Origin of the sequence: Paraburkholderia sp. BR10937, assembly GCF_040965695.1 — a bacterium.
Classification (GTDB): domain Bacteria; phylum Pseudomonadota; class Gammaproteobacteria; order Burkholderiales; family Burkholderiaceae; genus Paraburkholderia.
Genome location: NZ_JBFRCL010000050.1, coordinates 1 through 57671 on the forward strand (window position 1 = coordinate 1; position 57671 = coordinate 57671).

Consider the following 57671-nt stretch of genomic DNA (forward strand, 5'->3'; position numbering starts at 1 on the left):
TTCAGGTTGTAACGCCCGTCAGATAAGGCTCTGCGGCTCTTTTTGCCATCCTGAGCGTTTTGCGGAAGTCATTTTTACCGCTATTTTTCGAGGCTGTTTGACAGCCTTGACGGCACCTTGTGCGCGAGGATTCGAATTGCATGAAGAAAGGCCCACGGCATGGGCCTTTTACGCGCGAGGCGCGCGGTACAGAATTACCGGCTGCGCACATGCGCAATGCGTCGGCATTGCGCATGTGCGCGAAATGCAAACTTTGCGCGCCCCGCGTGACCCCATCTTCTGCAACTCATCGTAGCAATTCGAAGGGCCATAACAATGCGGTGCGATTCAACACCTCACTTGAGCCACTTGTCGGAGATTGCCTGATATTCGCCGCTCGCGCGCGCAAGGTGCAGCCACTGATCGACATACTGCTGGAACACCACGTCGCCGCGCGGCACCATCCACGCTTTCTCGCCGTATTGAAACGGCTTGTCGGGATGCACCGAGCACAGTCCCGGGTTGAGCTTCTGCTGCAGCATGGTCTCGGAGGCGTCGGTCACCATCACGTCGGCCTTGCCCGCGAGAATCTGTTTGAAGATCGTCACGTTGTCCGGATACATGATGAGATTCGCATTCGGCAGGAACTGCTTCGCGAAGCGCTCATTGGTGCCACCCGGATTCACGATCACGCGCACCGAAGGCTGGTTGATCTGCGCAACGGTCTGGTACTTCTTGACGTCTTCACAGCGCACGATCGGCGTCTTGCCGTCGACCTGATAGGCCTCGGTAAAGAACGCGCGCTTCTGGCGCTCGAGCGTCGTGGAGACGCCGCCCACCGCAATGTCGCACTTCGCGAGGAAGTCGTTCATGAGGTTCGACCATGACGTCTTCACGAACTCGGCCTTCACGCCGAGCGATTTCGCAAGCGACTGGGTCATGTCGATGTCGATGCCTTCGAACGTGCCGTCCTGTCGGTAGAACGAGTAGGGCTTGTAGTCGCCGGTCGTGCATGCGCGCAGCGTGCCGCGCGCGATGATTTCGTCGAGGCGCGAAGGGGCGGTGGCGGTCTGCGCACCGTTGGCGGGGGTACCGGCGGACTGGTTCGTGGCGCACGCGCTCAGCAAAGCGGCGCTAACGATCGTCAGGCCGAGGGCGGCTTTTTTCATCGTGTCTCCAGATCTGGTTTTGATTGATGTAATGTTTTGGAAAGCCGTCTGATGATAGTCCTCGCGTACGCGGCCGTTAAGCGCGGACTTACCTGGGTAGGCAGGCCTATACTTCAGTGGCATTGCGCTTTCTGATCCCGCCCATCAGCGGCATGACGCGGCGGCCGCTCCGGTAAAATGGCCGCTTGCTTCCGAACCTTGGCGCGACTTCGCGCATTCAGCACGTGGCCCACACTCTCCTGAACGACACCTTCCTGCGCGCCCTGCTGCGCCAGCCGACCGAGTACACGCCGATCTGGCTGATGCGCCAGGCAGGCCGCTATCTGCCGGAGTACAACGCCACGCGCGGCCGCGCGGGCAGCTTCCTCGGCCTCGCGAAGAATCCCGATTACGCGACCGAGGTCACGCTGCAACCGCTCGAGCGCTATCCGCTTGACGCCGCGATCCTGTTCTCCGACATCCTCACGATTCCGGACGCGATGGGCCTCGGCCTTTCGTTCCAGGCGGGTGAAGGGCCGAAGTTCGCGCATCCCGTGCGCACCGAAGAAGACGTGGCGCGACTCGCCGTGCCCGATATCGGCGCGACGCTCGGCTACGTGACCGACGCCGTGCGCGAAATTCGCCGCGCGCTCACCAATGCAGAGGGGCGCCAGCGCGTGCCGCTGATCGGCTTCTCGGGCAGCCCATGGACGCTCGCCTGCTACATGGTCGAGGGCGGCGGCTCGGACGATTTCCGCACGGTGAAGTCGATGCTGTACGCCCGCCCGGACCTCATGCAGCGCATTCTCGAAGTCAACGCGCAGGCGGTGGCGGCTTACCTGAACGCGCAGATCGAAGCCGGCGCGCAGGCCGTGATGATCTTCGACACCTGGGGCGGCGCACTCGCGGATGGCGCGTATCAGCGCTTCTCGCTCGCGTACATCGCGCAGGTCGTGGCGCAGCTCAAGCGCGAGCACGATGGCGAGCGCGTGCCAGTGATCACGTTCACGAAGGGCGGCGGCCTCTGGCTCGACGAAATCGCCAATACGGGCGTGGACGCCGTTGGCCTCGACTGGACCGTCAACCTCGGCCGCGCGCGCGAGCGCGTGGGTGACCGGGTGGCGCTGCAGGGCAACCTCGATCCCACGGTGCTGTTCGCAACGCCTGCCGCGATTCGCGAGCAGGCGCGCGCGGTACTGGACAGCTTTGGCGCGCACCCGGGCCACGTGTTCAACCTCGGCCATGGCATTTCGCAGTTCACGCCGCCCGAAAGCGTGGCTGAACTCGTGGACGAAGTGCATCGTCACAGCCGCGCGATTCGCGCGAACGGTGCGTGACGTTTTTGGTGCGTTGCAGCAAGCTGGGCTCCGGGCGTCAGGGTATGACCGGGCCCAAGAGGCCATCCAGACGCCATCGCGGTCCTGTCAAGACTTGACTTATACACACTTGGCTCGTTGCGGCGCGCAAGAGGGAAAGGTTGTCGCAGGCGCCCGTTCAGGTCTGGGGAGAATCAATCAGACCCTTGACAGACAAGGCTTTCGGCGCTCCACGGCGCTGTGTGCGGTATCCCACATAACGACGACACGCGGGAGCGCCGCGGCGGCGCCCGGCAAGTTCTCAACAAAGTTATCCACAGGCGCAGATTCGGGGGCGCGATTGTTCTGCGGAATCCAAAACTTAGCGCGAAATCTCAAGTATTACTTTAGGTTTGTGTGTCTGTGCGCTGGCGTACGGAACTTCCCTGGGAGCGAGGTATGACAGGGCAGTACGTGCGCGTGGCGCTGGACCATCCACTGGATGCGCTCTACGACTATCGCTATGGTCTCGACAGCGCCCCCGCGCCCGGCATGCTCGTGCGCGTGCCGTTCGGGCGTCGCGACGTGGTCGGCCTGATCTGCGAAGTGAACGCTCACAGCGACGTGCCCGCGAACAAGCTCCGTGACGTCAGCGCGGTATGCGCCGCCTGTCCACCGCTTTCGGCGCAATGGCTCGCGCTGGCCGGCTTTGCCGCCGACTACTACCAGCGGGGCTTGGGCGAAGTCGCCTTGCCGGCGCTGCCGCAGGCGTTGCGCGATCCGTCGCGCTGGACGCGCCTGCTCGCCCCCGAGGAGCGCTACCGTCTGTCGCCGCAAGGGCGCGCCGCGCTGCCCGACGCCTTGCCGGCGCGCGCCCAGGCGCTGCGCCGTCTCGCGCAGGCGCTGGCCGACGCCGGCGAACTCGACGCCGCCGCGGCCCGCGCGCTGCATCCCAAGGCGATTGCGACGCTCGAGGCCTGGTGCGAAGCCGGCTGGGTCGAGCATGAATCCATCGAATTCGGCGCGGCCGCAAGCGTGGCCCACAGCGCAGCGGCGACGGCCGCCGTGGCGGAAGTCCCGCGCCTGAGCGACGAGCAGGCCGACGCCGTGGAAGCCATCGGCGCGGCGAGCGGCTTCGCGCCCTTCCTGTTGCACGGCGTGACGGGCAGCGGCAAGACCGAGGTCTATCTGCGTGCGCTCGCGGCGCTGCTCGAGCGCGACCCGGGCGCCCAGGCGCTCGTGCTGGTTCCTGAAATCAATCTCACGCCGCAGTTCGAGGCGGCCTTTCGGACGCGCTTCGCGGCCACGCTCGCCGACGAGGCCATCGTCACGCTTCACAGCGGCCTCGCGGAAGGCGAACGCGCCCGCAACTGGCTCGCGGCGCACACGGGCCGCGCGCGCATCGTGCTCGGCACACGGCTCGCGGTGCTGGCCTCGCTGCCGCGCCTCGCGATGCTCGTGGTCGACGAGGAGCACGACCCCGCCTACAAGCAGCAGGAAGGGCTGCGCTACTCGGCGCGCGACCTCGCGGTATGGCGCGCGAAGCAGCTGGGCGTGCCGGTCGTGCTGGGCTCGGCCACGCCGTCGCTCGAAAGCTGGTGGCAGGCCGAGCAGGGCCGCTACACGCGCCTCACGCTCGCGCGCCGCGCGATTGCCGACGCGGTGCTGCCCACGGTCAAGCTGATCGATCTCGAAGAGGAGCGGCGGCGGGGCCGCGCGTCGTTCGAAGGGCTCTCCGGGCCTTTGGTCGCGGCGATGAAGGCGCGCCTCGAGCGCGGCGAGCAGAGCCTCGTCTTTCTCAACCGTCGCGGTTACGCGCCCACGCTCGCGTGCGACGCCTGCGGCTGGGTGGCGGGCTGTCCGCGCTGCAGCGCGTACGTCGTGCTGCACAAGCCCGAGCGCGCGCTGCGCTGCCATCACTGCGGCTGGGAATCGCGCATTCCGCACTCGTGCCCCGAGTGCGGCAACGTCGACATCGCGCCGATGGGGCGCGGCACGCAGCGCATCGAGGAGGCGCTCGCGAGCGCGGTGCCGGGCGCGCGGGTGCTGCGCATCGACGCCGACAGCACGCGCCGCAAGGGCAGCGCGCAGGCGCTCTTCTCCGACGTGCACGCGGGCGAAGTCGACATCCTGGTCGGCACGCAGATGATCGCGAAGGGGCATGACTTCCAGCGCGTGTCGCTCGTTGGCGTGCTGAACGCCGACAATGCGCTCTTTTCGCACGATTTCCGGGCGAGCGAGCGCCTGTTCGCGCAGCTGATGCAGGTGAGCGGGCGGGCCGGGCGCGCCGGCCTCGCCGGCGAGGTGCTCGTGCAGACACGCTATCCGCGCCATGCGCTCTATCACGCGCTGGCGCGCCAGGACTATGTGGGGTTTGCGAATACGCAGGTCGCGGAGCGGCGCGACGCGCACCTGCCGCCGTTCGTCTATCAGGCGTTGTTGCGCGCCGAGGGGCGCACGCTCGAGGCGGCGCTGGCGTTTCTCGCCCAGGCCGCAGAGGCGCTCACGGCGATTCCGGGCGCCGAGCGTGTCATGGCCTACGACGCGGTGCCGCTCACCATCGTGAAGGTGATGAACGTGCATCGCGCGCAACTGCTCGTGGAAAGCCAGTCGCGTGCCGCGCTGCAGGCCACGCTGCGCGCATGGCAACCCGCGCTGCGCGCCTTGCGCGGCGTGCTGCGCTGGAACCTCGAAGTCGATCCGCTCGATATCTAGCCGCGGACAGCAGCCGGCATGGCCCCGTTGCCGCAACAGCGGGGCCACCGGCATCAACTTCCCGTATCTTCCTTACTGGCCGACGGTATCGGCCACTTCCCTGCGCGCCGCGCGCTTCAAGCTCATACGGCGTTCATCCGGCGCCGTCGCGCCGCGCATGAACAGCACGGCGCACATCGCGCACATCGTCCAGATCCCTGCGATTACCAGCAGCTTTTCCATTTTTCGGTCCCTACGCTCTTTCTTGTGATCAACAACCCCGCTCTGTTTGTATAACGGCACGGCCGCGGAATCGATTAGGGTTGTCCAGCGTGTTGCTGGGCCAGGGAAAATACCGAGCGCAACCCGCGCGGCCCGGTGGACGGCCATCGGCCGCAAACCCAGGCTGCACAAGGCCTCAACCATGGTGCAACCATTTTGAGAGAGTGGTTGCACCTTTTTATTTGTAGGGTTACGATTCGCCAACTTTTTGGTCACCGCCGGTGCGGGTCTGCCGGCATACGAAGGAAACATGGCTAGCACCACACTTGGCGTCAAAGTCGACGATCTCCTCCGCTCCCGTCTCAAGGACGCCGCCACGCGGCTCGAGCGCACGCCGCACTGGCTCATCAAGCAAGCCATCTTTGCCTACCTCGAGAAAATCGAGCACGGCCAACTGCCCCCCGAACTCAACGGTCATGTCGGTGCGACCGATCTCGCGGAAGGTGCTACCGCTGACGACGACGAAGCGGCGTCGCACCCATTCCTCGAGTTCGCGCAAAACGTGCAACCGCAGTCGGTGCTGCGCGCGGCCATCACGGCCGCGTACCGCCGCCCCGAGCCGGAGTGCGTGCCATTCCTGATCGGCGAAGCGCGCCTGCCCGCCAACCTCACGGGCGACGTGACGAAGCTCGCCACGAAGCTCGTCGAAACGCTGCGTGCGAAGGGTACCGGCGGCGGCGTGGAAGGCCTGATCCACGAGTTTTCGCTGTCCAGCCAGGAAGGCGTGGCGCTGATGTGCCTCGCCGAAGCGCTGCTGCGCATTCCCGACCGCGCGACGCGCGACGCGCTCATCCGCGACAAGATCAGCAAGGGCGACTGGAAATCGCACGTCGGCCACGCGCCGTCGCTGTTCGTGAACGCCGCCACCTGGGGCCTCATGATCACCGGCAAGCTCGTCACGACGAACAGCGAAACCGGTCTGTCGTCGGCGCTCACGCGCATGATCGGCAAGGGCGGCGAGCCGCTGATCCGCAAGGGCGTGGACATGGCCATGCGCCTGATGGGCGAGCAGTTCGTCACGGGCGAGAACATCTCCGAGGCGCTGGCCAACAGCCGCAAGTTCGAAGCGCGCGGTTTCCGCTACTCGTACGACATGCTCGGCGAAGCCGCGACGACGGAAGCCGATGCGCAGCGCTACTACGCCTCGTACGAGCAGGCGATCCACGCCATCGGCAAGGCCGCGGGCGGCCGCGGCATCTACGAAGGTCCGGGCATCTCGATCAAGCTCTCCGCGCTGCACCCGCGTTACTCGCGCGCGCAGCAGGAACGCACGATGGGCGAACTGCTGCCGCGCGTGCGCGCCCTTGCCGTGCTCGCCCGCCGCTATGACATCGGCCTCAATATCGACGCCGAAGAAGCCGACCGCCTCGAACTCTCGCTCGATCTGCTCGAAGCGCTGTGCTTCGATCCGGAACTCGCGGGCTGGAACGGCATTGGCTTCGTGGTGCAGGCTTACCAGAAGCGCTGCCCGTTCGTGATCGACTACATCGTCGATCTCGCGCGCCGCAGCCGTCACCGCATCATGGTGCGCCTCGTGAAGGGCGCGTACTGGGATACGGAAATCAAGCGCGCCCAGGTGGACGGCCTCGAAGGCTACCCCGTGTACACGCGCAAGATCTACACGGACGTCTCGTACCTCGCCTGCGCGAAGAAGCTGCTCGGCGCGCCGGATGCCGTGTATCCGCAGTTCGCCACGCACAACGCGTACACGCTCTCGGCGATCTATCACCTCGCGGGCCAGAACTACTATCCCGGCCAGTACGAATTCCAGTGCCTGCACGGCATGGGTGAGCCGCTGTACGAAGAAGTCACGGGCCCGCTCTCGCAGGGCAAGCTCAACCGTCCGTGCCGCGTCTACGCGCCGGTCGGCACGCATGAAACGCTGCTCGCGTATCTCGTGCGCCGTCTGCTCGAAAACGGCGCGAACACCTCGTTCGTGAACCGCATCGCCGATGCCTCCGTGCCGGTCGCCGAGCTGGTCACGAATCCCATCGACGACGCCGCCAAGGTCGTGCCGCTCGGCGCGCCGCACGCGAAGATTCCGCTGCCGCGCGAGCTGTACGGCAGCGAGCGCTTCAACTCTATGGGCCTCGATCTGTCGAACGAGCATCGCCTCGCGTCGCTTTCGTCGGCGCTGCTGGCGAGCGCGCATCATCCGTGGCGCGCCGCGCCGATGCTCGCCGACAGCGATATCGCCGAGGGCGCCGCACGCGACGTGCGCAACCCCGCCGATCATCGCGATCTCGTCGGGACCGTGGTGGAAGCGACGAGCGAGCACGTGAGCGCCGCGCTCTCGCACGCCGTGGCCGCCGCGCCGATCTGGCAGGCCACGCCTGTCGAAGCGCGCGCCGATTGCCTCGCACGCGCCGCCGATCTGCTCGAAGCGCAAATGCATACGCTGATGGGCCTGATCGTGCGCGAAGCGGGCAAGTCGCTGCCGAACGCAGTGGCCGAAATCCGCGAAGCGGTCGACTTCCTGCGCTACTACTCCACGCAGATCCGCGAAGAGTTCTCGAACGACACGCACCGTCCGCTCGGCCCCGTGGCGTGTATCAGCCCGTGGAACTTTCCGCTCGCGATCTTTATGGGCCAGGTGGCCGCCGCGCTCGCAGCCGGCAACACGGTGCTCGCGAAGCCCGCTGAGCAAACGCCGCTGATCGCCGCGCAAGCCGTGCGCATCCTGCGCGAAGCCGGCGTGCCGGCGGGCGCGGTGCAACTGCTGCCGGGCAACGGCGAAACCGTGGGTGCGGCGCTCGTCGCCGATCACCGCACGCGTGCCGTGATGTTCACGGGCTCGACCGAGGTCGCACGCCTCATCAACAAGACGCTGTCCGAGCGCCTCGACTCCGAAGGCCGCCCGATTCCGCTGATCGCCGAAACCGGCGGCCAGAACGCGATGATCGTCGATTCGTCGGCGCTCGCGGAGCAGGTGGTGGCCGACGTGCTGCAAAGCGCGTTCGACTCGGCCGGCCAGCGTTGTTCCGCGCTGCGCGTGCTGTGCCTGCAGGACGACGTGGCGGACCGCACGCTCGAAATGCTCACGGGCGCGATGAAGGAACTCGCGGTGGGCAACCCCGACCGCCTCTCGACCGACGTCGGCCCCGTGATCGACATCGACGCGAAGCGCGGTATCGATACGCACGTCGCCGGCATGCGCGAAAAGGGCCGCAAGGTCCAGCAGATGCCGACGCCCGACACCTGCGCGCAAGGCACCTTCGTGCCGCCTACGCTCATCGAGCTCGACAGCCTCGACGAACTCAAGCGCGAAGTGTTCGGCCCGGTGCTGCACGTGGTGCGCTATCGCCGCAGCCAGCTCGACAAGCTGCTCGAGCAGATCCGCGCCACGGGCTACGGCCTCACGCTCGGCATTCACACGCGTATCGACGAAACGATCGCGCACGTGATCGGCCGCGCGCACGTGGGCAACATCTACGTGAACCGCAACGTGATCGGTGCGGTGGTGGGCGTGCAGCCGTTCGGCGGCGAAGGTCTGTCAGGCACCGGTCCGAAGGCGGGTGGCGCGCTGTATCTCTCGCGTCTGCTCGCGAAGCGTCCGGCCGGTCTGCCGAAGTCGCTCGCCGATGTACTCGTCGTCGATGCGCCGCAAGGTGCCGAGGCCAACAACGGCGCGCCGCAATCGGCACAGGCCGCGCTCACGACGCTGCGCGACTGGCTCATCGCCGAGCGCGAGCCCGCGCTCGCGGCACGCTGCGACGGCTACCTCGAATACGTGCTCGCGGGCGCCACGGCGGTTCTGCCGGGCCCGACGGGCGAGCGCAACACCTACACGCTTTCGGCGCGCGGCACGGTGCTGTGCGTGCCGTCGACGGCCACGGGCGCCCGCGCGCAACTCGCCGTTGCGCTCGCAACGGGCAACCGCGCGCTGTTCCAGGGCGCGGCGGGCGAAGCGCTGGTGAGCGCGTTGCCGGCGGCACTGAAGGCGCACGTAGCGATCAAGAAGACGGCCGACGCCGACTTCGATGCGGTCCTCTTCGAAGGCGACAGCGACGAGCTGCTCGCACTCGTGAAGGAAGTGGCCAAGCGCCCTGGCCCGATCGTCTCGGTGCAGGGCGTGGCAGCACACGCGCTCGCCAACGGCGACGAAGATTACGCGCTCGAACGACTGCTCGCGGAGCGTTCGGTCAGCGTGAATACGGCAGCAGCAGGCGGTAATGCAAATTTGATGACGATCGGTTAAGCACAAGCCATACTGTCGGTCGTCTCAAGACAAGGAAGCGGCAAGGCCCTTTGAATCCGAAGCCGCTCGTTTGATACCTGGTACCAAGGAGAAGCAATGCAACACACGATGAAGCAGCTGGCAGGCGCAACGCTTGTTGCCGCCCTGTCGCTGGCGGGGACTGCGCACGCACAACAAGCCGAAGAGGTGAAGATCGGTTTCGCCGGTCCCATGACGGGCGCGCAGGCGCATTACGGCAAGGACTTCCAGAACGGCATCACGCTCGCAGTCGAAGACATCAACGCGACGAAGCCCGTGATCGGCGGCAAGCCGGTTCACTTCGTGCTCGACGCGGCCGACGATCAGGCCGACCCGCGCACGGGCACGACGGTCGCGCAGAAGCTCGTCGACGACGGCATCAAGGGCATGCTCGGTCACTTCAACTCGGGCACGACGATCCCGGCTTCGCGCATCTACGCGAACGCAGGCATCCCGCAGATCGCCATGGCGACGGCGCCCGAGTACACGCAGCAAGGCTTCAAGACGACGTTCCGCATGATGACCTCGGACACGCAGCAGGGTTCGGTCGCAGGCACGTTCGCAGTGAAGAATCTCGGCATGAAGAAGATCGTCGTGATCGACGACCGCACGGCTTACGGTCAGGGTCTCGCCGACGAGTTCTCGAAGGCTGCGAAGGCTGCGGGCGGCAACATCATCGACCGTGAATACACCAACGACAAGGCCGTCGACTTCAAGTCGGTCCTGACGAAGGCGAAGGCGATGAACCCCGACCTGGTCTATTTCGGCGGCGCGGATTCGCAAGCGGCACCGATGGTCAAGCAGATGAAGTCGCTGGGCATCAAGGCCCCGCTGATGGGCGGCGAAATGGTTCACACGCCGACCTTCCTGCAGATCGCGGGCGACGCGGCGAACGGCACGGTGGCATCGCTCGCCGGCCTGCCGCTCGACCAGATGCCGGGTGGCAAGGACTACGTCACGAAGTACAAGAAGCGCTTCGGCGAAGACGTGCAGACGTACTCGCCGTACGCCTACGACGGCGCCATGGCGATGTTCGACGCGATGAAGAAGGCCAACTCGACGGATCCGGCGAAGTACCTGCCGTTCCTCGCGAAGACCAGCATGCCGGCAGTCACGACGTCGGACCTCGCGTACGACACGCGCGGCGACCTGAAGAACGGCGGCATCACGCTGTACAAGGTCGTCGACGGCAAGTGGACGACGCTGCAAAGCGTGGGCGGCAAGTAAGCGCCTGAGCTTTAGCTGAGGTAAAAAGCCCCGCAGAATCGAAGGATCTGCGGGGCTTTTGTTTGTGCGCTCATCGTTAAAGGTGAGCTTGTTCAGGATTCCTTCTCAGTCATTCTCCGCGCATTTTCCTGCCTGCTTCGCGAATCTGTTCGAGCGTGGCCGCAGGCGTGCTCGCTTCCTTCGTCACGCGGATCTCGATCAGCGCGGGCTTGCCTGCCGTGAGCGCACGCTCCAGCGCGGGGGCGAATTGCGCCGTGGTCGTGACGACTTCGCCGTGCGCGCCGAACGACTGCGCAAAGGCCGCGAAGTCGGGGTTCGTGAGCTGCGTGCCGTGCACGCGGTTCGGATAGTGGCGCTCCTGGTGCATGCGGATCGTGCCGTAGTGCGCGTTGTTCACGACGATGAACACGACATTCAGGCCGTACTGCATCGCCGTGGCGAGTTCCGACGACGCCATCATGAAGCAGCCGTCGCCTGCGAGCGCGACCACGGTGCGCGAGGGGTATTGCGACTTCGCGGCGATCGCGGCGGGCACGCCGTAGCCCATCGCGCCGCTCGTAGGTGCGAGTTGCGAGCGGAAGTGCCGATACGCGAAATGGCGATGCAGCCACGTGGCGTAGTTGCCCGCGCCGTTCGTGACGATCGCGTCGTCGGGCAGGCGCGCGCGCAGTTGCTGCATGACTTCGCCGAGCTGCACGTCGCCGGGCATCGGCAGCGGCTTGCGCCACGCGTGCCATGCCTCGTGCGCCTCGGCGGCGCTGCCGGCCCACGCGGGTTGCGCGGGAGCCGGAAGTTCAGCGAGCAGCGCCGCGATTTCCGCAAGGCCCGAAACGATCGGCAGATCGGCTGCATAGACGCGGCCGAGTTCCTCCGCGCCCTGATGCACGTGAATGAGCGTTTGCTTTGTTTTGGGAATATCGAAGAGTGTGTAGCCGCCCGTCGTCGATTCGCCCAGGCGCGGACCGAGCGCGAGCAGCACGTCGGCTTCGCGGATGCGCTTGGCAAGCGCCGGATTCACGCCGAGGCCCACGTCGCCCGCATAGTTCGGGTGATCGTTGTTGAGCGTGTCCTGAAAGCGGAACGCGAGGCCGACCGGCAGTTGCCAGTTTTCGACGAAGCGCTGGAAGTCCGCACAGGCCTGCGGGTTCCAGCCGTGGCCGCCCGCGATCACGAATGGCTTCTTCGCGCCCGCGAGCAGTGCGCGCACGCGCTCCATCTGCGCGGCGGAAGGCGACGCCTGCACGCGCTGCGCGGGCGGCGCGATGGGCTGCGCCTCGGACGCGGGAATCGCGCCGCTCAGCATGTCTTCGGGCAGCGCGAGCACGACCGGACCCGGCCGTCCCGACATCGCGACATGGAACGCGTGGCTCAGGTATTCGGGCACGCGGCGCGCGTCGTCGATCTGCGCAACCCACTTCGCCATCTGGCCGAACATGCGCCGATAGTCGATTTCCTGGAACGCCTCGCGGTCCATCTGCTCGCGCGCGACCTGGCCGATCAGGAGGATCATCGGCGTGGAGTCCTGGAACGCCGTGTGCACGCCAATCGAGGCGTGCGTAGCGCCCGGCCCACGCGTGACGAGCGCGACGCCCGGCCTGCCCGTGAGCTTGCCGATCGCTTCCGCCATGTTCGCCGCCGCCGCCTCGTGACGGCACACCACGGTTTCGATCTGCGCGGTTTCGTCGGACAACGAATCGAGCACCGCGAGATAGCTCTCGCCCGGTACGCAGAACACGCGCTCGACGCCATTGGCGACGAGGGCATCGACGACGAGGCGAGCCCCGGTCGTGGTGGCTTCGGTGGTGGCGGATGCGTTCGGCTGCTGCATGGCGGTCAAGTCTCCTTCAATCGTTACGTGCTTACGTTCAGATGCTTCAGGCAAGGCGACAGCGCTTCAACGCATCAGCACTCGACGATGTTCACCGCGAGGCCGCCGCGCGAGGTCTCCTTGTACTTCGTCTTCATGTCGGCGCCGGTCTCGCGCATCGTCTTGATCACGGAGTCGAGCGAGACGTAATGCGCGCCGTCGCCGCGCAGCGCCATGCGCGCCGCGTTCACGGCTTTCACCGAGGCCATGGCGTTGCGTTCGATGCAGGGAATCTGCACCATGCCGCCCACCGGGTCGCAGGTGAGGCCGAGGTTGTGCTCCATGCCGATTTCGGCGGCGTTCTCCACCTGCAGTGGCGTGCCGCCCAGCACGGCGGCGAGCGCGCCTGCGGCCATCGAGCAGGCCACGCCCACTTCGCCCTGGCAGCCCACTTCGGCGCCCGAAATCGACGCGTTGAGCTTGTACAGAATGCCGATGGCGGCCGCGGTTAGCAGAAAGTCGATCACGCCCTGTTCGTTCGCCCCCGGCGTGAAGCGCACGTAGTAGTGCAGCACGGCGGGGATGATGCCTGCCGCGCCGTTGGTCGGCGCGGTCACCACGCGCCCGCCCGCGGCGTTTTCCTCGTTCACGGCGATCGCGTACAGGTTGATCCAGTCGATCATCGAGAGCGGGTCTTGCAGCGCGCGCTCGGGGTTGCTGGTCAGCGCGCGATAAAGCTGCGGCGCGCGGCGCTTCACGGCGAAGGGGCCAGGCAGCGTGCCGTCGGCGTCGGGATTGTTGATGCCGCAACCGCGCGACACACACGACTGCATCACGTTCCAGATGTGCAGGAGACCTGAGCGGATCTGCTCGTCGCTATGCCAGACGCGCTCGTTTTCGAGCATCAGCTGCGCGATGCTCTTGCCCGTCGAGGCGCACAGCGCGAGCATCTCCGCGCCCGTGGTGAATGGATTCGGCAACTGCTGGGCGGCGGCGAGCACCTTCGTGTTCGGCGCGCCGGCCGTGACGACGAAGCCGCCGCCCACCGAGAGATAGGTGCTTTCGCGCAGCGTATCGCCGTTCGCGTCGAGCGCGCGCAGCTTCATGCCGTTCGGGTGTTCGGGCAGCGCCTGGCGGTAGAACGCCACGTGCTCTTTCGGAACGAACGCAATGGGATGGCGGCCGAGCAGCGCGAGCTGGCGCGAGGTGCGCACGGCTTCGAGACGCTCGCTGATGGTGTCGGGATCGACGGTGTCGGGCGCGTCGCCCATGAGGCCCAGCATGACGCCGCGGTCGGTGCCGTGGCCCTTGCCGGTGGCGCCGAGCGAGCCGTACAGCTCGACCTTCACGGCGGCGGTGCTCGCAAGCAGACCGTCGCGCTCGAGTCCTTCGGCGAACATCAGCGCCGCGCGCATCGGCCCGACCGTGTGCGAGCTGGAGGGCCCGATGCCGACTTTGAAGAGATCGAAAACGCTCACTGCCATGGGTACTGCTCCTGCTTGTCTGACGTTGGTTTATGGGGATGCGGCACTATCGCGGCATCGTTGGTTCGGTGCCGCCGCCGCAACCCGCGCGCGTTTTATCGCGCCGGCAACGGCAGACAGACGGCGAGCCACGCGGGCGGCGTGGGCGCGAGTTTCAGCGCGACTGGCGCAAAGCGGCCGTCGAGTCGCGCCGCGAGATGAAACAGTTCGGCGGCGTTTTTCGGGTCCCACTGGCCGGTGTAGCCCGGCAGGCCCGCTTCGCGCCGCTTCGCGTCGAACGGTACGTTCGAGTGCACGAATTCCTCGTGCGTTTTCTGACCAAGCGCATACGGCGTGAGCCAGTCGAGCGCGTTGGCGAGCGTGGTGCCGTTGGCCGCGCGCTCGGTCAGCCAGTTGCGGTTGTGGCGGCGCGCGGCGAGCGCGGCGGTCACGAGCGGCTGCAGATCGTAGGTCACGTAGTGCAGTGCGTCGCGCTCGGAAAAGTCGAGTGTCGAGCCGTCGGGCGCGACGTTGTCGCCGAGATGCTCCACGAAGAGCCGCTGCGCCGTCGCGATCATCTTCCGGTTGTCGAGCGTGAACGCGATCATCGCTATCAGTTTGACCCGATGGCTCTGCCAGTTGTTCGCGAAATTTCCCTTGAGCGGGCGCGGCTGCGCGTCGATCTGCGCGATATAGCCAGTCGCGAAGCTGTTCAGGAACTGCATGGTCGCGTTGCGCGTTTTCACGGGCAGCGCGCTCGCGGTCATGTCGTAGGCGAGTATCAGCCCCTCGAAACGCGTTTCGTCGATGGGATTGAAGCTCGGCTTGTACGTGGTGACCCAGGCGAGCAGAAAGCGGTCCACGAGCTTCAGGAAGCGCTCGTCGCTCGTCGCGCGCCACGCGAGCGCGGCGTTGCGCATGAGGTCGAGCTCCTTCGCCGCCTCGACGCTCTGGTCGTAGATGCCCTCGTGCGGCAGCGTGCCCTCGGTGTGCAGGCGCGGCAGCGGACGCGGCGTGTCGTTCACGTGCGTCAGCACCTCGGCCACGAGCGCCTTCACGCCCGGGTCGGAGTTGGTGCGCTCGCTCGATTGCAGCGCGGGGGCCGCGCAGAAGTTCATGGCCGCGTGGGCCGTACCGGCGAAGGTGCCGGTGAAGGTGGCGCAGGCCAACGCCAGCGCGGCGGCAAGGCGCTGCGGGCGGCGTTGCAGCGCACCGCGCCCGTGCCGGGTCTGCCGGACCGAATTCCGCGTTGCGGCATGCGGTAAGTCCCGCACCGAGTCCCGCAATGGAACCATTCGCACCTTCCGCGCCATGCGCGACTCCCTGATTCAAGGCTGACAGGTGTGTGATGTTAGCGGTTTGCGGCGGCAAATGTGAGAGGGATGACCGCCGCCGCGTGAGCCGAAGGTCACGCAGCGGCTTCACAGCGGCTTATTCGCCGGCGGTTTCGTCGGCATGTTCGCCCGCATATTCGCTAAGCGGCACGCACGAGCAGAACAGGTTGCGGTCGCCGTAAGCGTTGTCGGCGCGGCCGACCGGCGGCCAGTACTTGCGCGCGACGAGCGACGCGAGCGGGTAGGCGGCCTGTTCGCGCGAGTAGGCGTGCTGCCAGTCGTCGGCGACCACCACGGCGGCCGTGTGCGGCGCGTGACGCAGCGGGTTGTCCTCCTTGTCCGCGCGGCCATCCTCTACAGCGCGGATTTCCTCACGGATGGCAACCATCGCGTCGATGAAGCGGTCGAGCTCCTCCTTCGACTCCGACTCGGTCGGCTCGACCATCAGCGTGCCCGGCACCGGGAAGCTCATGGTCGGGGCGTGGAAGCCGTAGTCCATCAGGCGCTTGGCGACGTCGTCCACGGTGATGCCGCTTGCATCCTTGATCGGGCGCAGGTCGAGAATGCACTCGTGCGCGACGAGCCCGCCCGGGCCGCTGTAGAGCACCGGGAAGTGCGGCGCGAGCTTGTTCGCCACGTAGTTGGCGTTGAGGATCGCGTTCTCGGTCGCAGCGGTCAGGTTGGCCGCGCCCATCATGGCGATGTACATCCACGAGATCGGCAGGATCGAGGCCGAGCCGTAAGGCGCCGCGCTCACCGCGCCGATGCCGTGATCGTCGCGCTTGTAGCCCGACGAAAGCTGGTTCGGCAGGAACTGCGCGAGGTGCGCGCCCACCGCGACCGGACCGACGCCCGGGCCGCCGCCACCGTGCGGAATGCAGAAGGTCTTGTGCAGGTTCAGGTGCGAGACGTCGCCGCCGAACTGGCCCGGCGCCGCCAGACCCACCATGGCGTTCATGTTCGCGCCGTCCACGTACACCTGGCCGCCCGCTGCATGCACGATCTCGCAGACTTCGCGCACGTTCTCTTCGAACACGCCGTGCGTGGACGGATACGTGATCATGATCGCCGCGAGCTTCGCCGCATGCTGTTCGGCCTTGGCCTTGAGGTCGGCGAGATCGATGTTGCCCTGCGCGTCGCACGCCACGACCACGACCTGCATGCCGGCCATCTGCGCCGATGCGGGGTTCGTGCCGTGCGCCGAAGCGGGAATCAGGCAGACGTTGCGATCGGCTTGGCCGCGCGAGGCGTGGTATGCCTGGATGATGAGCAGACCCGCGTACTCGCCCTGCGAGCCTGCGTTCGGCTGCAGCGAGACGGCGGCGTAGCCCGTTGCGGCCACGAGCATCTGTTCGAGCTGATCGACCATCTCGCGATAGCCCACGGTTTGCTCGGCAGGCGCGAACGGGTGGATGCGGCCGAACTCGGGCCACGTGACCGGCAGCATTTCCGAGGTCGCGTTGAGCTTCATCGTGCACGAGCCGAGCGGGATCATCGAGCGGTCGAGCGCGAGGTCCTTGTCGGAGAGGCTGCGCAGGTAGCGCAGCATTTCCGTTTCCGAATGGTGGCGGTTGAACACCGGATGCGTGAGGTACGCGCTTTCGCGCACCAGCGCGGCCGGGAACGTCAACGCGGCGGCTTGCGTGAGTTCGGCGTCGAGCTTGTCGACCGAAGGCGCTTCGCCGGCGAACGCGGCTTGCGCGAACACGGCGAGCAGGTCGGCCAGATCGGCGCGCGAGGTCGTTTCGTCGACGGACACGCCCACACGCGTCTCGCTCACGTGGCGCAGGTTCATGCCGCGCGCGAGGGCCGCGTCGTGCAGCGCCTGGGTGCGCGGGCCGGCTTCGAACGTGAGCGTGTCGAAGAACGCTTCGTTCACGAGCGTGTAGCCAAGCTGCTTCGCGCCCGCGGCGAGGATCGCGGCGACGCGATTCACGCGCTGCGCAATGCGCTTCAAGCCTTGCGGGCCGTGGTAGACGGCGTACATGCTCGCCATGATCGCGAGCAGCGCCTGCGCCGTGCAGACGTTCGAGGTCGCCTTCTCGCGGCGGATGTGCTGTTCGCGCGTTTGCAGCGCGAGGCGCAGCGCCGGGTTGCCCTGCGCGTCGATGGTCACGCCGACGAGACGGCCCGGCATCTGGCGCTTGAATTCGTCCTTCACCGCGAGGTAGGCGGCGTGCGGGCCGCCGAAGCCCATCGGCACGCCGAAGCGCTGCGAGTTGCCCACGGCCACGTCCGCGCCCCATTCGCCCGGCGGCGTGAGCATGGTCAGCGCGAGCAGGTCGGCGGCGGCGATCACCGCGCCGCCGGCTGCGTGCACGGCTTGTGCGAGCGTGCGGTAGTCGCGCACGTCGCCGTTCACGCCCGGATATTGCAGCAGCACGCCGAAGGCGCCGGCATTGGCCGCTTCAGCGGCCGGGCCGACCTTCACCTCGATGCCGATCGGCTTCGCGCGCGTCTTCACGACTTCGATGGTCTGCGCGAGAACGTCGTCGGCGACGAAGAACACGTTCGACTTCGACTTGCCCACGCGCTGCACGAGCGTCATGGCTTCGGCGGCGGCGGTGGCCTCGTCGAGCAGCGACGCGTTCGAGATCGCGAGGCCGGTCAGGTCGGTGATCATCTGCTGGAAGTTCAGCAGGGCTTCGAGGCGGCCCTGCGAGATTTCCGGCTGGTACGGCGTGTACGCGGTGTACCACGCCGGGTTTTCGAGCACGTTGCGCAGGATGACGGCCGGCGTGTGCGTGTCGTAGTAGCCCTGCCCGATATACGAGCGGAACACCTGGTTCTTGTCCGCGAGCGCGCGCAGGGCGGCGAGCGCCTCGGCTTCCGAGCGCGGCTGCGAGAACGGCCCGAGCGGCAGCGTCTCGTTGCGGCGGATCTTCGCCGGAATCACCGCATCGATCAGCGCGGCGCGCGAGGCGAAGCCGAGCGCGTCGAGCATCGCCTGCTGGTCGGCCGTATCGGGGCCGATATGGCGGGCGGCGAAGGCGTCGTGCGCTTCAAGTGCAGCAAGCGAGAGCGGGGAGTTCATCAGACGATCCGGGTGTTCGAGCTTCATAGGGATTCCTGCGGGCGCGAGCGGCGTTCTGGGCGCGCCGCCGCGCCGTGGCGGTTAAGGCAAGGTTGCGATTTAAGCGCCGATCGCCTTTTCATAGGCGGCGGCGTCGATCAGCGAGTCGAGCTTGGCGTCGGCGGCGGGCTTGATCTTGAAGAGCCACGACTCGTACGGCGCGCCGTTCACCTGGTCGGGCGTGTCGACGAGCGAGGTGTTCGCTTCGATGATTTCGCCGGCGACCGGCGCGTAGATGTCCGAGGCGGCCTTGACCGACTCGATCACGGCGACGGCGTCGCCGGCGGTGACCGCGCGGCCCGCTTCGGGCAGTTCGAGGAAGACGATGTCACCGAGCGCTTCCTGCGCGTGGTCGGTGATGCCGATGGTCAGCGTGCCGTCGGCTTCGGTGCGGATCCACTCGTGCGATTCGGTGTATTTCAGATCGGCCGGGATGCTCATGGTTGCTCCAGTGCGTGGTTCGGTTTTTGTTGCTCGAAAAGGGGAGGGCGTGCGCGCGGGCAGGATCCTCGCGGATCAGGCGGCGAGCACCTTGCCGTTGCGCACGAACGGCAGTTTTACCACGCTTGCGGGAAGGGCTTTGTCACGGATCTGCACCTGCACGACATCGCCCGGCTGCACGCCCTGCGGCACGCGCGCGAAGGCGATGGATTCCTGCATGCTCGGCGAGAACGTGCCGCTCGTGATCTCGCCCTCGCCGTGCGGCGTGAGCACTTTCTGGTGGGCGCGCAGCACGCCGCCGGCCTTGCCGTTTTCCTTCTGCAGGATCAGGCCGACGAAGGCCGAACGCGAACCGTTCGCTTCCAGCGCCGGGCGGCCGACGAAGTCGCGCGGCGCCTTCATGTCGACGGTCCAGGCGAGGCCGGCGTCGAGCGGCGAGACGCCGTCGTCCATGTCCTGGCCGTAGAGGTTCATGCCCGCTTCGAGGCGCAGCGTGTCGCGCGCGCCGAGGCCACAGGGCTTCACGCCCTGGCGCTGCAGGGCGTCCCAAAGTTCGCAAACGGCGGCGGCGGGCACCACGATTTCGAAGCCGTCTTCGCCGGTGTAGCCCGTGCGCGCGATCATCAGCTCGCCGAACGGCGTGGCTTCGACCTTCGCTGCGTTGAAGGGTTTGAGAACTTCGGTGGCGCTGCGCGACGAGGGCGCGACCTGCCAGACCTTTTCGCGCGCGTTCGGGCCCTGCACGGCGACGATCGCGAGATCGCGGCGCGGCGTGATGGTGAGGCCGAAGCCGCCTTCGGCGTTGAGCTTCTCGAACCAGGCGATGTCTTTTTCAGCGGTGCCGGCGTTGACGACGGTGCGGAACTGGTCATCGGCGAAGAAGTAGACGATCAGGTCGTCGATCACGCCGCCTTCGGGGTTCAGCATGCACGAGTAAAGTGCCTTGCCCGCCGTGGTGAGCTTGGCGACGTTGTTGGCGAGCGCGCGGGAGAAGAACTCGCGCGCCTTCGGGCCCGAAAAGTCGACGACGCACATGTGCGAAACGTCGAACATGCCGGCGTCGGTGCGCACGGCGCGATGCTCGTCGATCTGCGAGCCGTAGTTGACGGGCATGTCCCAGCCGCCGAAGTCGACCATGCGGGCGTTCAGCGCGCGGTGCGTGTCGTTCAGCGGGGTGCGTTTGAGTTCGGTCATGGGGCCTCAGGCGATCGCGAATATTCGCGCGAAAACGAAAAAGGCCATGCAGGAAGCGCCGCAGGCACGATGCCCGTGGTCGGTTCTTGCATGGCCCCTCTGTCCTCGGTACCTGAGAGATTGCGCCCTGTTGCGGCTGGCGCGCGCCCCTTCGGTGGGCAGCCTGAACGCGTGGGGGTTACGATCCGCCGCCGCCCGTTCTACTGCCGCTCTCCAGAGTTGCGGACCGTGTGCCGCTTCGCGTCAACTCGCGCAAAAAGCGCAAATGCAGCGAATCAGCGGTCCGGCGCGCACGGTCCTTTTGCCTGAGAGTTTGTGGGTTGCCCCTTCGGCGGCGCCGGTTGCACTAGCGAAAGCGAGCTAGGGCAAGCGGCGCGCTCTCCCGGCGCGCGCAGCGATTGTGCGCGACGCCTCGGGGCTATGTCAATGCGGAAAAATTCTGCGCGCGGCGCGGGCAAAGGGGCGCGAGCCTTGCTGGTATTGGCTTGCGCGGATCGGTGGCGCGTCATGGATCGCGCCGGGGAAAAACGGGGGCGGTTCGGATCGGTGGGAAGGCGCGGCACGAACCGCAAGCGCGCGGTCCGTGCCGACAGGTCAAGGCGCGTGGCGCTTACTCGCCGATGGCGCGAGCGGCCGTGTCGAGTTCCTCGTTCAGCACGCGTTGCTCGTCGGGCGAGATGCCGCCGCCGTGCTGCGCGGCCATGTCGTGCGCTTCGCCGCGGATCGTGTCGAGGCGGTGATGGAGTGCGCTGCCCTGGGGCGGCGGGTAGTACCCCTGGCTCACGCGCATGTCGATGCGATGGCCCAGGTTGTCGATGCGGCTGTCGACCTGATGCAGGCGATCGACGGCGACTTCGTGCGGGTTCGGGCCCGGCGGGGGCGGCGCAGCGGGGTGGTGCGCCGGCTGGTTGACCACGCACGCTGCAAGGGTCGAGACGAGCGCGCCGGCGGCGATCAGGCGTAGAGCGCGGGTGTAGCGGGTCATTCAGACTCTCCTTTGTCTTGTCGTTGCTGCTTTTTTGGTCTTGCATGTCCACAAACGTCTGGCGATTGCCGCGTGATGACCCTACCGCGGCAACCAGATGTAACCATTTGTATGGACCTTTCAGCGGCGTCGGCGCAATGCAAGGTCGACGCCGCAGCGGATCGCGCGCAGGTGCGCTCAGGACTGGCGCACGAACGCCAGCGTGCGGCCTTCTTGCGCGCTTTGCATGGCGAGCTCAATGAGCGTCATGACGTCGATGGCGTCCTGCGGGCTCACCGGGAACGGCTTGCCTTCGCGGATCGCCGCGGCCAGCGCGCGGTACAGATCGGCGTAATTGCCCGCGGCATTGGGCACGTCGAGATCGGCTTCCTGGCCGTCGTCGCGCAGCACGTGCAGGCGGCCCGTCTCGTTGCCCGCGCCGAAACCGGGCTGACCCGGGCGCAGGCCGTCCTTGAGCTGATCTTCCTGGGTGTCGAGCCCGTTCTTCAGATAGCTGCCGCGCGTGCCGTGAATCGCGAAGCGCGGCGCGTAGGCGGCGAGCGCGCTGGCGTGCAGCACGGCGTCGTGGTGCGGGTAGCGCAGCACGAGGTGCGCGTAATCCGGTGCGCTCGCGTTTTCGCGGCGCGTGTGAACGAACGCGGTGATCGACTCGGGCGCGCCGAACAGCGCGAGCGTCTGGTCGATCAGGTGCGGGCCGAGATCGTAGAGCAGGCCGCCGCCGCGCGTGGCGTCTTCGCGCCAGCGCTGCTTCACTTGCGGGCGGAAGCGGTCGAAATGCGATTCGTAGTGCGTGATGCGCCCGAGTTCGCCGCGCTCGATCAGCGCGCGCACGGTGAGGAAATCGCCGTCCCAGCGGCGGTTGTGGAACGGCGCGAACACGAGGCCGCGCTGCTTCGCGATGGCCGCGAGCGTGCGCGCTTCCTCGGCCGTGAGGGTGACCGGCTTGTCGACCAGCACGTGCTTGCCGCGCTCGAGCGTGCGGCGCGCGAGGTCGTAGTGCGTGTCGTTGGGCGTGGCGATCACGACGCATTCGATGGCGTCGATCGAGAGCAGCGTGTCGAGGTCGGGCACGATCGCGGCGTCGGGGTAATCGGCCTGGGCGCGTTCGGCCTGGCTCGTGGCGATGGCGGCGAGCTGCGCGGCGCCGCTATGCGCGATCACGGGGGCGTGGAAAGTCTGGCCGGCGAAGCCGTAGCCCATCAGGCCGATTTGCAGCGGTTGCGGTGCAGTCATTGAGCGCGTCCTCTTTCCAGCGAGTGCGGGTGGCGGGAGCCCGTTATTGTGGCACGGCGCATAGAGCGTGCGGAACGCGGCGAGGGACGGATGACCGGCGGAAAGCAACATCGGGGGCGCCATCGGCGTATCGCTGTGCCGTGTTAACATCGCACCTCCCGCGTGAGAGGCCGCTGCGACGTTCGCACGCCTCGCGCCGTGCGGCGTCACGAAAGGCCAGGTGCCTCGTCCGCACGCCTCCCAGCCGTACCACCCGTTTTTCCAATCCAGCCAACGATGTCCGCAGGCCTCAATTCCGCCCAGAACGAAGCGGTGCGCTATCTCGACGGTCCCTGTCTCGTGCTCGCCGGCGCGGGCAGCGGCAAGACGCGTGTCATCACGCAGAAGATCGCGCACCTCATCGAAGCGAAAGGCTTCGAGCCGCGCCATATCGCCGCCGTCACCTTCACCAACAAGGCCGCCGCCGAAATGCGCGAGCGCGTGGGCAAACTGCTCGAAGGCAAGACACTCACCACGCCCGGCAAGGAAGGCCGCAAGGTGCCGACCAACCAGCTGACGGTCTGCACGTTCCACTCGCTCGGCGTGCAGATCCTGCGCCAGGAGGCGGAGCACCTGGGCCTCAAGCCCCAGTTCTCGATCATGGACGCCGACGACTGCTTCGCCATGATCCAGGAGCAGGTGGGCTCGACGGACAAAGGCTTCATCCGCAAGATCCAGTCGATCGTCTCGCTCTGGAAGAACGGCCTCGTCATGCCCGAGCAGGCGCTGGCCACGGCCTCGAACGAGGACGAGCACCAGGCGGCCATCGTCTACCGCAACTACATGGCGACGTTGCACGCCTATCAGGCGGTGGACTTCGACGACCTGATCCGCCTGCCTGCCGAGCTGTTCGCGAAGAACGAGCAGGTGCGCGACCGCTGGCAGAACAAGCTGCGCTACCTGCTCGTCGACGAGTACCAGGACACCAACGCCTGCCAGTACGAACTGCTGAAACTGCTGGCGGGCCCGCGTGCGGCGTTTACGGCCGTGGGCGACGACGATCAGGCCATCTACGGCTGGCGCGGCGCCACGCTCGAAAACCTCGCGCAGCTCGGCAAGGATTTTCCGAAGCTGCACGTCATCAAGCTCGAGCAGAACTACCGCTCGACGGTGCGAATTCTCACGGCGGCGAACAACGTCATCGCGAACAATCCGAAGCTGTTCGAGAAGAAGCTGTGGTCGGAGCACGGCATGGGCGACACCATCACCGTCACGCCCTGCAACGACGAAGAGCACGAGGCGGAGTCGGTCGTGTTCCGGCTTTCGGCGCACAAGTTCGAGCGCCGCGCGCAGTTTCGCGACTACGCGATTCTGTATCGCGGCAACTTCCAGGCGCGCATCTTCGAACAGGTGCTGCGCCGCGAGCGCATTCCCTATGTGCTCTCGGGCGGCCAGTCGTTCTTCGACAAGGCCGAGATCAAGGACATTTGCGCCTATCTGCGCCTGATCGCCAATCACGACGACGATCCCGCGTTCATCCGCGCGATCACCACGCCGCGCCGCGGCGTGGGCAACACGACGCTCGAAGCGCTCGGCTCGTTCGCAGGGCAGGCGAAGGTGTCGCTGTTCGAGGCCGTGTACATGGGCGGCATCGAGGCGCGGCTTTCGGCGCGCCAGGTCGAGCCGATGCGCGTGTTCTGCGACTTCATGCAGCGCCTTGCCGAGCGCGCGCAGAAGGACCCGGCGACGGTCGTGCTCGACGACCTCATGGACGCGATCCACTACGAGGCGTATCTCTACGACGCCTTCGACGAGCGCCAGGCGCAATCGAAGTGGCAGAACGTGCTCGAATTCCTCGAGTGGCTCAAGCGCAAGGGCACCAAGCCCGAGCAGGAGATCGGCGAAGACAGCGAAGCAACGGGTTACGACAATGCCGACGGTCTCGCCGACACCGGCAAGAACCTCATGGGCCTGATCCAGACCGTCGCGCTGATGTCGATGCTCGAAGGCAAGGAAGAGGACCCGGACGCCGTGCGGCTTTCAACCGTGCATGCCTCGAAGGGACTGGAGTATCCGCACGTGTTCCTGGTGGGCGTGGAAGAGGGGATCATGCCGCACCGCGGCGGCTCGGAAGACGACGTGATCGACGAAGGGCGCATCGAGGAAGAGCGCCGCCTCATGTACGTGGCGATCACGCGCGCGCAGCGCAGCCTGCATCTGAACTGGTGCAAGAAGCGCAAGCGGGCGCGCGAGACGGTGGTGTGCGAGGCGTCGCGCTTCATTCCGGAGATGGGCCTCGACGACGCGCCGCCGCCGACCGCCGAAGAAGCACCGATGACGCCGAAGGACCGGTTGGCGAGTTTGAAGGCGCTGTTGCAGAAGGGGTGAGCCCGTCTGCGCGCGGATCGAAAAAGCGAAGGGCCGCATCGACGATCGATGCGGCCCTTCGTGCTTATGCGCGATGCGCGTGGGGCGATTTACTTCGCCGCGCTGACCATGTAATCGACGGCGGCCTTCACGTCGGCGTCGGAGGCGGTCGAGCCACCCTTGGGCGGCATCTGGCCCTTGCCGTGCAACGCGTAATTGTAGACGGTGTCCATCGAGTCCTTGAGGCGCGGCGCCCAGTCGGCCTTGTTGCCGAATTTCGGCGCGCCCAGCACGCCTGCGGCGTGACACGCCTGGCAGACCTGCTGATAGAGCGCCTTGCCCGCCTGCGAGGCATCGGCGCTTTGCGAGCCGCCATCTGCCGCCGGAGCGGACGAAGCCTGCGGGATGGCCGCGATCGCCGCCGCGGCGGCTTGCGCCTGGGCGGCGTTCGTATCGGCGGCCGCTGCACCCGAGGCCGGTGCAGCGGCGTTGGCGGCACCTGGCGCGGGCTTGGGCGGATCCTGGAAGTTCGCGCCGGCGTGGTTCGCCATATAGGCGACGGCGAGGCCGATTTCGTAGTCGCTGTAGTCGTCGGGGCTCGTGCCGCCGCGCGGGGGCATCGCACCCTTGCCCGAGAGCGCCGTTTTCCAGAGCGTGTCGAAGCCCTGCGCGATGCGCGGTGCCCAGTCGCCCGAGTTGCCGAACTTCGGCGCGCCGGCGGTGCCCGAGGCGTGACACGCCGAGCAGACGGCCTGGAAGACCTGCTCGCCGGTCTTGTAGACGCGCGGCGCATTGGCGTCGCGCACGTTGACCTGCGCGACCGGCGCGATGCGCGCGGCGACCTGCTGGGTGGAGAGCTCGTCGGTGCCCGCGCCGGTGCGCGTCGTGTTGTCGACGTAATAGGCGAGCAGAACGATGATGACGATGGGAACGGCAAACCCGGCGATGACAGCGGCGATCAGCTGGCCGGGCGTTTTGATCGGGGCTCCGTGGGGTGCTTCGCTCATGCTTGTCTCGACTCCCGTTGGTTTTATGGTGAGCGGTACAGCAGGACGGCAATGGCCATGCGGCGGATCAAACACCGACGATTATAGACGGAAGGTTTTCCGGCTGGTGAGTGGGCGCGGACGGAGTTCAGCGGGCGTTTACCCGGAGCGGACCGGCGGCGGCCTGCGCTGTTTCGCCTGAGTTGTGCCTCGTGGAGATGCGACCCTTAATAACCTGTGCGGTGGACGGTTTAACCGAAACCGGTTATTCTCTCGGTCTCTCTTCGGCGCTGCCTCTTCCGTATTCTTCGGTCAGTCGGCGGCGCCAGCAAGTCAACGCGCCCGTAGCTCAATGGATAGAGTACTGCCCTCCGAAGGCAGGGGTTGCTGGTTCGATCCCAGCCGGGCGCGCCAAAAATTCTCATCACCGCAATGTCGAGAGTCCTGCCGCAGGAGGCCTTCAGAGCTCGACACATCAGCGTCATCTCCCGTCACACCTCTGGCTCCATGACCTCCGCAAGGCGTTCGTGTCCTCCGCTGTCGAGCGTGGCGTGACAAGCTCAATGCGTTGCATGCACCCGATACCAGGCAATCCGTAAGGATGTCCGTCTGGAACTCGATGCCTTCGATCGTGCTCCTGATCCCGCCTGCCCGGGTGTGCACGACGAAGCGCCATCGCCAATAGCGCATCCAAAGAATTGCGCCGCTAACCGCGGTCTGTTCGCCCGATTGACGGGAAGGCACAGCCGTTAGCCTTTAGCTTCGCAAAAGGCTTTGTGGGCCCGTCAAAATGAATACGTTGAATGTGTGCATCGGGCACGTGCCGTTTCCGGCCGAGCACGCGCATTTCGTCGATCTGCTGATTTCGCCGAATGCCGTGCCGGGCAACATCCGGAGAAAGGCAATCGTGCCTGATGAGTTGTACGGCGAGCACGGGCACGCGTTGTCGGAATACGCGCAGCTTTTCTGGCTGTTTCGCAATCTCGACTCGATCGCGTCGGGATACGAGTATCTGAATATCTTTCAGTACCGCCGGTTCATTTCACCCACGCCAGTCAATGCTCCGAAAGCAAGCAATCTGCCGTGGGCTTCCGTGGTTCAGGAAGCGGAATTGGGCAATTACGCATATTGTTTCGAGCGTCAGCGTACGAACAGTTGCTTCAATACGCCGATCACCCTCGGTGCGGCGGGCGTCATTGCGCAATACCAGGGCGCCCACGTACTCGAGGATTTCCTGAGCTTCACGCAGTACATGATGGGCGAGAAGCTGTTCGATTCCTCGGACGCGCTGAAATTCATCAGCCAGCAGCACTTCGTGCCCTCCTGCAGCATCGGTCTCTACCACGTCGATTTGTTCCGCTCGATCTTCGCCGTGCTCGAGCGCGCCTCGGAGTTCATGAACTCGCCGCGCTTCGTTGCGCGCGACGGTTATCAACGGCGCTCGGTCGGTTTCCTGCTCGAACGTCTGCACAGCTATCTGATCGTCGAACACTTCAGGAACGCCGGTGTGTTCGGCCACAACATGTTGATCTCGGATTCGGCGGTCGCCACGCACACGGCAGATCGCGTGCAGTGACTCCATTCCATCCGTTTACCACCGAAATTGCTTCGTTCCGGAGCCATCCATGAATTCATATCGTGCCATTCCCGGTTGCCGCGTGAGCGGCAGCACGCATCAGATCCCGGTGCTCAATCTCGGCCATCAGGCACTTACCGGCGTTTTTCCGAAATCGGCTGACGAGCCGGTCACGCAGGGCCCGCTGGAGCTCGTGTGGTCGCCGGGCAGCGGCTTGTTGCAGCTCGCGCATTCGTACGAGCCGTCGGAGATGTACGGCGACAATTACGGCTATCGATCGGGCCTGAACCAGTCGATGGTCGATCACCTGACCGACAAGATCGCGTACCTCGAACGCCTGAAACCGCTCTCGGCCGGCGACGTCGTGCTCGACATCGGCAGCAACGACTCCACGACGCTGAGGGCTTACCGCACCAACGGTCTGCGCCGGATCGGCATCGATCCGACCGGCAACAAGTTCCGTGAATACTATCCGGAAGACGTGCGCCTCGTCCCCGACTTCTTCTCCGCCGACGCTTACCGTTCGGTCGAAAGTCGCCCGGCGAAGATCGTCACGTCGATCGCGATGTTCTATGACCTCGAAGCGCCGATCGAATTCGCGAAGCAGATCGAATCGATTCTCGCCGATGACGGTGTCTGGCATTTCGAGCAAAGCTACATGCCGTCGATGCTGCGTCTGAATTCGTACGACACGATCTGCCACGAGCACCTCGAGTACTATTCGCTCGCCGTTGTGAAGGTCATTCTGGAAGCAGCCGGCCTCAAGCTGGTGGACGTCGTGATGAATGCCGTCAACGGCGGCAGCTTCGCCGTGACGGCTGCGAAAGCCGGCGACCACTCGATCAAGGTGAATCATCCGGTGATCGACTGGCTGCTCGAGCAGGAAGACCGGATGGGCCTGAATACGCCGCGTCCTTATCGCGAATTCGAGGAGCGCGTGTTCCGTCATCGCGACGACCTGACGCGACTGATCCGCGCGCTGAATGCGGACGGCAAGAAGGTGCTCGGTTACGGTGCTTCGACGAAGGGCAACGTAGTGCTGCAGTTCTGCGGATTCACCGCGGCAGACATTCCGGCCATCGCCGAAGTGAACGAAGAAAAATTCGGTCGCGTGACGCCGGGCACGCATATCCCCATCATCTCCGAAGCGAAGGCGCGTGCAATGAAGCCGGACTATTTCCTCGTCCTGCCGTGGCACTTCAAGAACGGCATCCTGCGCCGTGAGAGCGAGTATCTGAAGAGTGGCGGGCGACTGATTTTCCCGTTCCCGGAAATCGAAATCGTCTAAGCCGGGATTCGCATGCAAGACGCCATCTCTATGGATATTCAGTCATTGCAGCAAGCGTGGACGTGGCAGCCGCAGATGCAGCAGCATTTGCGCTTCCCGTTCGCGGGTGCTGGCACGCTCAATCGCAACGCTTCGCAGGCATGGCAGGACATCTTCGTGCTGTCGATGCTGGAGGGCCGTACGAACGGCCGCTATCTGGAAGTCGGCGCGAATTATCCGCTTTCGAACAACAACACCGCGTTGCTGGCGCTCCTTTACAGCTGGCAAGGCGTGTCGATCGAGTTCGATCCGGCATTTTTCGGCAGCTGGCTCAAGGACCGGCCCGACCATACGCTCGTGCTCGCAGACGCGCTCGCACTCGATTACGCGAAGGCGTTGCCCGCATGGTTCGGTCAAGACACGCAGCGAATCGATTATCTGCAACTCGACATCGATCCGAGCTACAACACGCTGCAGGTCCTGAAGAAGTTGCCGCTGGATCGCTACCGGTTCTCAGTAATCACATTCGAAACCGATGCGTATTCGGGCGATTTTCGCGCCCGCAGCGAGAGTCGAGATATTCTGCTTCGCCACGGCTATGAACTCGTCGCGCGAGACGTGTCCGTGCTGTTCCCGCCCGTTTCGCCGAATCCGATTCCGTTCGAGGATTGGTGGGTCGATCCACAGGTCGTCTCGCGTGAAAAGATTCGCGCGCTGCAGGCGATCGACAAGTCACCGCTGTTACCGCAGGACGTTCTGTTCGCCGTGACCTGAGTGTCGGTGGACGGGTCAAAGCCTGCTCCGGGATTGTCCCGCGAGCAGGCTATTTTTTTGTTCGAAGCGATGTGAGCAGGGTGCGCGGACGGCGCGGCAGGCAGGTCGTGTTCATGACACGACCGCTGGACAGAATGACAACCCGGAGGCGCCCCGCCGCGATTTCGCGACGCCTATTCGGACTGTCTTCGTTACGTGTGTTTGGCGAATCGGCAAGCCACGACAGGCCCGGTCAACAGCGTCTCATTGAGCGCCATTCGATCTACCGGAAGAGGAACGTGCAACGCGAGACGGGCGCTGCGCCGATATGGCCGCCGCCAGGGCTGGACCGCTGCCCGACGAACCGCTTATAGACTGCCAGCCAGGCGACGCCGGAGCGACGCCCGGCTGTTGGGAGAACGGCCTCAATCGCCGTATTTGCGCAGATAGTTTTCGTAGCCTTCGCGCCAGCTCGGCGTACCGAATGCGCCGCCGCTTTCGTGCACGACCGAAATCGGCCAGGTGCCCATGCGCAGCCCCTTGAGTTCCGCTTGACGGCAGAAGTCCATGTCGTAGAAGTGGAACTTGAACTGCTCGTCGAAACGCAGGCCGCTCTTCGCGAGCATTTCGCTATCCGCAATCAGCAACAGACCGTCGAGGAGCTTGCATTCCTGTCCAGATGGCCCGAAGGTCGACGCGATGTCGCACGGAAAGCCCTTGCCGTGGCCGACGGCGCCGCTCAGATATTGGCGCTCGTCCCACTGCAGATCCGGCGTGGCGAAGGCCCATGCGGGCTGGCGCGGCACTCGGCGCAGGTTGCCGGCGAGCCCCACCACCTCGAAACGGGCGAGGGATTCGCGGATGCGCTCGGTCCAGAAGAAGTCGTTGAGCCAGACGTCGTCGTGAACGAATACGAGTATGGCAGGACGCTGCTTCGCCTCTTCGATCGCCGCGTTGTAGATGCTGGACAGCCCGCGCGTGTTGTTGTCGAACAGTTGGAGCTCGACGTTGGGCAGGTGCGCGTAGAGCTTTAGCGACTGGCCAAGCGCCGTTTCGCTCGAGAACTGCTCACGGGTTCGGCGGGTGCCGCAGACGAGACGGATGGGTTTCGTCACTGCGGGGATGCCGGTCACCGCGTCGATCGACGTGATCGAGCCGGCTGTTGGCGCAATACTCGGTTGTTGCTGCTCGCGCACAGGTTCCACAACGGGTTCCGCCAACGCATCTTGCGGCTGTGCCAGGACCTCGAAATGCTCCGGCGCCAGTCCGTCGCACCAGCGCTGCCACATGGTTCGCAGCGCACGCGATACGGCGTTGGCGATCGTGCTCGCGCTGATGATGGGCGACTGCATGCAGTGCTGGCGCAACTCGCGGCGCACCGTTGCGAGTGCCTCGATGTCGTTGGCGAGCGCGACGCACTTGCTAACAAAGTCGTCCTTGTCGTGCGCGACGAAGGCCTCGTCGAGCCCGAGGTGCGAGAGCCAACCCGTGCTGCCGCGGCTCGCCATCGAAACGCCAGGCAGAGTCATGGTAGGAACGCCCATCCACAGGGCGTGCATGGTCGTGGTCGAACCGGCGAATGGGAACGCGTCGAGGCAGATATCAACCTGCTGGTGCTGTTGCAGGTAGACGTCGGTGCCCTTGCGCTGCATGAAGCTGATGCGGTTCACGTCGATGCCTTCGTTCGCGAACAGTCTGGCTAGCTTGTTCATCTGTTCGATCGACGTGATCGCGCCAATGAGCATGCGCGAAGTCGGTATCTCGCGCAGCACGCGCGCCCAGAGCGCCACGACTTCCGGCCCGATCTTGACCAGACGGCTGAAGCTGCCGAAGGTCAGGTAGCCGTTTTTCAAGGCGGGCAGCTCGTTCACCTCCGGCGCTTGCGCGTACGGCTTGAACGGCGCGAGAGCCGGCAGGAACACGAGCTTTTCCGAGAAACGGCTGGCGAACTGTTCGAGCGGCGTGACGAACCGGTCCGACATGTAATAGTCGATGGACGTCAGGCCGGTCGTGGCCGGATTGCCGATCCAGCTCACCTGGATGGGCGCGGGCTTGTGCGCGAGGGCCACGAGACGGTTGCGACCGGTATGGCCGGACAAATCGATCATGATATCGATGCCGTCGTCGCGGATTTTTTGCGCGACAGCGGCGTCGGTCATGCCGAAGATTTCATGCCACTCGTGCGCGTGCTCCCGGATCGTCTTCGTGAAAGCGTCGGTGACCACGTAGTTCGAATAGACGTGCAGTGACAGGCTTGAGTCGCGGGCCAGATGCTCCACGATCGACTGGAAGAAATAGGCGACCGGGTGATTGATCAGGTCGCCGGAAACGAATCCGATCCGCAGGCGCCGCGACGGGTTGCGATCGTTCGTGTGCTGCGGCCAGTGTGGACGCAGGGAGGCTTCCTGGCGCTTCCCGTACTCGCTGAACTCCGCGAAGGCGCTTTCTGCATCGAGATCGGTCTTGTGCATCAGGCAGAACAGCAAGTTGCTGTGCGTGGCCGCCTGCATCGGCGCTAGTGCGAGCGCCTTGCGAAAGGCGCTTTCCGCTTCGTCGTACTGGCCATCCTCGTTCAGTGCGTTAGCCAGCGCGTCGAGCTCGAGAGCATTGTTCGGCTCCAGCTCGACGGCGCGGCGCATTTGGGCGATGCCCTCGCCGGCGCGGCCGGTCGCCTGAAGGGCGGCACCCAATGTGCGATGCAGTGCTGCACTCTCGGGATGTTTTTCGAGCGCCTGGGTGCAGTGCGCGATGGTTCGCTGGTGCTGGCGCGTGATATGCAGCGCATCGGCCAGCATAGACTGCGCGGGGAGACTGTTGGGTAGCAGGCCGGTGGCCCGCTCGGCCGACATCACGGATTCCGCATACTTGCCTGCGCGCTGCAGGGCGTGCGTGAGCGTCAGCCAGCATTCGCCGTGCGCAGGGTTTTGCTCCGTCAAGCGACGGGCAAGCTTCAGCGCGGCCTCTGTTTTTCCGCCGTTGAACAGATCGGCAAACTGGCGCAGATCCGTCATGCTGGCGCGACGCAGGTCGGCTATCGCTGCCGGCGTGTCCGGAGTCTTCTGCTTCGGCGCAGCTTCCGCGGCCGCGCGCAAAGGTTCAGGCGAGGGCGCCTGGGCCGCCGCCGCATCAGGCTGGGGCAGACGAGCCTTCAACGTCTCGATGGCATCCCCTGGAACGCCGCATTGCTGCGCCACGTCGAGCGCCATCCGTGCGGCTTCGAACTGCTTGCTCGCGGTCAGGGCATTGAAGTAGTAGACCCAGAGTTGCGCGAAGTTCGGCGTATGGCCGAGCACCGCTTCGAAGTGCGGCACGGCCTCGGCTGGCCGGTCCGTTTGCATGTACAGCACGCCCATGTGGTAGTTGGCGTCGACATGGTCGCTATCCGCTTCCAGCACGATGGCGTAGAGCGCTTCGGCTTCGTCGTATTCCTGCTTGCGATGATGTTCGATCCCGGCTTCCATGACGAGCTGGATGTCGTTCCCCATTTGCGATTGGGGGGCGAGCGCGGTGGTTTCGGTCGGAGTTGGGAAAGCGGTCATGACGAAGGCGTGCTTGCGCCGCAGTTAGCAGAAGTAAGGCAATTATCGAGGGCGCGCACGCGGGACGAATTGCCGAGTTGACGTCAAAACGCCCGCCAATTCGGTGGTGCGAGCGAGGGGCGGAGATGGGGCGGGGTGGATGGCCGTTGCTGCCTGGGCTATGCGCAATAGGGGCGAGCAAAAGAAAAGCCCGCACGAGGCGGGCCGAGGTACGCGATTGCGACCTGACGGGCGCAATCAATGGTTGGTTGTTATTCCTGTACGCGCTGCGAAGTCCGTTCTTCAGAACTGCGCGACGCGCTGATACTGGTTCACGTTGCGCGTTGCCTGCATGGCGGAACGATACTCGGCGCCGAGCGTGTTTTGTGCCGACTGCGCCGCTGCGGCGACACGCGTATCGATCGCGTGAATCTGCTTGAGCACGTCGAGCGCGGCGCCCGTTTGCTTCGCGGAGAGCGACATGAGAAGGGGCGAACGCTCGTTCGCAAGCTCGGCCGCCTTTTCCCATTCGCCGACGGCTGCCGCCTGTTCGATGTCTTTCGTGATCTGCCAGATGCGATCGATGGACGCTGCGAATTCCATGTCGTCTCTCCTGCTGGATGCGCTTAGCTCTTGTTGGTGGCCAGCGCGCCTGCGCTGTTCGTGCCGCCGAAGAGCTGCGTGAGGTATTGCTGATTGTTGTTCATCGTCGCCATCAGCGTGTTGAGCGCGGTGAATTGCGCGGTGTACATGCTGGTGAGCTGCGACTGGTATTCCGCGAGATTCGACTTCTGCGTCGAGAGGTTCGTCAGGTCAGTCTGGATCGAGTTGGTACGCGTCGTGATGACGCCCGTGCTCGACGAATAGCTCGTGATGTTGTTATTCAACTGGGCGGCGACGCCGTTGGTCGAATTGAACAGCGCTGCCACGGTCGACTGATTGTTTTGCAGTGCCGTATTGAGCGTGTCGCTGTCGACCGAGAGCGAGCCGTCCGAATTCAGCGTGACGCCAATCGATGCCAGGCTGGTCGTCGTATTGCCGCTCTTCACGCCCGTTGCCACGATCGTCGCCAGCTGGTTCTGAATCATGTTCAGCGTCGAGTCGCCGAGCAGCACGCCTTGCGACGTCGAGGTCGAGCTGAACGACGTGAGCGTGGCCATCGTCGTCACGAGCGTGTTGTAGAGCGTGACGAAATTGTTGATCGCGCTGGATTCCGCGCTGGTGTTCTGCGCAACGGTGAGCGTTTGTGCGCCGCTGCCCGTGCTCGACGTGTCGACTGCCGCTGCGGTGAGGGTCAGCGTGACGCCAGACAGTGCGGTTTTTACGGTGTTTGTCGTGCTGGTCGCGCCCGTGCCGTCGATCGTGAAATAGGCGTCCTGTGCGGCCGTGGACTGTGTCCAGTTGGTCGTGTTGGAGATCGTCGACTGGTTGGCCGTGAGGTTGGCGGAAGTCGCGCTCGCGCTCGTGATCGCCGTGCCCGCCGTGGTCGTCACGGCAAGGTTGTTCAAGGCATCGCTGGAATTCGAGTCGTTGATCGCGATGCTGATGCCGTTCGACGCGCCGGTCGAGGTGGCGTGCAGCACGAGGTGCGCGCCGTCTGCGCCGTTGACGACCGTTGCCGTCACGCCCGGATTGTTGGTGGCCGAGTTGATCGCCGATGCAATGCCCGCGACGGTGCTGTTGGTGCTGTCGAGCGAGATCGTGGTGCTGGCGCCGTTGACCGTCAGCGTCATCGTGGACGAGCCCGAGGCGAGCGCCGTCGTTGCGCCGTAGCCGGTCGAGGTGAGCACCTGAGCTTGTGCCACTTGCTTGACGTCGAGCGAGTACGTCCCTGCTGCCGCGCCGCTGCCCGCAGTGGCCGTAATGCCGGTGCCGCTGAGCGTCGTGCTGAACGCACTGAGGGTCGTGCCGTCCGAGAGCGGCGAGAGGCCTGCCTGAAGTGCGGAGAGCGCGGCGGAAAGCGCGCCGTACGCGGAGATTTCGGTGTTGTCCTGCGTCTGCTCGGCGCTGATCGTGGCGGCCTGGCCGGCGATCTTGGAGTTGACGAGCGCCGTGACGAGCGAATTCACGTCCATCGACGAGTTGCCGGTCGAGCCGCTGACGATCGACTGGGCTGCTTGCTGCAGAGCGGCGTTGCTCGCTGCGGTCGTAGCAGCGACGCTACTTGCGATCGTGCTGGCTGTCGAACTGGTTACGGTGGACATGAAGGGGCTCCGTGCGTCGGCGTTGCAGTGTGAATCGGTTCAGGTCTGGAAAACGCCAATCGGGAGGCGATCCTCCCGATTGGCTTGCGTTGCGCTCACGGGTATGGCGGCCGGGCGCGCAACGCTTGGGCTACAGAAGCTCGTATTACTGCAGGAGCTTCAGGATCTGCTGCGGTTGCGAGTTCGCTTGTGCGAGCACCGAGATACCGGCTTGCTGCAGCACTTGCGCCTTGCTCAGGTTCGCCGTTTCTTCCGCGAAATTGGCGTCCTGGATCGACGACTGGGCGGTCGACAGGTCGGTCGACTGAGCTTGCTGCGTCGTGCCGATTGCCGTGAAGCGGTTTTGCGCTGCGCCGAGCGTTGCCTGCAGGTTGTTCAGCGTGTTCAGGGCGTTGTCGATCGACTCCATGGCCATGCTTGCGCCGCTTGCCGTGCTGATGTTGACGTTAGCAACGTCCGTCGGCACGTTATAGGAGTTGACCTGAGCGTCCACAGAAGCGACAGCAGCGGAACCGGCCGAGCCGACAGCCGTATTGAAGGCGGCGGCGATGCTGAGCGAGACCGCACCGCCCGAGCCCTGGATGGCGTTGCCGCTGGTGCCCGAAGCGCCCGTGGCCGTGAACAGCGCGCCGACTGCCGTGTTGCTCAGAGCCTGGTTGTTCTGGTCCGTGAACGTGAAGCCGCCGCTGCCGTCGGAGACGACATTGATCGACGTGACGGTTGCAGCCGAGGCGGCGACCGAAACGCCAGCCGAGCTCAGGCTCAGGCCGCTGAACGTGCCGAGCGTCTGGCCGGCTTGCGGCACGCCGCTGCCGATCGATGCCGCCGACATGTTTTGCGACAGGCTCAGGCTGATCGTCTGGCCGACGTTCGCGCCAACCTGGAACGACACGGTACCGAGCGAGCCGTTCAGCACGTTCATGCCGTTGTACGTCGTTTGCGACGCGATACGGTTGATTTCCGAAACTTGCTGGTTGACTTCCTGCTGCAGTGCGGCGCGGTCGTCTGCGGTCATCGAGCCGTTGGCCGCTTGCGTGGCCAGCTGGCGGATACGCTGCAGGCTGCTCGTCAGCGACGACAGACCGCTCGATGCCGTTTGAACCAGCGAAACGCCATCGTTCGAGTTCGACACGCCCTGATTCAGACCGTTGATCTGGGTCTGCATGATGTTCGAAATCGCGAGGCCTGCTGCATCGTCAGCTGCGCTGTTGATGCGCTTACCCGACGACAGGCGCGTGATCGCTTGCGACAGCGCGCTGCCCGAGCCCGTCAGGTTCTGTTGCGCGACGAGCGAGTTGATGTTGCTGTTAATTCCGAGCATGGAAATTCTCCTAAGCGGGCTGAAAGCCCGTTACAAGCCACTATGGCCGCGGCGGGTGCAATCTTGCTGGCCGCCTCAGTGAAGGTTGTCGGCGTGGGTAAAAAAAACTTGAGGGGGAAGCACCGACAATCGAGACCTCATTTGCGCGCTGCATAAAAAATCCGGTTACGCCGCGCTTCGTGCTTCCCGCTTCCCTCACGCATTTCTGCGTCTTGCAGTTTGCAAGCGTGTTTACGGCAGGTATCGCGCGTGGTTTAGTGCAGCGCCCCTGGCTGCACTTCAATGACTGCGCGCCCTGCCGGCTGCAGTGCGCCGCGAGGCGGCGTATGCTCAGCGGTTCCCCGTTCGCCCTTTTTCTGGAGGCCCCATGGAACTACGCAGGATCGGCACTTCCTCGTTGCAGGTCGCCCCGCTCATGTTCGGCGGCAACGTCTTCGGCTGGACCGCAGATGAAGCCACCTCGTTCTCGATCCTCGACGCCTTCACCGACGCCGGCCTCAACTTCATCGACACCGCCGATGTGTATTCCGCGTGGGTGCCCGGCAACCAGGGCGGCGAGTCGGAGACGATCATCGGCAAGTGGATCGCCAAAAGCGGCAAGCGCGACAAGGTGGTGATCGCAACGAAGGTCGCAAAAGATGCGCGCCGCCCGGGACTTTCCGCCGCCAACATCGCGGCTGCCGTGGAAGATTCGCTGCGTCGTCTGCAGACCGATTACATCGATGTGTACTTCTCGCACGAGGACGACCAGAAAGTCCCGCTCGAGGAAACGCTAGGCGCCTACCAGCGGCTGATCGAAGCCGGCAAGGTGCGTGTGATCGGCGCGTCGAACTACACGGGCGCGCGCGTCGAGGAAGCGCTCGCGGTTTCGACGAGGTCCGGCCTGCCCGCGTACCAGATCATCCAGCCCGAATACAACCTGTACGACCGCGCCCGCTACGAGGCCGACCTCGAACCGGTGGCGATGGCGCAGAAGCTCGCGGTCGTGCCCTATTACAGCCTCGCGAGCGGCTTTCTCTCGGGCAAGTACCGTTCGCGCGAGGATCTCGCGAAGAGCACGCGCGGCTCGCGCGTCGAGAAGTACCTCGATCACCGCGGTATCCGGATCCTCGCGGCGCTCGATTACGTGGCCGAGCGCCACGGCAGCACACTCGCGGCGGTTGCGCTGGCGTGGCTGATCGCGCGCCCTAGCATTACCGCGCCGATCGCGAGCGCGACTTCGCTGGATCAGCTCGAGAGCCTTGCGGCGGCGGTACGGCTGAAGCTCGATCCGGCCGACATCCAGGCGCTCAACGACGCGAGCGCCTGACGGCAAAGGCATTAACCCAGGTGTCCTGATTGACAGGACGGGCGCGGCGGCCGTGGCAAGCCACTCGCCGCGCGCCGCGCAAGTCCCTGAGTAGAATCAAGAAACCCCCTGGTCAGGCGGATCTTTTCCTGATATCATTGGGAGTGAATTGAGATCTTTGCCTGTTTTGTTGCCGTGTTCGTTACTGTTGGCGGCCGCAAACCGGCGGTCAGGTGTGTTGCAGCAAGGTCGACCTGATCGCGTTCCGCTGTGAACCCCCTACTTCTCTTTTCCGGCCTCCGTGGCCGCCTTGCCTCTCGTTTAGCCCCAGCGTGGCGAACGACCGGAGGGCCGGCGCGTGAGCGGCTTTGACGCTCGCGCCTTTGAACCGTACTAAGCGATTTGAGTTAGGAAATACATGACGACGATTCTTCTGAAGGAAAACGAGCCGTTCGAAGTGGCGATTCGCCGCTTCCGCCGTGCAATCGAAAAGAACGGCCTGATCGCCGAGCTGCGTGAGCGTCAAGCTTACGAAAAGCCGACGGCAGTTCGCAAGCGCAAGAAGGCAGCTGCTGTGAAGCGCCTGCACAAGCGCCTGCGCAGCCAGATGCTGCCGAAGAAGCTCCACTAAGCTTTTTCGCTTTTCGGTGTTCCGCCAAACGGCGGCGCTTGCTTCGCAAGAAGCTGCGCCGCCGTTTGCGTTTGTGCGTGTTCGTGCATAGCAACTATGCGCCGAAGCGCGGCGCGCGTTGTGCGCGCCGGCCGGTATCAGGCGGCGTCCTTCAGCTGCTCGGGCGACAAGCCGAACTGCGCGGCGATCGAGCAAAGGCGTTCGCGCCATTCCCACACGCCAAACACGTCGTGCACGTTCTGCAGGCAACTCAGCAGATTGATCGTAGCGGGGTCGTATATGTTGATATGGGCGCGCAGCAGCGCCTTTTTCAGCGCGGCAACGCCCACGTCCATATAGAGCGGCACGTCGTTCGTGTCACGGCCGATGAAGCGCACGGGTATGCCTTCCATGGCGCTCATATAGTCGCGTGGCCGGATGAAGCTGCCGACCGGACATCCGCCGTAGCAGTGCGCGCTGCCGGAGCCGCCGCCACAGCCACCGCCCCGGTAGGCGCCGCCGCCGCGTGGAAGAAGTGCCGCGCGCCCCTGGCCAAACAGATGGGCCACTGCGCGGTCGAAGATCTCCTGATGACTCAGGAAGTGGACGTTTTTCATTTCAACCCCCTGTTGCCCAGGTGCCGGGCACAGGTTAATTCCCTTCTAACGCGGCGCCGCCGGCCTCCCAGCCGGCATCACTACCCGTTCCCCTGACGCGCCTGCATTCACTTCCCGTTATAACGGCACGCCAGTGAAAAACCGTGGGGCGGCGCACGGTAGCGATCAAAAATCAGGTTGGCCGGCGCCGGGTGCAGTCGCTCAGGCGCGGCGCTTCTTTTTGCCAAGCGCTGCGCAAGCCTTGCGGCACATGCAGTCGCGCTCATGGTCGTTGACCATGCCGACTGCCTGCATGAACGCGTAACAGATCGTCGTGCCAACGAATTTGCAGCCGTATTTTTTGAGCGCCTTGCTAAGCGCGTCCGAGACTTCGGTAGAGGCTGGTGCGTCGCGATACGAGACGAGGTCGTTCTGAATGGGCGTGTCGTCCACGAACGACCAGACAAATTTCGCAAGCGAGCCGTGATCGGCCTGGATCTGCTGCACGGCGCGGGCGTTGGCGATGGCGGCCTCGATCTTGGCCCGGTTGCGCACGATCGAGGCGTCCTGCATGAGCGTTTCGACGTGGTTGGGCGTAAAGCGCGCAACCTTGGCGATGTCGAAGCTGGCGAACGCGCGGCGATAGCCTTCTCGCTTGTTGAGTATCGTGGACCATGAGAGTCCTGCCTGCGCGCCTTCGAGCACGATCATTTCGAACAGATGCTGGTCGTCCCGCGACGGCACGCCCCACTCCTCGTCGTGGTATTGCACATACTGCGGCGACGCGCCGGCCGATACCCAGTTGCAGCGGTGTGTCACGGTAAGTTCTCCTTGCGAGACGTCGTTCGAGCCACGCAAGCATAGCGGATCGGTGCCGCGCCGCCACCCTGGCCGGATGGCCGATTGTGCGGACCCCGGGAAGCCGTTAGTCTCTGCGGCACGACAATAATTTTGGCTTTCGAACCGGACTGACAGGCGCGCGCGGCGCGGCGGACATCATGCAGAAATACACCTGGTTGATTGGCGTGGACGGCGGCGGCACAGGCACACGCATCGCGCTTGGCGACACGAACGGCGTCGAACTCGCGCGCGCGGCGGCGGGGCCGTCGGGGCTGGGACTCGGTATCGAACGGGCCTGGCAATCGATCGAGGAAGGCTGCCGCGCGGCGTTTGCACAGGCGAGGCTCGCGTTCGACTGGTCGCAATGCGTGCTTGGCTGCGGGCTCGCGGGCGTGAACAACCCCGACTGGCTGGCGCCGTTTCTCGCTGCCGCGCCCCCGGTAGCCGGGCTCGCGGTGGAAAGCGACGCCTACACGACACTGCTGGGCGCGCACGGCGGCGCGCCGGGCGTGGTGGTCGCCCTCGGCACGGGCAGCATCGCGGCGGTGCTCGACGAGGACGGCCAGTGCCGCATTGCGGGCGGTTTCGGCTTTCCCTCGGGCGACGAAGCGAGTGGCGCCTGGTTCGGCCTGCACGCGATCGTCTGGGCGCAGCAGGCGCTCGATGCCCGCGTGCCCATGGACGACTTCGCACGAGCCCTGCTCGCACACGCGCGCGCCACCGATCGCGACAGTCTCATCGTGTGGCAGTGCGCGGCCAACCAGACAGCATATGCCAGCCTCGCGCCGGTCGTCCTCGCGCATCGCAAACATCCGTTCGTCGCCAGGCTGCTCGCCGAAGCCGGCGTGGAAATTGCGAAACTCATCACCGCGCTCGATCCTTCGGGCAAGCTGCCGGCGGCGCTCTCGGGCGGCCTTGGGCAGCCGCTGCGCGAATGGGTGCCGCAAGCGGTGCGCGATCGCCTGCGCTCGCCGCTCGCCGATTCCACCACCGGTGCACTGCGGCTCGCGCAGATGGAGGCTCAGCGGCTGGCAAGCGCTGCCCCGGACAGCTGAGTGGTATGTGAGAAGGGGCACGAACGTAGGTCAACGGCATAGCCATGCCACAGATGCTACGATTCAACGTTTCCCGCTAGCTGTGTGATCACCATGTACAAGGTCATTGCAACCGATCTCGACGGAACGCTGCTCAATAGCGACCATCAGGTCGATCCGTTTACGGTTGCCACGCTGGGCGCGCTCGATGCGCAGGGACTGCCGTTCGTGATCGCGACCGGCCGCCACTATTGCGACGTGGCCGGCATTCGCGACGTGCTCGGCATCCGGCCGTATCTCATCACCGCGAACGGCGCGCGCGTGCACGCGCCCGACGACACGCTGATCCACGCGAGCAATCTGGGCGCGCCCATGGTCGAACGCCTCGTGGCTGCCGACACCGTGGGCGAGCACGGCCGCGTGATCGTGAGCATCTATACCGACGACGCCTGGCTCATCGACCGCGATGCGCCCGAACTCCTCGCGTATCACCAGGACTCGGGCTTCGAGTACCGCGTGGCGGATCTGCGCGACTACGCAGACGCGGGCATTGCCAAGGCACTCTATATCGGCGATCCGGCAGATCTCGCACACGTCGCGCAGAATCTCGCGCGCGAGTTCGGTGACGCGCTCTACGTCACCTACTCCCTGCCCGATTGTCTCGAAGTGATGGTGGCCGGCGTTTCGAAGGGCCGCGCGCTGCGCGTCGTGCTCGACCGGCTCGGCGTGGACGCGGCGGGTTGCGTCGCGTTCGGCGACAACATGAACGACATCGATCTGCTCGAAACGGCAGGTCATCCGTTCATGATGAACAACGCCAATCCCGATCTCATCAAGCGGCTGCCTCGGGTGCCGCGCATCGGCAACAACTTCGAGGCCGGTGTCGCGCATCATCTTCGCAAGCTGTTCGCGCTCGACGACGAACTCGCGTCGTAATTCACGCGGGCGCGGTCGTTAGCGCCGCCGCTGCTTTCGCGATTCCATGCGAACGGTTACCGCGGGACGGTTACTGCGCGGCGGGCAATTGCGCGCACGGGCAGTCGTCCGTACGTGCGTCGAGCCCTTCGCGCTCGTGCGAAAAACGCGCACGAGCGGCGCCGCCGCTCCAGTCGATTCGCACCACATAGATGCTGTCGAAGTCCGCGCTCTCCCAGCGCGGCACATCGTTCGCGCTGCCGCCGTGCGCGGCGACGATGCGGCGCACGAGCGTCTCGATTTCCCGATGTTCCCACGCAACCAGCACGGTGCGGCCGCGCCACTGCGGATCGACGAGCGCGCTTTGCAGCGCGTCGGTCTTCGAATAGCCATACGGCGTCTGAATCGGCATGCCGAACTGGATCGCGGTCGGCTCGATCGTCGCGAGCGGGCGCACGTAGTAATAAGAATGGCCGTTGTCTTCCTTTTGCTCGCCGGGGTCGGGCGCATAGATGGCGTCGGGCTTGCCGTACTTGGCCGCGATCACGGCCGGCAGCGCAAGCGCGCGGTTCAGCCCCTTGCAGTTGAGCTGGCCGAATCCTTCTGGCGGCTTTTCGCCGTGCCTCACGAAGACGAGTGTTTCGACGTTGCGCGCGGCTGGCGCGCTGCTCGTATTCGTCTGCGCTGTCTCACCGGCGTTAGCGGGTCCGTTGGCCTGCGGTAGCGGCGCACAGGCGCATAGCAGTGCGCTCAGCGCGGCGGCGAGCGTCGGGGCGATCCGGCCTGGCCGGGGGCGTGAGCGCTTCATGCTGGGCGTGATGCTCCAGGTCGCAAGACTATGGGAAGGTCGCCCGATTCTAGCAGCGCGGCCATCACGGGCCCGGCCAGCAGCGCACCCGGAGCGCCCCGCGCTCAGCAAGACAAGCGGGCGCCGAGGCGCCCGTTGGCAACTGCACGGCGAACGTGTCGCGTTGCGGCGCGGCTCGGGCCGCGCAGACGTGTCAGCGCGCGTCAGAGGCCGTCAGGCCGTCTCGCGCACGTCGACCGCCGCCACCGCTTCGCGCCGCCCCGCCACCGCCGGGTACGCGATGCCTGCGATCACTGCGCCGACGATCGGCGCGACCCAGAACAGCCACAGCTGCGAGATCGCCTCACCGCCCACGAACAGCGCGGGGCCGGTCGAGCGTGCCGGATTCACCGAGGTATTGGTGACGGGAATCGAGATCAGATGAATCAGCGTGAGGCACAGGCCGATGGCGATCGGCGCGAAGCCTGCGGGTGCGCGCTTGTCGGTTGCGCCGAGAATGACGAACAGGAAGAGCGCGGTCATGACGGCTTCGCACACGAACGCGGCGCCCATGGCGTAGTGGCCCGGCGACTGCTCGCCGTAACCGTTGGTCGCGAAGCCGCTCGCGACGAGGTCGAAGCCGGGCTTGCCCGTTGCGATGAGCGCAAGCACGAAAGCGCCGATCACCGCGCCCACCACCTGTGCGGCGATATAGGGCACGAGGTCGCGCGCCGGGAAGCGCCCCGCCACGGTCAGGCCCACGCTCACTGCGGGATTCAGATGGCAACCCGAAATGTGGCCGATGGCGTAGGCCATGGTGAGCACGGTCAGACCAAAGGCGAGCGACACGCCCACGAACCCGATACCGAGTCCGTGAACCGGCCCGGCGAAGTTGGCCGCGAGCACCGCGCTGCCGCAGCCGCCCAGAACGAGCCAGAAAGTGCCGATCAATTCGGCGATGAGTCGCCTGGATAAGTGCATTACGTGACACCTCGAAAAGTCGATTTTTGAAGGGGCCGCGTAAAGCACCGGCACCGGGAAATGCCAGATTCTAGGCAGTCGCCCTATTCGATGCTGTCAAGGATTGTCAATTTCGACGTAATTGATCGAATTATTGCGATCGGTGTGTACGCAATTGCGCTGGAGCCGGTCGATCGTTAAATCGAAGAATAGCGTGAAAAAACAGTATTAATAGCGATTGCGAATTCCGTTATTTGCGTCTAATCTCCGATCGAGCCGGTTTCAAGAGCAATGAAGGGGGAATAGAAATGTCGCAATATACAGAAATCAAGGCGCAGATCGCAAAACTCCAGGCTCAGGCCGAAGAGGCGCGGCGCACGGAGATCGCGGACGTCATCGCCACGATTCGGGAAAAGATCGCCGAGTACGGCCTTTCCGCCCAGGACCTGGGCTTTGCCGAGGCCGCGCGCCGCGGACGCCCGCCGAAAAAGGCGCCGCTGCCCGCGCGCTATCAGGACCCCAAGTCGGGCGCGACCTGGAGCGGACGCGGCAAGCCGCCCAAGTGGATCGCAGGCAAGAATCGCGAACGCTACCTGATCGCCTGACGCATGGCGCCGGAGAACAGCCCGGCCGCCATACCGGCGTAACCGCAAATGCAATAAAAGAGCCGCATGTTTCATGCGGCTCTTTTTTGTGCGCCTTCTGTAATCAGCGCGTAATGGCGCTATTCGACGACTCGCAAACGATTCACGTCGTGCATTCGTCTGGATTTATCGCGAAAGCCGGAATGCTTCGCACTCAGCCGGCGGCGACGCGACGCAGTACCGGACGCTGTGCGGCTTCGATCAGCGCCGTATAAGTGTCGACATAATTCCCCGCCATGATGTGCGACGTGAAGCGGTGTTCGAACTGGTTGCGAATTGCCACGCGCGAAAGCGAATCGATATTCTGCAGCGCGGCCACGGCGCCTTGCACGTCCTCGACGACATAGCCCGTGACGCCCGGGTCGATCACCTCCGGCACCGAACCGCGATTGAAGGCGATCACCGGCGTGCCGCATGCCATCGCCTCGATCATCACGAGCCCGAACGGCTCGGACCAGTCGATCGGGAACAGCAGCGCCTTCGCCCCGGAAAGGAACGCGGGCTTCTGCTCTTCGTTGATCTCGCCGATGAACTCCACGTGGGCCTGCGAAAGCAGCGGCTCGATTTCGGTCTTGAAGTAGTCCTGGTCGACCTTGTCGACCTTGGCGGCGATCTTCAGCGGCAGGCCGGAGAGCGCGGCGATCCTGATCGCCGTGTCAACGCGCTTTTCCGGGCAGATCCGGCCGAGGAACGCCAGGTACTCGGGCTTGCGGTCGGCTTGCGGCGTAAGCAGGTTCTTTGGCAGTCCGTGATAGATCGTGTTCTGCCACGCGGCCTGCGACAACGGCTGGCGCTGCGAGTCCGAAATCGAGATCACCGGTGCGTTCGGGAACTGCTCGAATACCGGTTGCAGCTCCGGCAGGTCGAGACGGCCGTGGAGCGTCGTGACGAACGGCGTGTCCATGGTCGTGAAAAGCGGGAACGGCAGATAGTCGAGGTGGAAGTGCAGCACATCGAATTCGTGCGCGACGCGGCGCACGCGCTCGAGCAGCACCATGTGCGGGGCCAGCGCGTCGCGGATCGTCGGGTCCAGACGCAGTGCGCGCGGCCAGGCGGCTTCGAGGTTTGCCGAGGTGACCGAATCGCCGCTGGCGAACAGCGTCACGTCGTGGCCGAGGTCGACCAGCGCTTCGGTCAGGTAGGACACGACGCGCTCGGTGCCGCCATAAAGCTTGGGCGGAACGGCTTCATAAAGTGGCGCAATTTGTGCGATTCGCATTGTTCGATCTCCTGGGCAAAAAGCCCAAAAAGGCCGCATGTGCAACGAACTCGGTGATGCGGCACTGCGGCGGTACAACGATATCGGGTTATCCCTGAGACCGATTATGGCCATTTCGCGGCCCGATACACGCGGTTTTGCAAACGCTTAAAGTTGTTACAGCGGGATACAGCAGGTGTAAGAGGCCATTGCAAAGCGTGACGCGGCTTGCGCGCGCACTGCGCAAGCCGCGTGCCCGGGCCCGGGCACGCGCAAGGGTCAAAAGGCCTGGGTGAGTCGGTCGAGCGCGCGCTAGTTAGCACGCACGCGTGACGCATACATGAAAAAGCCTATAATCAGCAGATAATTTCGCGGCTTATGCGCATGACATGACGCGCCCCGCCTCCCGCCGCTGCTCCCGCCTCTTTGTCAGAAAAATTCCTACACGTTTGCGAAACTTTTTCTCGCAACGCGTCGCGGCATCCGTCCGATTTCCATTTGTTCCCGCCCCAGCCACAATGGACCCACGACCATAAACAGGCCGTTCGGATGCACTCGGGTTGCATCTGGGCGAGCAAACGTTTTCCGCGGGCGGTCTGACCAGCCGCCGCGATTTGATTCGGGGGAATCCATGAGCGCGACGACGCATAGCGACATGCTCAATGAGATCAAGGAAGTGAACCTGTCGTACCTGTTGCTCGCGCAACGTCTTTTGCGCGAGGACAAGCCGACGGGCATGTTCCGCATGGGCATCTCCGAGCAGTCTGCCGAGGTGCTCGCCAATCTCACTTTCGCGCAGACCGTACGCCTTGCCGCATCGAACCAGCTGCTTTGCCGCTTCCGGTTCGACGACCACGCCATCCTGAGCGCGCTTGCCGACAAGGGCAAAACCGCGCTGACGCACTCGGCGATCATCATGGCGGGCCAGGACGTCGAGCAGATCGGCTGAACCGCTTCGCCCCGCGCCGCCGTGCGCGGCCGCGCATTGCGCCCTTGCTGCCCGTGAACGGCGGCAGGCGCAAGCGCATTCCATTGCGGCTTCCAACGGGTGTCTATGGCGACAAAGAGTGTGGTGCAGGAGGTAAAAGAGATCGCGCTCGCGATCGAGCTGATCGAACTGGGCGCGCGTCTGCAACTGCTCGAAGCGGAGACCTCGCTCTCGCGCGACCGGCTCATCCGGCTTTACAAGGAAGTGAAGGGCGAGTCGCCGCCCAAGGGCATGTTGCCGTTTTCGACCGACTGGTTCATGACCTGGCAGCCCAACGTCCATTCCTCGCTGTTCTACAACACGTTCATGTTCATGAGCCGCCACGCGCGCTGCGAGCCGATCCACGCGATCGTGAAGAGCTACCGGCTCTATCTCGAGCACCTGCGGCTGCACGACGAAACGCCCGCGCTGAGCCTCACGCGCGCCTGGACGCTCGTGCGCTATTTCACCTCGGGCCTCCTGCAGATGACGCCGTGCAGCCGCTGCGGCGGCCGCTACGTGGCGCACGCGCACGACCCGCAGCGCGGCTTCGTCTGCGGGCTGTGCCAGCCGCCGTCGCGGGCAGGGCGCACGCGGCGCAGCGCGCTTGCCTCGCAGATCGCCGCTTGAGGCAGATCAACCCGGCTTGACTTCGATCGATGCGGCTCGCTGCCGTCCATGCAGGCCGGGACTCCGGATAAACCCGGCCCGTCCCGGCGCAGAGGCCCCGCGGAGCCGCCGGAAGGCGCCTGCCGCAAGCGCGCCGCATCGTCACGCGCAGTCACAGCCACGAACTGCAACCCCTTCCCGTGCGGCTTTGCGAACCGGCCCCAGATTCCTCCGCCATGCCGATGCAAAGCGGACGGCAGATGCCCGGCCGGCTTGCGATCCGCGCCCATTCAAACCCAAAGTTTTTCGCGCCGTTGCCGTAAACCCAGCTAAGGGCGCGGGCCGACGGCGGTTCGCGGCGCATTTCTAGTGAGGACCCGGCAGTGCTGATTATCGTTGGAACCCTCTTGACGATCCTTTGCGTCTTCGGCGGCTATGCACTCGAGGGCGGTCATCTGGCCGCGCTCATGCAGCCGATGGAACTGCTCATGATCGGTGGTGCTGGCGTCGGCGCGTTCATCCTCGGCAACGGCATCAAGACCATCAAGGCCACCTTGCGCGTGCTTCCCACGCTGTTCAAGGGCGCCAAATACAACAAGGACGTGTACATGGAGCTGCTCGCGCTGCTCTATGTCCTGCTCGCGAAGGCGCGAAAGGAAGGCACGCTCACGCTCGAAGCGGATATCGACGATCCGCAGAAGAGCCCGATCTTCACGCAGTATCCGAAGATCCTGGCCGATCACCACATCGTCGAATTCCTCACCGACTACCTGCGTCTCATGGTGGGCGGCAACATGAACGCCTTCGAGATCGAAAGTCTCATGGACGAGGAAATCGAAACGCACCACGCCGAAGGCGAGGCGCCCGCCCATGCGCTCGCGAAGGTGGGCGACGCCATGCCGGCGTTCGGTATCGTCGCGGCGGTGATGGGCGTGGTTCACACCATGGCGTCCGCCGACAAGCCGCCCGCGGTGCTCGGCGAGATGATCGCCCAGGCGCTGGTCGGCACCTTCCTCGGCATTCTGCTTTCGTACGGCCTGATCGGACCGCTCTCCAGCCTTGCGGAGCAGCGCGTGACCGAGTCGACCAAGATGTTCCAGTGCATCAAGGTGACGATCCTTGCGAGCCTGAACGGCTACGCGCCGGCGATTGCCGTGGAGTTCGGCCGCAAGGTGCTGTTCTCGACCGAGCGTCCGTCGTTCACGGAACTCGAAGAGCACGTGCGCCGCGTGAAGGCGAAGTAAGGGACGGCCCATGAGCAACAACAAGGACCGCGCAATCGTCGTCAAGCGCGCCGCGCCGAAGAAGGCCGGCCATCATGGCGGCGCGTGGAAGCTCGCCTACGCGGACTTCATGACCGCGATGATGGCGTTCTTTCTGCTGATGTGGCTGCTCTCGTCGGCTTCGACGGTGCAGTTGAAGGGCATCGCCGACTACTTCAACCAGCCGATGAAGATCACGCTCTGGGGCGGCGACCGCAGCGCCGAAGACTCGAGCATCCTGAAGGGCGGCGGCCGTGACATCTCGTCGCAGGACCAGGGCGTCACGCGCCGCGGCGACGGCGCCACCGAGCGCTCGGAGCGCTCGGAGCGCAATCAGTCGAAGCACAACGACGACGACGCCACGAAGCAGCTCGAAGGCTCGCTGGAGCGCAAGGAGCAGGTGCGCCTGCACGACCTGCAGGTGAAGCTGATGGCGGCGATCGAGGCGAACCCGGTGCTGCGCCAGTTCAAGCAGCAGATCCGCATCGACTCCACGCTGCAGGGCCTGCGCATCGAGATCGTCGACTCGCAGAAGCGCCCGATGTTCGCCACGGCCCGCGACGTGGTCGAGCCGTACATGCGTGACATCCTGCAGGCGATCGGCAAGACGCTCAACGACGTGCCCAACCGCATCGTCGTGCAAGGCCACACCGACGCCGTGCCCTACGCCGGCGGCGAGAAGGGCTACAGCAACTGGGAGCTTTCCGCCGACCGCGCGAATGCCTCGCGGCGCGAGCTGATCGCGGGCGGCATGGACGAATCGAAGGTGTTGCGCGTACTCGGTCTGGCTTCCACGCAGAACCTGAACAAGGCCGATCCGCTCGACCCGGAGAACCGCCGCATCAGCATCATCGTATTGAACAAGAAGTCCGAAGACGCGCTCATGCACGACGACTCGACCACCACCACGCTGTCCGACGACGCAGCGGGCTCGGGCAAGAGCCTGCCCGCGCTCACGCCGGATGTCGTGCCTGGCAAGGCGGCGCCGGCACCGGTCGCGATCGCGCCGAAGGTGGCAGCCACGGTGGCGCCGGCTGTTGCCCCAGCCGTCGCGCCGGCAGCGCAATGACAACGAGGAACGGATGATCAGGAACATTCTGGCGATCGACGATTCGGTGTCCATGCGGGAGATCCTGCGTGCGGCGCTCGGCTCGGCAGGCTACGAAGTGACGGTGGCGAGCGACGGCGAAGAAGGGCTCGAGCATGCGCTCGCCCAGCGCTTCGATCTCGTGCTCACCGACCTTTACATGCCGCGCATGGGCGGGCTCGACCTGATCAAGCAGTTGAGGGCGAATCCTTCGTACTTCGAAACGCCCATCCTCGTGCTGACCACGGAATCGGACGAAGGCTTCAAGGCAGCCGTACGCGACGCAGGCGCGACTGGCTGGATCGAGAAACCGGTGGACCCCGAGCTGCTCGTCGATCTGGCGAGCGCACTCGGCGAGGCCCACCCTTGAGGTGCCGTGCGGCGAACGACCAGGCACCCCCCAGGCAATTAACGCGGTGAAAGAGCAATGACTCTCGACATCACTCAGTTCTATCAGACGTTTTTCGACGAGGCGGACGAGCTGCTCGCGCAGATGGAACAGCTTCTCCTGAACCTGAACGTCGGTCGCCCGGATCCCGAGGATCTGGCGGCGATCTTCCGCGCGGCGCACTCGATCAAGGGTGGCGCGGCGACATTCGGCTTCACGGCCTTGACCGAGACGACCCACATTCTCGAATCGCTGCTCGACCGCGCTCGTAACAACGAGCTGGTGCTGCGCAAGGACATGATCGACACGTTCCTCGAAACGAAGGACGTGCTTTCCGACCAGCTCGGCGCCTACCGCGCGAGCGCCGAGCCCGACGCGCAGGCGGCTGCCGCCGTGCGCTCCAAGCTCGAGCGCCTCTATGCGGAAAGCCGCGGCGTATCCGCGCCCGAACCCGCACCGGCGCCGGCCCCCGCGCCGGCACCGGCTCCGCAGGCGAGCGCCGGCGATTCGGAAGAAGATCTCGAAGCCGCTTTCGAAATGCATAGCACGCTGGCGGCGGCAGGCTCGGGCGCGCCCGAGCACGTCGTGAGCGAAGCGATCGATGCGGCCGCCGCGGCGCCCGCTGCCGGCGCTGCGGCCGCAGCCGAAGGTCCGCACCTGCGCGTCACGCTGCGCGCCGTCGACGCGAAGGACCAGGAGCTGCTCGTCGAAGAGCTCGGCAACCTCGGCCGCATTCTCGGCCAGGTGAAGACCGGCGACGACCTCACGCTGTGGCTCGAAACCGATGTGACCTCCGACGACATCATCGCGGTGTGCTGCTTCGTGATCGACGAGAAGCAGATTTCGATCGGCCGTGGCGCCGCGCCGCAGGGCGACGCGCAACCCGCTGCGGCCCCATCCGCCGCCGCGCCGGCGGCTGCACCGGCACCGGCCGCGCCTCCCGCCGCACCGGTGGCAACGGCCCCTGCTGCGAGCGCCGTGATCCCGGCCCCGCCGCCCGCTGCGCATGCAGAACAAGACATGCCGCGCCCGCCCGCGAGCGCCCCGGCGCCCGCGCAAGCCGAAGGCGAGCGCAAGGCGCGACCGGCCGCCGCCGCTGCATCGGCGGAAGGCAGCTCGATTCGCGTGGGCGTCGAAAAGGTCGACCAGCTGATCAACCTCGTGGGCGAACTCGTCATCACGCAGGCCATGCTGGCGGAAACCACCAGCACGTTCGACCCGGCGCTGCACGACCGCCTCTACAACGGCATGGCGCAGCTCGAGCGCAACGCGCGCGACCTGCAGGAAGCGGTGATGTCGATCCGCATGATGCCGATGGATTACGTCTTCAGCCGCTTCCCGCGTCTCGTGCGCGATCTCGCGGCGAAGCTCGGGAAGGAAGTCGAGCTTGTCACCTTCGGTCAGGCGACCGAACTCGACAAGAGCCTCATCGAGCGCATCATCGACCCGCTCACCCACCTCGTGCGCAACTCGCTCGACCACGGCATCGAAACCGTGGAAGCGCGCCGCGCCGCGGGCAAGGACGCCACGGGCCAGCTCGTGCTGTCCGCCGCGCACCACGGCGGCAACATCGTGATCGAGGTGAGCGACGACGGCGCGGGCCTGCGCCGCGACAAGATTCTCGCCAAGGCGATCAAGCAGGGCATGCAGGTGAGCGACTCCATGTCCGACGACGAGGTCTGGAACCTCATCTTCCTGCCGGGCTTCTCGACCGCCGAGCAGGTGACGGACGTATCGGGCCGCGGCGTGGGCATGGATGTGGTCAAGCGCAACATCCAGGCGATGGGCGGCCACGTGGAAATCACCTCGCACGCGGGCAAGGGCAGCACCACGCGCATCGTGCTGCCGCTCACGCTGGCGATTCTCGACGGCATGTCGGTGAAGGTGGGCAGCGAGATCTTCATCCTGCCGCTGAACTTCGTGATGGAGTCGCTGCAGCCGCGCCACGAAGACATCTACACGGTCACCAACGGCGACCGCGTGGTGCGCGTGCGCGGCGAGTATCTCCCGCTCGTGGCGCTGCATCAGGCGTTCAACGTCGAAGGCGCGCGCACGGACCCGACCCAGGGCATCGTCACGATCATGGAAACCGAGGGCCGTCGCTTCGCCATGCTGATCGACGAGCTGGTCGGCCAGCAGCAGGTCGTGGTGAAGAACCTCGAAACGAACTACCGCAAGGTGCACGGCATTTCGGCGGCGACCATTCTCGGCGACGGCAGCGTCGCGCTGATCGTCGACGTGGCCGCGCTCAATCGCGAGACGCGTGCCACACACGGCGTAAGCGCCAGCGCAAATTCGGGTGCGTTCGCCGAATTCGCGTAATCGTTATGAAGTCCGGACGCACTCAATCCATCATCTCCCAACCGTTCAGGGGCTAACGTGGCAGAAGTCCAATCGATTCAAGGCAACGGCGCGCACGGCGCGGTTGCCGGCGCGCAACGCCGCGACGCGCTGCAGGCCGACGCAGGTGGCCAGGAGTTCCTCGTCTTCACCCTCGGCGCGGAAGAGTACGGCATCGACATCCTGAAGGTGCAGGAAATTCGCGGCTACGACAGCGTGACGCGCATCGCCAACGCACCCGACTTCATCAAGGGTGTGATCAACCTGCGCGGCATCATCGTGCCGATCGTCGACATGCGCATCAAGTTCCATCTGGGCCGTGTCGAGTACGACCACCAGACGGTCGTCATCATCCTGAACGTCGCGCATCGCGTGGTCGGCATGGTGGTGGACGGCGTCTCGGACGTGCTCACGCTGCAGATGGAGCAGATCATGCCGGCGCCCGAATTCGGCGCGACGCTCACGACCGAGTACCTCACGGGCCTCGGCACCGTCGAAGGCCGCATGCTGATCCTGATGGACATCGAAAAACTGATGACGAGCCGCGAAATGGCTCTGATCGAGGCGCTGGTCTAACGCGCCGAAACTTAAACCGGGGGGCCGCGAGGCCAGCGTGAGAGAGAGCGGAAAGCCGCCGCCAAAGAGCGGCAAGCCGCCTTCGTTTTCGCGCGCGCTTCGTGCAGGGTCCAGGGTGTCGCCGCGTCTTGCCGGCCGCAACTGGCCGCCTGCGCCCGCCCGCATAGCCCGCCCCGATTCGCACAGGACAGGAGCAAACGAGATGCTGCAAAGATGGTCGATCCGCACGACGCTCACGGGCGTCGGGGTCATTCTGGTTGCGCTGACGGTGCTGGTCGGCACACTCGGGCTCGTCGCGCTCGGGCGTGCGAGCGACGCATTCACCGAGATAGTGCGAGGCGATCTCGTCGCGATGCATGCGCTGAACGACGCATCGGCGTATCTGCTGCGCACGCGCGTCGCGATCGACCGCGCCAGCGCGCTCACGGCAGCAGGCCAGGCCGACGATGCGAAGAAGGTGATCGATCGCGCCCAGGAATTGCTCGGCAAATCCAACGAAGCCTGGCAGGCCTTCCAGACCGCGCCGAAGAGCGGTCTCGACGCCGCCACGCTCGACGCGCTCGCGGCCAAGCGCGCCACGCTCATGCAGGACGGCGTGCAGCCCGAATTCGCGGCCCTGCGCGCAAACGATCAACCGGCCTATCACGCCATCGCCGACACGAAGATCAGCCCGATGTTCGTCGACTACGACAACGTCGCCGGGCCGCTCGCGCAGGCGCTCGAAGACAGCGCACAGGCGCGCGAGGTCGGCGCGCACGACAAGATCGCGGTGATGCGCATCGCGATCGGCGCGGCGATCGCCGTGGCGCTCGTGCTCGTCGTGGTGATCCGCTTCGCCATGCGCGGCCTCATCGTGCAGCCGCTCGAGGACGCAGTGACGTGCTTCGAGCGCATCGCCCACGGCGATCTCACGCAGCCGGTCACGGTCTACAGCGACAACGAGATCGGGCGCCTCTTCGGCGGCATCAAGCGCATGCAGGAGAGCCTCGTCACGCTGGTGAGCGCGGTGCATACGGGTGCAAGCTCGATCGACGTGGGCGCACGCGAGATCGCGATGGGCAACACCGATCTCTCGCAGCGCACCGAGCAGCAGGCCGCGTCGCTGCAGGAAACGGCATCGAGCATGGAGCAGCTGACCGGCACCGTGCGCCAGAACGCCGAGAACGCGCGCCAGGCGAGCCAGCTGGCCGTCAACGCCTCCGACATCGCGACGCGCGGCGGCGAGGTGGTGGGCGAAGTCGTGAACACGATGCAGGGCATCGCGGCGAGTTCGGCGAAGGTCGTGGACATCATCAGCGTGATCGAAGGCATCGCGTTCCAGACCAACATTCTTGCGCTCAACGCGGCCGTGGAAGCGGCGCGCGCGGGCGAGCAGGGCCGCGGCTTCGCCGTGGTGGCCGGCGAAGTGCGCAGCCTCGCGCAGCGCAGCGCCAGTGCGGCGAAGGAAATCAAGGAACTCATCAACGACTCGGCCGAGAAAGTGCAAAGCGGCTCGCAGCTCGTGGGCCGCGCAGGCACGACGATGGAAGAAATCCTTCAGGCCGTGCGTCGCGTGACCGACATCATGGGTGAGATCAGCGCGGCGTCCGAGGAGCAGTCGGGCGGTATCGAGCAGGTCAATCGCGCGGTCACGCAGATGGACACCGTCACGCAGCAGAACGCGGCGCTGGTGGAACAGGCAGCCGCTGCGGCAGCGTCGCTCGAAGAGCAGACGCGCCAGCTGCAGAACGTGCTCGGCACGTGGACGACGGGCGGCGCAGCGGCGCGCAACGTGGGTGCAAGTCCTGCACGCGTCACGCCGGCAGCGCCGGTTGCCGCGAAACGCACGACGCCGTCTTCGGCCTCGGCGGGGACGAAGGCCGCGGCGGCAACGTCGTCGTCGGCACCGGCGGACACCGCGAAGGCTGTGGCCAAGCCCGCTGCGCAACCGGCAAACAAGGTGTCGGCAAAGCCTGCAGCGAAACCGGCCGCGCCTGCGCGCGCCGAGACGTACGCGAGCACGGCAGCATCCGCTTCGGACGATTCGGACTGGGAAACGTTCTGATCGGACGCGGCATAGAAAAGTAGTGAAGTACCGAACACGACGAGCAACTGCAATGCACATGAGCGCTACACAACGGCAAGACCTGCCGCGCCGGGCCCGCAAGCCCGCGCGCGCTGCGCAGGCCGCCCATGCGCCGCACGCATTGCAACCGGGCAGGCGCGGCGCGCAGCAGTCCTGCGCCGCGGTATCCCATGCAGTGGGCGGCGCGCAATGCGAAGGAGCATCAGCATGAAAGCGCTGCGAAATACGCGCCAGGACGCCGGCGAGCCGGGCGGTTCGGGCGTGGAGAGCAACCGCGATTTCGATTTCACCTCGGCGGACTTCGAGCGCATTCGCGCGCTGATTCACCGCCGCGCGGGCATCTCGCTCTCGGACCACAAGCGCGACATGGCGTACAGCCGCCTCGCGCGGCGTCTGCGCACGCTCGGCCTCGACAGTTTTCGCGAGTACCTCGACCAGCTCGAAGCGCGCAACGATGCAGCCGAGTGGGAAGCGTTCACGAACGCGCTCACCACGAACCTCACGGCGTTTTTCCGCGAGGCGCATCACTTCCCGATCCTCGCGGACTTCGTGAAGCGCCGGGCGGGGGTGGCAGGTGCGCAGCCGGTCTCGGTGTGGTGTTCGGCGGCTTCCACGGGCGAAGAGCCGTACTCGATCGCGATGACGCTCGTCGAAGCGCTCGGCGACCGCGCCGCGCGCGAGGCGCGCGTGCTCGCCACCGACCTCGACACCCAGGTGCTCGCCAAGGCCGATGCGGGCGTCTACTCGTTCGACCAGGTCAAGCACCTGTCGCCGGAGCGTCTGAAGCGCTTCTTCTTCAAGGGCACCGGCTCGCATTCGGGACTCGTGAAGGTGCGCCCGGAGCTGCGCGCGATGATCAAGTTCGAGCAGCTCAATCTCACCGATGCGGACTACGGCTTGCGCACGACGTTCGACGCGATCTTCTGCCGCAACGTGATGATCTATTTCGACAAGCCGACCCAGGCACAGGTCCTCACGCGCTTCGAGCCGCTCATGAAGCCGGACGGCCTGCTGTTCGCGGGCCACTCGGAGAATTTCACCTACGTCACGCAGGCGTTCCGTCTGCGCGGCCAGACGGTGTACGAACTCACGCGCGGCGCCGCGGCCAGTGCCGCGCCGCGCCGCGCGAACGACGCGATCGGAGTGCCCGCATGAGCGCCCGCCTCCCGATCGCGACGAACCGCTATTTCGACGCGCATTTTCAGCGCCCCGGCGTCAAGCTGCTGCCCAACGAGTTCTACACGACGGGCGAGGACATGGTGCTCGTCACCGTGCTCGGCTCGTGCGTGGCGGCCTGCATTCAGGACCGCACCGCCGGCATCGGCGGCATGAACCACTTCATGCTCCCCGACGACGGCGCGGACTCCGCCCACGCGCTCGCCGGCGCCTCCGACGCGATGCGCTACGGCGCCTACGCGATGGAAGTGCTCATCAACGAGCTGATCAAGGCGGGCGGCCGCCGTGAGCGCTTCGAGGCCAAGGTGTTCGGCGGCGCGGCGGTGCTCGCGGGCATGACGACGATGAACATCGGCGACCGCAACGCCGCGTTCGTGCGCCGCTATCTCGCGACCGAGAACATCCGCATCGTGGCCGAGGACCTGCAAGGCTCGCATCCGCGCAAGGTGGCGTTCCTGCCGCGCACGGGCCAGGTGATGGTCAAGAAGCTGCGCCTCTCGCAGGACACGAGCGTGGCCGAGCGCGAGCAGCAGCTCGCCGCGCAAACCGCCGAAGCGCGCGCCGAACGGCTCGCGCGGGCGCGGGCGCGCGTCGAGCTGTTCGGCGTCGGCAGCGCCGGTCGCGCGGGCCCGGGCGCCACGGCGTCGGCTCATGCGGCAAACGCTCAGGCGACCCAGATTTCCCAATCCCAGCCGCAGGGCGCGCGGCCTCGCATCGAGCTGTTCGGCTCGAGCGTGTCGTCCGCGCTGCGCGCATCCGGTCAAGACAACGCCAGGACAGTAGAGGAGGCGTGAACGCTGTGCAAAAAATCAAGGTTCTCTGCGTCGACGATTCGGCGCTGATCCGCAGTTTGATGACGGAAATCATCAACAGTCAGCCCGATATGACGGTCGTCGCCACCGCGCCGGATCCGCTCGTCGCGCGCGAGCTGATCAAGCAGCACAACCCCGACGTGCTCACGCTCGACGTGGAAATGCCGCGCATGGACGGCCTCGACTTCCTCGAGAAGTTGATGCGCCTGCGACCGATGCCGGTCGTGATGGTGTCGTCGCTCACCGAGCGCGGCAACGAAATCACGCTGCGCGCGCTCGAACTGGGCGCGGTCGACTTCGTGACGAAGCCGAAGGTCGGCATTCGCGACGGCATGCTCGAATACTCGGAAAAGCTCGCCGACAAGGTGCGCGCCGCCGCGCGCGCCCGCGTGCGTGCGCACCATGCGCCCGCCGCAGCGCCGGCGGGCGCGGCAGCGCACGCGCACGGCCACGCCGCTGCGCATCCCGCGGGCCCGGCGCCGATGATCAACAACCCGCTCGTCTCGACCGAGAAGCTCGTGATCGTCGGCGCGTCGACGGGGGGCACCGAGGCGATCCGCGAAGTGCTGCAGCCGCTGCCGCCCGACGCGCCCGCGGTGCTGATCGCGCAGCACATGCCGCCCGGTTTCACGAAGTCGTTCGCACAGCGCCTGAACGGGCTGTGCCGCATCACCGTCAAGGAAGCGGAGCACGGCGAACGTGTGTTGCCCGGCCACGCCTACATCGCACCGGGCCACGCACACCTCTTGCTCGCACGCAGTGGCGCGAACTACATCGCACATCTGTCCGACGACCCGCCGGTCAACCGGCACCGTCCGTCGGTCGACGTGCTGTTTCGTTCGGCGGCGCTGCACGCGGGCAAGAACGCCATCGGCGTGATTCTCACGGGCATGGGCCGCGACGGCGCAGCCGGGCTGCTCGAAATGCGCCAGGCCGGTGCATACACGCTCGCGCAGGACGAAGCGAGCTGCATCGTGTTCGGCATGCCGCGCGAAGCCATTGCCATGGGCGGCGCCGACGAGATCGCCTCGCTCTCCGACATGAGCCGGCGCGTGATGACCCGACTCGCCTCGATGGGCGACCGGGTTCAGCGCGTCTAGGAAATTGCCGATATAGAGAGATCATGCAGGCCGCAAACGCTTGCTCGATCGCTCGCGATTAATTTATCTGGATAG

General features: G+C 65.5%; 44 protein-coding genes, 1 tRNA gene and 2 riboswitches. Of the genes, 25 read left to right on the top strand and 20 right to left on the bottom strand.

What is annotated here, in order from left to right:
* Positions 1-335: 335 nt before the first annotated feature.
* Positions 336-1148 carry a transporter substrate-binding domain-containing protein gene (locus AB4Y44_RS31520; RefSeq protein WP_368701750.1) on the bottom strand — a complete coding sequence of 271 codons (813 nt, stop codon included), beginning with the start codon at positions 1146-1148 and terminating at the stop codon, positions 336-338.
* A gap of 224 nt (positions 1149-1372) precedes the next feature.
* On the opposite strand from AB4Y44_RS31520, the gene hemE reads away from it, so the two are divergent.
* Both hemE and AB4Y44_RS31530 read left to right on the top strand, forming a co-directional pair.
* Positions 1373-2464, top strand: coding sequence for a uroporphyrinogen decarboxylase (hemE, locus tag AB4Y44_RS31525; protein ID WP_342920315.1), 1092 nt, complete (start codon positions 1373-1375; stop codon positions 2462-2464).
* 417 nt (positions 2465-2881) lie between these two features.
* Positions 2882-5137 carry a primosomal protein N' gene (locus AB4Y44_RS31530; RefSeq protein ID WP_368701751.1) on the top strand — a complete coding sequence of 752 codons (2256 nt, stop codon included), beginning with the start codon at positions 2882-2884 and terminating at the stop codon, positions 5135-5137.
* 72 nt (positions 5138-5209) lie between these two features.
* Here the strand turns inward: AB4Y44_RS31530 and AB4Y44_RS31535 are convergent, their stop codons facing one another.
* Positions 5210-5359, bottom strand: coding sequence for a hypothetical protein (locus AB4Y44_RS31535; RefSeq protein WP_165979378.1), 150 nt, complete (start codon positions 5357-5359; stop codon positions 5210-5212).
* Between the two features lie 289 nt (positions 5360-5648).
* On the opposite strand from AB4Y44_RS31535, the gene putA reads away from it, so the two are divergent.
* Together putA and AB4Y44_RS31545 are read left to right on the top strand one after the other, a co-directional pair.
* A complete protein-coding gene (putA, locus tag AB4Y44_RS31540) occupies positions 5649-9596 on the top strand; it encodes a trifunctional transcriptional regulator/proline dehydrogenase/L-glutamate gamma-semialdehyde dehydrogenase (RefSeq protein ID WP_368701752.1) in 3948 nt (1315 codons plus the stop codon).
* 96 nt (positions 9597-9692) lie between these two features.
* The gene (locus AB4Y44_RS31545) at positions 9693-10841 is read left to right on the top strand and encodes a branched-chain amino acid ABC transporter substrate-binding protein (protein ID WP_342920318.1); all 1149 of its coding nucleotides are present in this window, start codon (positions 9693-9695) and stop codon (positions 10839-10841) included.
* A gap of 109 nt (positions 10842-10950) precedes the next feature.
* On the opposite strand, the gene AB4Y44_RS31550 is transcribed toward AB4Y44_RS31545, so the two are convergent.
* The 8 genes from AB4Y44_RS31550 to AB4Y44_RS31585 all read right to left on the bottom strand — a co-directional run bounded on the left by AB4Y44_RS31550 (position 10951) and on the right by AB4Y44_RS31585 (position 22371).
* Positions 10951-12669, bottom strand: coding sequence for a thiamine pyrophosphate-binding protein (locus AB4Y44_RS31550; protein WP_342920319.1), 1719 nt, complete (start codon positions 12667-12669; stop codon positions 10951-10953).
* Positions 12670-12743: 74 nt separating this feature from the next.
* Positions 12744-14132: an L-serine ammonia-lyase gene (locus AB4Y44_RS31555; RefSeq protein WP_342920320.1), complete on the bottom strand. Its 1389-nt coding sequence runs from the start codon at positions 14130-14132 to the stop codon at positions 12744-12746.
* A gap of 95 nt (positions 14133-14227) precedes the next feature.
* Positions 14228-15229 carry an alginate lyase family protein gene (locus AB4Y44_RS31560; RefSeq protein ID WP_254319217.1) on the bottom strand — a complete coding sequence of 334 codons (1002 nt, stop codon included), beginning with the start codon at positions 15227-15229 and terminating at the stop codon, positions 14228-14230.
* Positions 15230-15542: 313 nt separating this feature from the next.
* Positions 15543-18506, bottom strand: a complete 2964-nt coding sequence (gene gcvP / locus AB4Y44_RS31565; protein WP_368701753.1) for an aminomethyl-transferring glycine dehydrogenase — start codon at positions 18504-18506, stop codon at positions 15543-15545.
* Between the two features lie 72 nt (positions 18507-18578).
* The gene (gene gcvH, locus AB4Y44_RS31570) at positions 18579-18959 is read right to left on the bottom strand and encodes a glycine cleavage system protein GcvH (RefSeq protein ID WP_028203325.1); all 381 of its coding nucleotides are present in this window, start codon (positions 18957-18959) and stop codon (positions 18579-18581) included.
* 75 nt (positions 18960-19034) lie between these two features.
* Positions 19035-20153 (bottom strand): glycine cleavage system aminomethyltransferase GcvT, encoded by a 1119-nt coding sequence (gcvT, locus tag AB4Y44_RS31575; protein WP_342920323.1) that lies wholly within the window; start codon positions 20151-20153, stop codon positions 19035-19037.
* An 89-nt stretch (positions 20154-20242) separates the two neighbouring features.
* Positions 20243-20380, bottom strand: a riboswitch (glycine riboswitch).
* Positions 20381-20437: 57 nt separating this feature from the next.
* Positions 20438-20548, bottom strand: a riboswitch (glycine riboswitch).
* 215 nt (positions 20549-20763) lie between these two features.
* Positions 20764-21138 carry a hypothetical protein gene (locus AB4Y44_RS31580; RefSeq protein ID WP_342920324.1) on the bottom strand — a complete coding sequence of 125 codons (375 nt, stop codon included), beginning with the start codon at positions 21136-21138 and terminating at the stop codon, positions 20764-20766.
* Between the two features lie 177 nt (positions 21139-21315).
* The gene (locus AB4Y44_RS31585; protein ID WP_368701754.1) at positions 21316-22371 is read right to left on the bottom strand and encodes an oxidoreductase; all 1056 of its coding nucleotides are present in this window, start codon (positions 22369-22371) and stop codon (positions 21316-21318) included.
* A 276-nt stretch (positions 22372-22647) separates the two neighbouring features.
* Between AB4Y44_RS31585 and AB4Y44_RS31590 the strand changes: the two genes are divergently transcribed.
* Positions 22648-24738: a UvrD-helicase domain-containing protein gene (locus tag AB4Y44_RS31590; RefSeq protein ID WP_254319173.1), complete on the top strand. Its 2091-nt coding sequence runs from the start codon at positions 22648-22650 to the stop codon at positions 24736-24738.
* A gap of 89 nt (positions 24739-24827) precedes the next feature.
* Here the strand turns inward: AB4Y44_RS31590 and AB4Y44_RS31595 are convergent, their stop codons facing one another.
* Complete coding sequence (locus tag AB4Y44_RS31595; protein WP_368701755.1) at positions 24828-25724, bottom strand: cytochrome c5 family protein; 897 nt, start codon at positions 25722-25724, stop codon at positions 24828-24830.
* 317 nt (positions 25725-26041) lie between these two features.
* Here AB4Y44_RS31595 and AB4Y44_RS31600 point away from each other — a divergent pair.
* The 4 genes from AB4Y44_RS31600 (at position 26042) to AB4Y44_RS31615 (ending at position 29320) form a co-directional block, all read left to right on the top strand.
* Positions 26042-26117 (top strand) — tRNA-Arg (locus tag AB4Y44_RS31600).
* Positions 26118-26493: 376 nt separating this feature from the next.
* Positions 26494-27279: a hypothetical protein gene (locus AB4Y44_RS31605; RefSeq protein WP_368689544.1), complete on the top strand. Its 786-nt coding sequence runs from the start codon at positions 26494-26496 to the stop codon at positions 27277-27279.
* 49 nt (positions 27280-27328) lie between these two features.
* Entirely contained in the window at positions 27329-28567 is a 1239-nt protein-coding gene (locus AB4Y44_RS31610) for a class I SAM-dependent methyltransferase (protein ID WP_368701756.1), read from the top strand.
* A 30-nt stretch (positions 28568-28597) separates the two neighbouring features.
* The gene (locus AB4Y44_RS31615) at positions 28598-29320 is read left to right on the top strand and encodes a hypothetical protein (protein ID WP_368701757.1); all 723 of its coding nucleotides are present in this window, start codon (positions 28598-28600) and stop codon (positions 29318-29320) included.
* A 404-nt stretch (positions 29321-29724) separates the two neighbouring features.
* Here the strand turns inward: AB4Y44_RS31615 and AB4Y44_RS31620 are convergent, their stop codons facing one another.
* The 4 genes from AB4Y44_RS31620 to AB4Y44_RS31635 all read right to left on the bottom strand — a co-directional run bounded on the left by AB4Y44_RS31620 (position 29725) and on the right by AB4Y44_RS31635 (position 36342).
* Positions 29725-32838, bottom strand: coding sequence for a tetratricopeptide repeat protein (locus AB4Y44_RS31620; RefSeq protein ID WP_368701758.1), 3114 nt, complete (start codon positions 32836-32838; stop codon positions 29725-29727).
* 282 nt (positions 32839-33120) lie between these two features.
* The gene (locus AB4Y44_RS31625; RefSeq protein ID WP_368701759.1) at positions 33121-33420 is read right to left on the bottom strand and encodes a flagellar protein FliT; all 300 of its coding nucleotides are present in this window, start codon (positions 33418-33420) and stop codon (positions 33121-33123) included.
* Between the two features lie 23 nt (positions 33421-33443).
* Positions 33444-35021 carry a flagellar filament capping protein FliD gene (gene fliD / locus AB4Y44_RS31630; RefSeq protein WP_368701760.1) on the bottom strand — a complete coding sequence of 526 codons (1578 nt, stop codon included), beginning with the start codon at positions 35019-35021 and terminating at the stop codon, positions 33444-33446.
* Positions 35022-35166: 145 nt separating this feature from the next.
* Positions 35167-36342: a flagellin gene (locus AB4Y44_RS31635; protein ID WP_368701761.1), complete on the bottom strand. Its 1176-nt coding sequence runs from the start codon at positions 36340-36342 to the stop codon at positions 35167-35169.
* A gap of 367 nt (positions 36343-36709) precedes the next feature.
* On the opposite strand from AB4Y44_RS31635, the gene AB4Y44_RS31640 reads away from it, so the two are divergent.
* Both AB4Y44_RS31640 and rpsU read left to right on the top strand, forming a co-directional pair.
* Positions 36710-37651, top strand: a complete 942-nt coding sequence (locus AB4Y44_RS31640; protein WP_368701762.1) for an aldo/keto reductase — start codon at positions 36710-36712, stop codon at positions 37649-37651.
* A 397-nt stretch (positions 37652-38048) separates the two neighbouring features.
* Positions 38049-38261, top strand: a complete 213-nt coding sequence (gene rpsU, locus AB4Y44_RS31645; RefSeq protein ID WP_004198205.1) for a 30S ribosomal protein S21 — start codon at positions 38049-38051, stop codon at positions 38259-38261.
* 137 nt (positions 38262-38398) lie between these two features.
* On the opposite strand, the gene AB4Y44_RS31650 is transcribed toward rpsU, so the two are convergent.
* Entirely contained in the window at positions 38399-38857 is a 459-nt protein-coding gene (locus AB4Y44_RS31650; protein ID WP_368701763.1) for a hypothetical protein, read from the bottom strand.
* Between the two features lie 201 nt (positions 38858-39058).
* Positions 39059-39655, bottom strand: a complete 597-nt coding sequence (locus AB4Y44_RS31655; RefSeq protein WP_368701764.1) for a DNA-3-methyladenine glycosylase I — start codon at positions 39653-39655, stop codon at positions 39059-39061.
* A gap of 179 nt (positions 39656-39834) precedes the next feature.
* Here AB4Y44_RS31655 and AB4Y44_RS31660 point away from each other — a divergent pair, with 179 nt between their 5' ends.
* Complete coding sequence (locus AB4Y44_RS31660) at positions 39835-40731, top strand: BadF/BadG/BcrA/BcrD ATPase family protein (protein WP_368701765.1); 897 nt, start codon at positions 39835-39837, stop codon at positions 40729-40731.
* 93 nt (positions 40732-40824) lie between these two features.
* On the top strand, positions 40825-41646 hold the full coding sequence (locus tag AB4Y44_RS31665) for a Cof-type HAD-IIB family hydrolase (RefSeq protein WP_342920346.1): 822 nt from the start codon (positions 40825-40827) through the stop codon (positions 41644-41646).
* A 70-nt stretch (positions 41647-41716) separates the two neighbouring features.
* On the opposite strand, the gene AB4Y44_RS31670 is transcribed toward AB4Y44_RS31665, so the two are convergent.
* Together AB4Y44_RS31670 and aqpZ are read right to left on the bottom strand one after the other, a co-directional pair.
* Positions 41717-42433, bottom strand: a complete 717-nt coding sequence (locus AB4Y44_RS31670) for a histidine phosphatase family protein (RefSeq protein ID WP_368701766.1) — start codon at positions 42431-42433, stop codon at positions 41717-41719.
* 213 nt (positions 42434-42646) lie between these two features.
* Positions 42647-43393 carry an aquaporin Z gene (gene aqpZ / locus AB4Y44_RS31675; RefSeq protein WP_342920348.1) on the bottom strand — a complete coding sequence of 249 codons (747 nt, stop codon included), beginning with the start codon at positions 43391-43393 and terminating at the stop codon, positions 42647-42649.
* A gap of 287 nt (positions 43394-43680) precedes the next feature.
* On the opposite strand from aqpZ, the gene AB4Y44_RS31680 reads away from it, so the two are divergent.
* Positions 43681-43977 (top strand): H-NS family nucleoid-associated regulatory protein, encoded by a 297-nt coding sequence (locus tag AB4Y44_RS31680; RefSeq protein ID WP_028203342.1) that lies wholly within the window; start codon positions 43681-43683, stop codon positions 43975-43977.
* Positions 43978-44170: 193 nt separating this feature from the next.
* Here AB4Y44_RS31680 and AB4Y44_RS31685 read toward each other — a convergent pair whose 3' ends face one another.
* Positions 44171-45235, bottom strand: coding sequence for a glycosyltransferase family 4 protein (locus AB4Y44_RS31685; RefSeq protein ID WP_342920349.1), 1065 nt, complete (start codon positions 45233-45235; stop codon positions 44171-44173).
* Between the two features lie 610 nt (positions 45236-45845).
* On the opposite strand from AB4Y44_RS31685, the gene flhD reads away from it, so the two are divergent.
* From flhD to AB4Y44_RS31740, 11 genes are all read left to right on the top strand, one after another.
* Complete coding sequence (gene flhD, locus AB4Y44_RS31690) at positions 45846-46163, top strand: flagellar transcriptional regulator FlhD (RefSeq protein ID WP_069264381.1); 318 nt, start codon at positions 45846-45848, stop codon at positions 46161-46163.
* 105 nt (positions 46164-46268) lie between these two features.
* Positions 46269-46811: a flagellar transcriptional regulator FlhC gene (gene flhC / locus AB4Y44_RS31695; protein WP_133183381.1), complete on the top strand. Its 543-nt coding sequence runs from the start codon at positions 46269-46271 to the stop codon at positions 46809-46811.
* Between the two features lie 362 nt (positions 46812-47173).
* Positions 47174-48034, top strand: coding sequence for a flagellar motor stator protein MotA (gene motA / locus AB4Y44_RS31700; RefSeq protein ID WP_042265911.1), 861 nt, complete (start codon positions 47174-47176; stop codon positions 48032-48034).
* Positions 48035-48044: 10 nt separating this feature from the next.
* Positions 48045-49121, top strand: a complete 1077-nt coding sequence (gene motB, locus AB4Y44_RS31705) for a flagellar motor protein MotB (protein ID WP_368701767.1) — start codon at positions 48045-48047, stop codon at positions 49119-49121.
* A gap of 13 nt (positions 49122-49134) precedes the next feature.
* Positions 49135-49509, top strand: a complete 375-nt coding sequence (locus AB4Y44_RS31710; RefSeq protein ID WP_158758898.1) for a response regulator — start codon at positions 49135-49137, stop codon at positions 49507-49509.
* A gap of 57 nt (positions 49510-49566) precedes the next feature.
* Positions 49567-51849 (top strand): chemotaxis protein CheA, encoded by a 2283-nt coding sequence (cheA, locus tag AB4Y44_RS31715; RefSeq protein WP_368701768.1) that lies wholly within the window; start codon positions 49567-49569, stop codon positions 51847-51849.
* Between the two features lie 57 nt (positions 51850-51906).
* Positions 51907-52443: a chemotaxis protein CheW gene (cheW, locus tag AB4Y44_RS31720; RefSeq protein WP_110387251.1), complete on the top strand. Its 537-nt coding sequence runs from the start codon at positions 51907-51909 to the stop codon at positions 52441-52443.
* A gap of 202 nt (positions 52444-52645) precedes the next feature.
* Positions 52646-54487, top strand: a complete 1842-nt coding sequence (locus AB4Y44_RS31725) for a methyl-accepting chemotaxis protein (protein WP_368701769.1) — start codon at positions 52646-52648, stop codon at positions 54485-54487.
* A gap of 228 nt (positions 54488-54715) precedes the next feature.
* On the top strand, positions 54716-55663 hold the full coding sequence (locus tag AB4Y44_RS31730) for a CheR family methyltransferase (RefSeq protein WP_368701770.1): 948 nt from the start codon (positions 54716-54718) through the stop codon (positions 55661-55663).
* The gene (gene cheD / locus AB4Y44_RS31735) at positions 55660-56478 is read left to right on the top strand and encodes a chemoreceptor glutamine deamidase CheD (protein WP_368701771.1); all 819 of its coding nucleotides are present in this window, start codon (positions 55660-55662) and stop codon (positions 56476-56478) included. The genes AB4Y44_RS31730 and cheD overlap by 4 nt, the downstream gene beginning before the upstream one ends.
* Positions 56475-57596: a chemotaxis response regulator protein-glutamate methylesterase gene (locus AB4Y44_RS31740; protein WP_342920355.1), complete on the top strand. Its 1122-nt coding sequence runs from the start codon at positions 56475-56477 to the stop codon at positions 57594-57596. Before cheD ends, AB4Y44_RS31740 begins: the two co-directional genes overlap by 4 nt.
* Positions 57597-57671 lie beyond the last annotated feature (75 nt).

Excerpts from the sequence above, each read along its gene's own strand:
- AB4Y44_RS31520 (WP_368701750.1), bottom strand. The coding sequence starts at position 1,148 with ATGAAAAAAGCCGCCCTCGGCCTGACGATCGTTAGCGCCGCTTTGCTG.
- AB4Y44_RS31530 (WP_368701751.1), top strand. The coding sequence starts at position 2,882 with ATGACAGGGCAGTACGTGCGCGTGGCGCTGGACCATCCACTGGATGCG.
- AB4Y44_RS31535 (WP_165979378.1), bottom strand. The coding sequence starts at position 5,359 with ATGGAAAAGCTGCTGGTAATCGCAGGGATCTGGACGATGTGCGCGATG.
- putA (WP_368701752.1), top strand. The coding sequence starts at position 5,649 with ATGGCTAGCACCACACTTGGCGTCAAAGTCGACGATCTCCTCCGCTCC.
- AB4Y44_RS31545 (WP_342920318.1), top strand. The coding sequence starts at position 9,693 with ATGCAACACACGATGAAGCAGCTGGCAGGCGCAACGCTTGTTGCCGCC.
- AB4Y44_RS31550 (WP_342920319.1), bottom strand. The coding sequence starts at position 12,669 with ATGCAGCAGCCGAACGCATCCGCCACCACCGAAGCCACCACGACCGGG.
- AB4Y44_RS31555 (WP_342920320.1), bottom strand. The coding sequence starts at position 14,132 with ATGGCAGTGAGCGTTTTCGATCTCTTCAAAGTCGGCATCGGGCCCTCC.
- AB4Y44_RS31560 (WP_254319217.1), bottom strand. The coding sequence starts at position 15,229 with ATGAACTTCTGCGCGGCCCCCGCGCTGCAATCGAGCGAGCGCACCAAC.
- gcvP (WP_368701753.1), bottom strand. The coding sequence starts at position 18,506 with ATGAAGCTCGAACACCCGGATCGTCTGATGAACTCCCCGCTCTCGCTT.
- gcvH (WP_028203325.1), bottom strand. The coding sequence starts at position 18,959 with ATGAGCATCCCGGCCGATCTGAAATACACCGAATCGCACGAGTGGATC.
- gcvT (WP_342920323.1), bottom strand. The coding sequence starts at position 20,153 with ATGACCGAACTCAAACGCACCCCGCTGAACGACACGCACCGCGCGCTG.
- AB4Y44_RS31580 (WP_342920324.1), bottom strand. The coding sequence starts at position 21,138 with ATGACCCGCTACACCCGCGCTCTACGCCTGATCGCCGCCGGCGCGCTC.
- AB4Y44_RS31585 (WP_368701754.1), bottom strand. The coding sequence starts at position 22,371 with ATGACTGCACCGCAACCGCTGCAAATCGGCCTGATGGGCTACGGCTTC.
- AB4Y44_RS31590 (WP_254319173.1), top strand. The coding sequence starts at position 22,648 with ATGTCCGCAGGCCTCAATTCCGCCCAGAACGAAGCGGTGCGCTATCTC.
- AB4Y44_RS31595 (WP_368701755.1), bottom strand. The coding sequence starts at position 25,724 with ATGAGCGAAGCACCCCACGGAGCCCCGATCAAAACGCCCGGCCAGCTG.
- AB4Y44_RS31605 (WP_368689544.1), top strand. The coding sequence starts at position 26,494 with ATGAATACGTTGAATGTGTGCATCGGGCACGTGCCGTTTCCGGCCGAG.
- AB4Y44_RS31610 (WP_368701756.1), top strand. The coding sequence starts at position 27,329 with ATGAATTCATATCGTGCCATTCCCGGTTGCCGCGTGAGCGGCAGCACG.
- AB4Y44_RS31615 (WP_368701757.1), top strand. The coding sequence starts at position 28,598 with ATGGATATTCAGTCATTGCAGCAAGCGTGGACGTGGCAGCCGCAGATG.
- AB4Y44_RS31620 (WP_368701758.1), bottom strand. The coding sequence starts at position 32,838 with ATGACCGCTTTCCCAACTCCGACCGAAACCACCGCGCTCGCCCCCCAA.
- AB4Y44_RS31625 (WP_368701759.1), bottom strand. The coding sequence starts at position 33,420 with ATGGAATTCGCAGCGTCCATCGATCGCATCTGGCAGATCACGAAAGAC.
- fliD (WP_368701760.1), bottom strand. The coding sequence starts at position 35,021 with ATGTCCACCGTAACCAGTTCGACAGCCAGCACGATCGCAAGTAGCGTC.
- AB4Y44_RS31635 (WP_368701761.1), bottom strand. The coding sequence starts at position 36,342 with ATGCTCGGAATTAACAGCAACATCAACTCGCTCGTCGCGCAACAGAAC.
- AB4Y44_RS31640 (WP_368701762.1), top strand. The coding sequence starts at position 36,710 with ATGGAACTACGCAGGATCGGCACTTCCTCGTTGCAGGTCGCCCCGCTC.
- rpsU (WP_004198205.1), top strand. The coding sequence starts at position 38,049 with ATGACGACGATTCTTCTGAAGGAAAACGAGCCGTTCGAAGTGGCGATT.
- AB4Y44_RS31650 (WP_368701763.1), bottom strand. The coding sequence starts at position 38,857 with ATGAAAAACGTCCACTTCCTGAGTCATCAGGAGATCTTCGACCGCGCA.
- AB4Y44_RS31660 (WP_368701765.1), top strand. The coding sequence starts at position 39,835 with ATGCAGAAATACACCTGGTTGATTGGCGTGGACGGCGGCGGCACAGGC.
- AB4Y44_RS31665 (WP_342920346.1), top strand. The coding sequence starts at position 40,825 with ATGTACAAGGTCATTGCAACCGATCTCGACGGAACGCTGCTCAATAGC.
- AB4Y44_RS31670 (WP_368701766.1), bottom strand. The coding sequence starts at position 42,433 with ATGAAGCGCTCACGCCCCCGGCCAGGCCGGATCGCCCCGACGCTCGCC.
- aqpZ (WP_342920348.1), bottom strand. The coding sequence starts at position 43,393 with ATGCACTTATCCAGGCGACTCATCGCCGAATTGATCGGCACTTTCTGG.
- AB4Y44_RS31680 (WP_028203342.1), top strand. The coding sequence starts at position 43,681 with ATGTCGCAATATACAGAAATCAAGGCGCAGATCGCAAAACTCCAGGCT.
- AB4Y44_RS31685 (WP_342920349.1), bottom strand. The coding sequence starts at position 45,235 with ATGCGAATCGCACAAATTGCGCCACTTTATGAAGCCGTTCCGCCCAAG.
- flhD (WP_069264381.1), top strand. The coding sequence starts at position 45,846 with ATGAGCGCGACGACGCATAGCGACATGCTCAATGAGATCAAGGAAGTG.
- flhC (WP_133183381.1), top strand. The coding sequence starts at position 46,269 with ATGGCGACAAAGAGTGTGGTGCAGGAGGTAAAAGAGATCGCGCTCGCG.
- motB (WP_368701767.1), top strand. The coding sequence starts at position 48,045 with ATGAGCAACAACAAGGACCGCGCAATCGTCGTCAAGCGCGCCGCGCCG.
- AB4Y44_RS31710 (WP_158758898.1), top strand. The coding sequence starts at position 49,135 with ATGATCAGGAACATTCTGGCGATCGACGATTCGGTGTCCATGCGGGAG.
- cheA (WP_368701768.1), top strand. The coding sequence starts at position 49,567 with ATGACTCTCGACATCACTCAGTTCTATCAGACGTTTTTCGACGAGGCG.
- AB4Y44_RS31725 (WP_368701769.1), top strand. The coding sequence starts at position 52,646 with ATGCTGCAAAGATGGTCGATCCGCACGACGCTCACGGGCGTCGGGGTC.
- AB4Y44_RS31730 (WP_368701770.1), top strand. The coding sequence starts at position 54,716 with ATGAAAGCGCTGCGAAATACGCGCCAGGACGCCGGCGAGCCGGGCGGT.
- cheD (WP_368701771.1), top strand. The coding sequence starts at position 55,660 with ATGAGCGCCCGCCTCCCGATCGCGACGAACCGCTATTTCGACGCGCAT.